Source organism: Modicisalibacter ilicicola DSM 19980 (assembly GCF_900128925.1).
GTDB classification, from domain to species: Bacteria; Pseudomonadota; Gammaproteobacteria; order Pseudomonadales; family Halomonadaceae; genus Modicisalibacter; species Modicisalibacter ilicicola.
This window is the reverse complement of sequence record NZ_FQUJ01000007.1, coordinates 142,869-197,895: the sequence shown is the minus strand read 5'-3', so window position 1 is coordinate 197,895 and position 55,027 is coordinate 142,869. Positions and strand designations below refer to the sequence as shown.

Below are 55,027 nucleotides of genomic sequence, written 5' to 3'. Positions count from 1 at the left end.
CGCCCTCCAGGCCATTGATGGGCTTGATGGCGCCCCAGCTCCGACAACGGGGGCATTGCCAGTGCAGTTGCATGCCCGAGAAACCGCACCGATGGCAGCGAAAGCGGGGGCGTGCCTCCAGCAGCTTGGTGATGTGCTGCTTCACCACGACAATGTGTTCGTGCTGCGCCACGTCGCTATCCAGCAGGTAAAGATCCATCAGGTAGTCGATACCCCGCAGGCTCGGATTGGCATTGAGCCGGGTGCCGGCGAATTCGGCCGCGGCAGCGATGCCCTCGCGACGTTCCAGTGCCTGCGCGAGCATGATCACCGCACAGGTGAACGGGGTGGCCTCGTCCAGTTCACGCAGGCATTGCTCCAGCGCCTCTTCGTCCTCGAGCTTGAGATAGGCGTTGCGTAGCGGCTCGAGGATGATGGGGGTAAAGCTTCTGTCCTGTTCGGGAATACGCCGCAAGGCACGTATTTCGGCCTTGTAGTTGCCGGCCTCGCGTTCGATGGTCGCGAGCAGCCAGTTGGCGCGGATGCACGAGGCATCGGTGGCGAGCGCCTGACGCAGACGTTTGCGCGCGAGGGACGGACTGGCGCCATTCATGTGCTGGTGTGCCAGTTCGCAGAGCCAATGGGCTGCTGCACGCCTTATGTCCGCTTCTTGCTGCACCAGTCTGGGCAAGGCGACATCGAGCGCCTGCTGCCACTCGCGCTCTCGTTCGAAGAGATCGACGAGCAGGCGCTTGGCGGAGCGACGCATGGCCTCGTCCCGGGTGTCGCGGATCAACTGTTGAAGCAGTCGCTCGGCACGGTCGAGCACGCCGAGGTTCAGGAAGTCGCGGGACAGTTCGAGCTGAACCTGGTCGCTCTGGGCCACGCTGAGGGCGGGGCGCGCAAGAAGGTTCTGGTGAATCCTGACGGCGCGATCGGCCTCTCCTCGGGAACGGAACAGGTTGCCCAGGGCGATGTGGGTTTCGATGGTATCGCTATCGACCTCGAGCACCTGGACGAAGGTTTCGATGGCACGATCGGGCTGCTCGTTGAGCAGATAATTGAGGCCCGTGAAATAGTCGCGTGAAAGCGATGTCTGCTGCCGGGGGCGAGGCTCTAGCGGGTCTCGCTGACGACGACCCAGCCACCAGCCGATGGCGATTGCCGCCACCAGCAGGGCCAGCAGCAAGAGATCAGGCATTTAGGGGCTTTCCTTGAACTCCTGAGTGCGCAGACGATCCAGCTCCTTGCGTTGTTGTTGGTTATGGCGCTGGGCGCGTGTCAGCAGTGTCCGCAGGCGCAGGTAGACGCCACTCATGGCGATCATGCCCAGCACGACCCCGAAGGCCAGGGCGATCAATAGCCACAGCGACAGCGACGCGGGGGGTAGCTCCAGCCAGATCAGATTCAGGGGCAACGCCTGCTGGTTGTTGACGGCAAAGAGAATGCCCAGCAACAGGACCACCAGCAGGATGACGGCCAGCAACAGCCCTTTGAGCCAACGCATAACTATGTCCTTTTCTGTTTCGGTCGCTTCGGTCGCGTTCGTGAGAAAACGGCTTGTCAGTAGCCCAAAGCCTTGCTGGCGTTGACCTGTTCGCGTAATTCCTTGCCCGGTTTGAAATGTGGCACGAACTTACCATCCAGATCGACAGCCTCTCCGGTCTTGGGGTTCCGCCCCAGGCGAGGCTCGCGATAGTGCAGGGAGAAGCTGCCGAAGCCCCGTATCTCGACGCGACCGCCGCTGGCCAGCGCCTCGGTGATGTCGTCGAGAATGATGCGTACCGCTGCCTCGACTTCCTTGAGTGACAGCTCGGGCTGTCGCATGGCGATTTGTTCGATCAACTCGGACTTGGTCATCGGATATCTCCGTGCAGCGCGCACTCTGCCGCCGACAGGCTGGCAGGTATTGTTGTTTTACTGAGCATACTGTGCAAACCGAGAAAAAACAACGCACTAGCCTCTCGATAAAAGGCGGTCCAGACCTCGGGCGATGGGCCCATGTTTTCGCTGCCGGCCTCGGTTATACTGCCACCTACTTGAACACTATATCTTGAGGTCAGATGGTGAGCGAAGATGTCGCACTGAAACGGCTCTACTGGCACTCGCGCCGTGGCATGTGGGAACTCGACCTGTTGCTGGTGCCGTTTCTCAAGCACCGCTACAGCGAACTCGATGCCGATGATCAGGCCGCCTATCGCGCCCTGATTGAACAGGAGGACCAGGACCTGTTCGTTTGGCTGATGCGCCGTGAATGGCCTCAGGAGGAGGCGCTTCGTCGAATCGTCAAGATGATCGTCGAGTATGCTGAAACAACCGGCAACGATCAGTATCGTACCCTCTAGGTTACGGTGGGCAACCCAGGCGTTGCTGGTCGCGGGGCTATGCCTGCTGGTCGGGGCTTACGGGCCGCCCTGGCTTCTGGTGGTTGTGCTCGCTGCGCTCTGCTTGGCGCTGGGGCGCGAGTGGCGCCGGGAACAGCCATGGGCATTGCGCTGGATTCCGGGCCCCGGAGGAGGCTGGCAGACCCGCCGGACAGACGCCGAGGGCTGGCGCGACGTCGCGTTGAGCTGTGATTATCTTGGCCCCTGGCTGATCGGCTTGCGGGTGGGCGGCGAGCGTCGGTGGTTGTGGCCGGACAGCGCGAGCCGGGAATCGCGTCGCGCCTTGCGACGCCTGCTGCTGTGGTCTCCCTCAGGCGCCTGACCTGATCCGCGAGGCAGTGGCCTTGCCCGTGCCGTGGGTCGGGCAATCAAGATTGTGATGGAGTCCTCGCGATTCACGTCGTGCGCTGGCGACATCGAGCAGCATGCCGGCCAGCAGCAGTGCATGGCGCAGGCGGGCAAGCGCCGGTGTGGGGGCATGATCTTTCCAGAGTGGTTCACTCGCTTCCCGCAGGTGCCGCAGGGCATCGCGACCCGAGGCAAGCCCCGCGTCGCTGCGCACGATGCCCGCATGCAGACTCATGATGTCGCGTAATTCCTCGAGCCGTCGAGCAAGGCTTTGCTGAGACGCGACCCCGGCCTGGGCAATCGAGGGCTCCACAGGCTCGCCGCGCCTCCCGGACGATCTCCGGCGCAGCGCCGAGGCCGCCGCGCGCGCGAAGACCAGACACTCCAGCAGCGAATTGCTGGCCATTCGATTGGCCCCGTGCAGACCGGTACAGGCCACTTCCCCGATGGCATGCAGGTGGCCGATGTCACTGGCGCCGTGAAGGTCGGTGGCGATGCCGCCGCAACTGTAATGGGCGGCCGGGACCACCGGGATGGGCTGGCGGTTGATATCGAGGCCTCGGTTCAGGCAGTGGGCGTGGATGGTCGGGAAATGTTCCCGCACGCGCCCTGGCTCGAGGTGCGTGACGTCGAGCAGCACATGCGTTCCCCCGTCGCGCAGTATCTCGGCGTGTATGGCACGGGCGACGATATCCCGCGGCGCCAGTTCGGCACGCTCGTCGTAGTCGGGCATGAAGCGTCGACCCCGTGCGTCCCGCAGCAGGCCGCCTTCGCCGCGTACCGCCTCGCTGATCAGGAAGGGAGTGCCGGAAGGATCGTAGAGGCAGGTGGGATGAAACTGCTGGAACTCGAGGTTCATCAGCGTGGCGCCCAGTTCCGCCGCCATGGCCATGCCTTCTCCGCAGGCCGGCGCGGGGCTGGTGGTATGGCGGTAAAGACCGCTTGCCCCCCCGGTCGCCAGCACGGTGTCGTGTGCCGCGACGAGATGGGGCCGATGGGTCGCATCGAGGCAGAGCGCGCCACGGCAGTCGCCCCGAGGGTCCTCGAGCAGTTCGATGGCCTGCAGGTCGCCGATCAGTTGGATGGCGGGATGTCGGCGTACGTGGTCCAGCAGGGTCTCGATGAGCGCGCGGCCCGTGGCGTCGGCGGCATGGATGATGCGCCGGGCGCCATGGCCCCCTTCCCGGGTGAGATGGTAGGGGTAGGGCGCATCCGTGGTGGTGTCCGGCGTGAAGGGCACGCCGAGCCCCAGAAGCCAGTCGATGGCGGCGCGTCCGTTCTCGACGGTGAAGCGCACGGCCGCCTCGTCGCACAGGCCGTCTCCGGCGACCAGCGTATCCTGGACGTGGGCCTCGACGTCGTCCTGAGGCGCCAGCACCGCAGCGATGCCGCCCTGGGCCCAGACGCTGGCCCCCAGATCATCCTGGGCCGGACGCAAGAGGGTCACCGGGCGGTGATCGGCCAGTTCGAGGGCCAGGCTCAGGCCGGCGACCCCGCCGCCGATGATCAGAACATCATGGTCGCTGCGAATCATCCCGTGGGACTCCCTTGTCGCTGTTTCGCGCGCCGGGCCCTACTGCCAGGCGGCGTGCATCGCTGACCAGCGTGTGGTGGCTGGCTCGGCGCCGCAGTCGCTTGCTTGGCAAACGACGCAGCCGGCCCAGGCGCAGGCTCAGTTCGCGGGTCAGTCTCGCCAACTCACGATTGAGCCACAAGTAGCCGCTCGGGCTGAATAGCATACGCCCATCCTCGCCCCGGGCCGAGGTCGCCTGAGTGGCATACTGTTCCAGGTCGAATCGCTCCACCTCGACCTCGATGGGCTGGCCCGTGCGCACCTGGAAGGCCAGGGTTCCCAGGACGCGGGCAAGACGATGCTGTGACTCGCGCAAGCCCTGCATGGCATCGATGCGATCGTGTCCGGCACGCGTCGTCCAGTGGGTTTCCAGCAGCAGCTCGATGGTGGAGAGCATGCGCCTTTGCAGCGACAGTAGACTGTCGAGTTCCTTGCGACCCAAGCGTCGTTCGCTGTGAATGGCATCGACGAGCTTCCTCTGTTCCACCAGTTGGGCGGTCGTGGTCTTGAGCAGGTCGCGGGTGTCGACATCGCTCTCGGCGGGAGCACTGGTATGGGCGTGGTAAAGGCGTGCCAGCTTGTCGAGATTGTCAGCCAGCAGGAAGCGCAGCACGTCGGTAGCCTTCTGGGGCAGCACCAGCACGGTGACGAGTATGCCGACCAGTGTTCCCAGTAGCACATTGAAGGCCCGCCAGAGCGCGATGGCAAGGTCGTGATCGCCGCTGCCCACCACCAGCAGTACCGAGATGCCGAATATCAGCGCACTGTAGCCGTAGCGCGTGGCAAAGGTCGCATAGGTGGCGATGGCGATGCTGATCAGGGTCCAGATCGGGACCACGCCTACCGGAGGGTCGGGGATCAGCATCAGCACAATTCCCCAGGTGGCACCGAGAATCGTCCCCAGCAGTCGCTGGCCACCCTTGTCCAGCACGCTGCCGATGTGGGGCAGGTTGCCGACCACCACCAGGGTGCTGACGAGGGCCCAGCTGCTGTGAGGGATCTGGACCAGGGAGACGATGAGGAAGGTCGCCGCCAGCGCCAGGCTGGTGCGCAGCACATGCAGGTAATGGCGGTAGCGGTAATTGAAGTAAGGATCGCGCAGACGCAATGGTGACATCGGCGACAGCCCTTCAAGCCATGTGTCGTGGTGCGGCGAGTTCGGACGCACCGGGTGACGAGTAAAGGAGAGGTCGTATCATCTCAGGACGGCCAAGTTAGCCAGGGTAGCCCGTGGACTGGTGCCCGGAGCCGGGCTCGAACCGGCACGGAGTATCACCTCCGAGGGATTTTAAGTCCCTTGCGTCTACCAATTTCGCCATCCGGGCGGGGATTGGGGTGGCCGTTCGGGCCAGGGGAGGAATGGAGGCTGGAGTCGGAATCGAACCGGCGTACACGGAGTTGCAGTCCGCTGCATAACCACTCTGCCATCCAGCCTCATTGTCTTGCCTTGACGTTGGCGCGAAGCACGGGAGACAACCGCTCGCGGTTCGCGTTGCTTCTTCGCTGCCAAAGTTTCGCTGCCAAAGTCGAGTTCTTGGAGCGGGAAACGAGATTCGAACTCGCGACCCCCACCTTGGCAAGGTGGTGCTCTACCACTGAGCTATTCCCGCTTGACTCGACGAGGCATTCTACAGATAAGTACGCCTCTGTCAAACGCTTATCGCGCTTTGCCTGCTGATCACATCGAGCGCGTCAGTTCCGGCCAGGCGGCACGCAGGTATTGCAGCATGGACCAGAGCGTCAGTACCGCCGCCGCATACAGCGTGACGACCCCCAGCATGGCAATCAAGGTCCCCGGGGCCCACCCCAGCAGCAGCAGCAGGGCGATCATCTGCAGGGTGGTCTTGACCTTGCCGACCCAGGACACCGCGACACTGCCGCGCTTGCCCATCTCCGCCATCCACTCGCGTAGCGCCGAGATGACGATTTCCCGGCCGATGATGACCAGCGCCGGCAAGGTCAGCCAGATCGAATCGAAGCGTTCGATCAGCAGCGCCAGGGCCACGGCGACCATGACCTTGTCGGCCACCGGATCGAGGAAGGCGCCGAAGGGGGTGCTTTGATTCCAGCGCCGGGCCAGGTAGCCATCCAGCCAGTCGGTGAGCGCCGCGAGACCGAACAGCGCCGCCGTGAGCTTCAGGCTCCAGTCATAGGGTGCATAGAAGAGGATCACCAGCAACGGAATGAACAGGATGCGTGCAAGCGTCAGGATGTTGGGTATGTTCATCGAGGTAACGGGAGTCCATGCCGGTGATCGAAAACCATCATTCTATTCGCCATCGTATCCATCATCCATGCAGTGTCTGGTGTATGGTGGCCGCCAGGCTGGCACTGATGCCCGGCACCCGGGCCAGCTCGTCCTGAGTGGCGTGCCGCACGCCTTGCAGGCCACCGAAGAAGCGCAGCAGTTCCCGGCGACGCCTGGGGCCGACGCCGGGGATGTCCTGCAGTGTCGAGGTCCGGCGTGCCTTGTCACGACGTTGCCGATGGCCGGTGATGGCAAAGCGGTGCGCTTCGTCGCGGATGTGCTGGACCAGATGCAGCGCCGGCGAACTGCCCTCCAGGCCCAGGCTGTTGTCGACGGTCTCGAGAAACAGGGTCTCCAGGCCCGGCTTGCGGGTGGTGCCCTTGGCGACGCCGACCAGCCGAACGTGGCTGACACCCAGCTCCGCGAACACCTCGCGGGCCATGTTGAGCTGGCCCTTGCCGCCATCCACCAGCAGGATGTCCGGACATTTGCCCTCGCCCTGCTGGAGTCGCTTGAAGCGCCGAATCAATGCCTGGCGCATGGCGGCGTAATCGTCTCCCGCCGCCACGCCTTCGATGTTGAAGCGGCGGTAATCGGACTTCACCGGCCCGTCCTGATCGAAGACCACGCAGGAGGCCACCGTGGCTTCGCCGTGGCTATGGCTGATATCGAAGCATTCCAGGCGTGTCGGGGTCGTATCCATGCCCAGGGCATCCCGCAACGCCTCGAAACGCTTCGAGAGCTGGGTGCGATTGGCCAGTTGCGTTGCCAATTGCTGCTCCGCATTGGTGCTTGCCAGTTGCAGCCACTGGGCGCGGTGGCCGCGCACCTGGTGCGCGAGGCGGATACGCCTGCCGGCCTGTTCGCTGAAGGCGGACTGCATCAGCTCGGCATCCGGCAGGCGACGACTGGTGATGACCTCCTGGGGCAGTTCGCGTCCCTGGCCGAGGTAGAACTGGCTGACGAATTCGCCCAGCAGCTCGTCGACGGGCAGGTCGAGGCCGTTGTCGGGCGTATGATGGCGAGCGCCGAGCATGCGCCCCTGGCGCACCGTCAACACGCTGATGCACAGGGCCCCGGGTCGTTCCGCGAGAGCGAAGATGTCCGCATCGCCCGACCCCGTATCGACGATCTGGCGCTCCTGAAGCCGGCGCAACTGCTGCACCTGATCGCGCAGGCGGGCGGCCTCCTCGAAATCGAGGGCATGGCTGGCGGCCTCCATGGCAGCCGTCAACTGACCGGTCACCTGCTCGCTCTTGCCTTCCAGGCACATCACCGCATGCTCCAGGTCGCGCCGGTAATCCTCCCTGGAGATGTAGTCGACGCAAGGGGCGCTGCAGCGATTGATCTGATACTGCAGGCAGGGCCGCGTGCGGTGGGCGAACACCGTGTCCTCGCAGTTGCGGATGCGAAAGATCTTCTGCATCAATGCCAGGCTCTCGCGCACCGCGCTCGAGCTGGGGTAGGGGCCCAGGTAGCGGCCGTCGTTGCGTTTCTGGCGCACGCGCTTGAATTCGAGGGCCGGATAGGGGTGCCGGTCGCTGACGAAGACGTAGGGATAGGACTTGTCGTCGCGCAGCAGGATGTTGTAGGGCGGGCGCAGCTCCTTGATCAGGGTCTGTTCGAGGAGCAGGGCTTCGGTCTCGCTGCGGGTGATGGTGACCTGGACATCGGCGATGCGCGACACCAGCGCCTGGGTCTTGGCGTTCAAGGCACCCCGAAAGTAACTGGCCAGGCGCGCCTTGAGTCGCTTGGCCTTGCCGACGTAGAGCACATTGCCCTCGCCGTCGAGCATGCGATAGACACCCGGCGACGCGCTGACGGTCTTGAGAAAATGCTTGGCGTCGAAGCTCATGCCATCATCGAGTCTCGGTAAGTTAAAACCAGCAGGATATCAGATCGCCTCCCGTTATGGTGCCTGTGGCCTTCGGGCTCAACGGTCTTCCTTGTAGCCGTCGACGAGGCCATGGCGCAGGCCAAGGTGGGTGAGTTCCACGTCGGTCTGCACCCCGAGTTTCTCGAAGATGCGATAGCGGTAGGTGTTGACCGTCTTGGGGCTCAGGAAGAGGCGATCCGAGATGTCGGTCACCCTGTGGCAGTTGATGATCATCATGGCGACCTGCAACTCCCGGCTCGAGAGCTGATCGAACGGGTTGTCCTGGGCGTCCATCTTGGCCAGCACGAGACGCTGGGCGATCTCGGGGCTGATGTAGCGCTGCCCGTGCTGGATGGCCCGAATCGCCTGCACCACCTCGCTCATTTCGGTGCCCTTGCTGATGAAGCCGCTCGCGCCGGCATCCAGCAGCCGTTGGGCGAAGGTCTCTTCCAGGTAGGCGGTCAGGATCACCACCTTGATGTCGGACATGCCCCGGGCGATCTTGCGCGTGGCCTCGAGCCCTCCCATGCCGGGCATGCGAATGTCCATCAGCACGATGTCCGGGCGCTGGCTGCGTGCCAGGCTGATGGCCTCTTCGCCGCTGGATGCTTCACCGACCACTCGTATCCCCTCTTCGTCGCTGAGCAGGCGTGCGATGCTGGTGCGCACCAGGTGGTGGTCGTCTGCGACTATAACCTTGATCAAGTTCGCTCCTGGGTGAAACGCTTCTGTCCGGAAGTGCCGGGGCAAAAAATGTCAAGTGATTGTAATGGCGAGTAAAACGTTGATGCCAGCGGCGCAAGCGTGGCCAAGACGCTTGACGTCGATAATCAGAAGAACATATTATGCGCGCCGTTCCGAGAGGATGTTGATCCAAGTCTATCGCAGACGCCGTAGACAGGATCAACGCAGGCGGGGCCTTAGCTCAGCTGGGAGAGCGCAACGCTGGCAGCGTTGAGGTCACCGGTTCGATCCCGGTAGGCTCCACCAGAAAGTTTGAAGAAATCAGTCGCTTAGAGAAAAATCTCGAGCGGCTTTTTTCGTGCCCGGGAGCAGCGCCGCGCTCAGGGAAGTTTCCATGGTCATTGCCAGTTACCGGGCCGCCTCGTAGAGTGCTGGGAACGATCCTTCCAACGGAATGTAGCATGCCTCTGGAGCCCCTCGCCCTGGAACGCTGCCTGCAGCGATTGCGCGAACAGTTGCCCGAATTGCAGGCCGTCTATCTATTCGGCAGCGAAGCCTCTGGTCATGCCGGCTCCGCCAGCGACGTGGATCTGGCCGTGCTATTGCCCACTCCCTTGTCAGCCACCGTACGCTGGACACTGATGGATCAGCTCGCCGAGATAGTGGGGCGCGATGTCGATCTGGTGGATCTTCGTGGTGCGAGCACCGTGATGCAGCGTCAGGTGCTCGAGGGGGGGCAGCGGTTATGGGCCAATCTCCATGACGCCGACGAGTTTGAACTCTCGTCGCTCAGTGAATATTGGGACCTGACGATAAAGCGTCGCCAGCTGATTGACGATATCAAGCAGCGAGGCCGTATTCATGGCTGATGACGTACTGCTCAACAAGGCCGCCACCATCGAGCGCTGCGTGTCTCGAGCACGGGAAGAGTATGACAAGGGCCCCGAGACCTTCGAGAGTGACCAGACACGCCAGGACGCTGCCATTCTGAATCTCCAGCGGGCCTGTGAAGCCGCCATCGATGCGGGCAATCGCCTTGTAAGGCTTCATCACCTGGGGCTACCCCAGAGTGCCAGGGATGTGTTCGATATTCTGGCCGCCAACCGGTTGCTCGAGCCCGGACTTGCGGGAGTCATGAAACGGATGACGGGGTTTGGTAATATTGCCGTGCACGATTACCAGGCGGTGCAGGTTCCTATCGTCATCGCCATCATACAGCATCATGGCGAGGACCTGCTCGATTTCGCCAGCCTGATCATTCGCCAGGCGTGATGGGCCCTCGAGGCCAGCTCGCTCACTCCTCCATTCGGCGCTCGAAGAGAATCAGGTGATCCGCCTGTATGCGCACCGGAATGCTTTCGCCGGGCGCGAATTCATGATGGCTGTTGAAGGAGGCTTCGACCACCTGCTGCGAGGGCAGGCGAAGGCGGTAGAGGGTGCTGGCGCCGGTGAAGGTGCGCTGCTCGACCCGGGCTTCGAGCGCGCTTTGCTGGTCGAGGACGATGTCGTCCGGACGCAGCAGGACGTCCACGGGGGCTCCGATCTCGAAGGGGTAGGCGCGGTTGCCGGCGATATCGCCGATTTCGGTGTTTACGGTCTCTCGGTCCTGCATGGTGCCCGGGATGAAGAACCCCTGTCCGATGAAGTTGGCGACGAAACGGGTCGCCGGTTCGTGATAGAGGTTGTAGGGCGTGTCCCATTGCTGCAGGTGACCACCGTGCAGCACTCCCACCTGATCGGCCAGGGCAAAGGCTTCCTGCTGGTCGTGGGTGACCATGATGGCGCTGATGCCGAGCTTCTTGAGAATGCGCCTGACCTCCTGGCTGAGCTGGCGACGCAGCTCGACGTCCAGGTTGGAGAAGGGTTCGTCGAGCAGCAGCAGCCGTGGTTGCGGGGCTAGGGCCCGGGCCAGGGCCACTCGTTGCTGCTGTCCGCCCGAGAGTTCGTGCGGGTAACGCTTGCCGAGATGGGTGAGCCCGACCAGTTCGAGCAGTTCATCGACACGCTGGCGGCGCTGATCGCCGGGGAGCCGGCGCAGCCCGAAGGCCACGTTGTCGACGATCGAGAGATGCGGGAACAGCGCGTAGTCCTGGAAGACCATGCCAATCTGGCGCTTTTCCGGGGCGACCAGGGTCGTCGGGTCGGAAAGTACCCGGCCGTCGAGGGCGATGCTGCCCGCCGCGACCGGCTCGAAGCCGGCGATGGCCCGCAGCAGCGTGGTCTTGCCGCAGCCGGAGGGACCCAGCAGGCAGCACAGATCGCCCCGGGTAAGGGAGAAGTTCACCTGGCGGGTGACGACGGTGGCACCGTAGCGGCACTCCAGGTCATCGACGTGCAGTAGTGGTTGGCCCATGATGACTAATCGATGCGTCCGAGAAGCAAAAATTCCAGTAGTGCCTTCTGGGCGTGCAGGCGGTTGCCGGCCTCCTGCCAGACCACGGCGCGCGGATCGTCGAGCAGGGTCGCGCTGATCTCCTCGCCGCGATGGGCGGGCAGGCAGTGCAGGAAGAGGACGTCGCTTGCCGCCCTGTCGAGCATGGCCTCGGTGACCTGGAAGCCCGCGAAGTCGCGCTCGCGCGCCTTCTGCTCCTGTTCCTGGCCCATCGAGGCCCACACGTCCGTGGTCACCAGGTCCGCCTCCTCGACGGCCTGCTGCGGGTCGTGCAGTACATCGACCCGGTCGCCGGCAGCGGCGAGGATGGCGGCGTCGGGTTCATAGCCCTCGGGACAGCAGATGCGTAGCCGGAAGTCGAACCGTCGCGCGGCATTGATCCAGGAGTGACACATGTTGTTGCCATCGCCGATCCACACCGCGGTCTTGCCCTGGACCGATCCGCGGCATTCGATCCAGGTCAACATGTCGGCCAGCAGCTGACAGGGATGGTAATCGTCGGTCAGGGCGTTGATGACCGGTACCGAACTGGCCGCGGCGAAGGTTTCGATGTCGGCATGCGAGAAGGTGCGAATCATCACCGCGTCGACCATCTCGGAGAGCACCCGAGCGGTGTCGCCGATGGGTTCGCCGCGGCCGAGCTGGGTGTCTCGGGGCGAGAGGAACAGCGCATGGCCGCCGAACTGCGCCATGGCGGTCTCGAAGGAGACGCGGGTGCGCGTCGACGACTTCTCGAAGATCATCGCCAGGGTGCGATTGGCAAAGGGGGTGTAGCGCGGCCCCTGGGCCTTCAGTTCGCTCTTGATGCGAATGGCCCGGGCTACCAGGTAGGCGAGTTCTTCCGAGGTGAGATCCAGTAGGGTCAGAAAATGGCGTGTCGCCATGGCATGCTCCTGTGGCCAGCGGCCGCGAACGCAAAAGGCGCCGAAGGAGCAACATGCTGCACCGACGGCGCCCTGACCGACGCCCATCATGGCACCCCGGTCGTGCTGAAAAGCCCCATCCTAGCCACAGGCGAGGGTCAGCGCAACGCATGATCGAGAACGATCTTCTTGTGGGGCTGTTTTCATTCGCCTGCACCAGTAGAATGGGAGCACGCCATCATTCACGCGTCACGCGGTGTCGGCTGGGCTTTCATGCAGTGATCCTGGTTGATACCCCGTTCAGGAAACCCCATGAGCACGACTCTCGAGAACATCAAGCAGCAAGTCAGCGAAAACCCGATCCTGATCTACATGAAGGGGACCCCGCAGCTGCCCCAGTGCGGCTTCTCGGCCCAGACGGTTCAGGCCCTGATGGCCTGCGGCGAGCGCTTCGCCTTCGTCAACGTGCTGGACAACCCGGACATTCGTGCCGAATTGCCCAAGTACGCCAACTGGCCGACCTTTCCACAATTGTGGGTCAACGGCGAACTCGTCGGCGGTTGCGATATCGTCGTCGAGATGTACCAGAACGGCGAGCTGGAAACCCTGATCAAGGATGCTGCGAGCAAGGCCAATGCCGAGCAGGCCGGCAACGCCTGAGACGCCGCCATCCCATGACGCCAACGCCAAGGCCCCGGAGTCGACTCCGGGGCCTTGGCATTCAAGGCCGGGAAGAGCCTGTGATTCAGCTTCCGTTCATCCCCTGCTCGCGCTGCGCCAACTGCCAGCCGCCCAGGTCCTTGAAGCGGTTGACCATCGAGCAGAACAGCTCGGCGGTGCGCTCCGTATCGTAGCGCGCCGAATGCGCCTCGGAGTTGTCGAACTCGATGCCGGCGGCGCGGCAGGCTCGAGCGAGTACCGTCTGTCCGTACACCAGGCCCGAGAGGGTCGCCGTGTCGAAGCTCGAAAAAGGGTGGAAGGGGTTGCGCTTGATGCCGCAGCGGCCGATGGCCGCGTTAAGGAAGGCGTGATCGAAGGCCGAGTTGTGGCCCACCAGGATGGCGCGGGTGCAGTTGTTGGACTTGATGGCCTTGCGCACCGGGCGGAAGATTTCGCTCAGCGCCGCCGATTCCGCAAGGCTCACCCGCTTGCGCAGCGGGTTGTCCAGATCGATACCGGTGAAATCCAGAGCGGCCTGATCGATGTTGGCACCCTCGAAGGGCTCGACATGGAAGGCCAGGGTGGCATCGGGCATCAGGTTGCCCTGACCGTCCATGCTCAAGGTCACCGCAGCGATCTCCAGGATGGCGTCACGTTCGGGGTCGAACCCGCCGGTTTCCATGTCCATCACCACCGGCAGGAAACTGCGAAAGCGCTGCGCCATCAGTCCCTGGGCATTCGCCTCGGTCATGCATCTCTCCCTTGCCTATCGATGTCTTTTTCTCGTCGTGTGCTGCCTATTATGGTGTGAAAAGCAGTCGAGAACGACCACTAATTTTATTAGGTATTCCTGATCATTCGAGTCTGTTCGCCGCGATGCCCCCGGGACGAGCGTCACCGATCATTCGATGGTGGCAGGTTGATCGGGGAGGGGAGCGGGGCGCCCCAGGTAGTACCCCTGAACGAAATCCACCGCATAATCGGTCAACAGCTGAAGGCTTTGCTGATCCTCGACGAATTCCGCCACGGACTGCTTGCCCAGCGCATGGATGATCTCGTTCAGGGCCCTGACCATGCTCTGGTCGGTCCGGTTCTCCGCCAGGCGACGCACGAAGTAGCCATCCAGCTTGACGATATCCACCGGCAGGTCCTTCAGATAGGCGAAGGACGACATGCCCGAGCCGAAATCGTCCAGCGCCGTGCGACAGCCGATCTCCCGCAGTCGGCCGAGAAACTGCTGGGCAATGTTCATGTCGGTGATGGCGGCGGTTTCGGTGACCTCGAAGATCAGCGCCTGGGGATCGAGTCCGGTGGCCTCGAGACGCTGCAGGATCAGGTCGCACACCGAACTGTCCGAGATCGTCTGGGCCGACAGGTTGATCGAGTAGCACAGCGCCGGTTGTGTCTTGCGCGCCTGGAGCAGCGAGTCGATGGCGTTGGCGATCACCCAGCGGTCGATGTCGACCGCCAGCCCGAAACGCTCGGCCGGGGGCAGAAAGCCGGATGGCATGATCAGCCTGTCGCGTTCGTCGAGCAGGCGTACCAGCACCTCGTAGCCATGAAGCTCACCCTCGGCGGTGGTCATGATCGGCTGATAGGCGAGTACCAGCCGGTCCTGCTCCAGCGCGTGCTTGATGCGTCGCGACCAGCCCATGTCCACCGACAGGGTATGGATGTCGCTCTGATCCTCGGCACTGAACTGGTGCACCCGGTTCCGGCCGGCGCGCTTGGCCAGGTGGCAGGCGAAGTCGGGCTGGGCCAGCACCTCTTCGCCATCGCAGCTCTCGTGACCGATGAGGGCGACGCCGATCGAACAGCCGATGTCGATCTGCTTGCCGGCGTGACGGAAGACGTAGTCGACGAATTGCTGGCGAAAGGCCTCGGCGACCATCTGTGCTTGCCCACTCGGTAGATCCCTGAGCAGCACGGTGAACTCGTCGCCGCCGAAGCGGCCGATCAGATCGGTGCTGCGTACCCGCCGGGCAAGCAGGCGGGCGACATCGATCAGCAACCGGTCGCCGGCCGCATGGCCGAGGGTGTCGTTGACGTACTTGAAGTTGTCCAGGTCGATATACAGCAGGGCGGCCTGGCAGCCGGTGCGGCGCGCGCGTTGCACGACGTGTTCCAGTCTCTGCTGGAAGTAGCTGCGATTATGCAGCCCGGTCAAGCCATCGTGTTCGGCGATCTGGCGCAATCGCTCCAGCATCGCCTTGCGCTCGCTGATGTCGGCCACCAGGCCGGTATAGACGCGCTGTCCTTCCAGCATCACGCTGCTGATCTTGAGTGCCATGGGAAAGGTGGAGCGATCACGATGACAGCCGATGACTTCGCCTTCATGACCGATGAGCCGATGCACCTCGGTGCGCAGGAAATGCGCTGCATAGTCGTCACGCTGGTCCATGCTGTCCGGCGGTACGATGATCCGGTCGATAGTCAGCCCGACCGCCTCGGCTTCAGGATAGCCGAAGAGCCTCTCGGCAGCCTTGTTGAAGGATTGAACGACCCCCTGCTCGTCGAAGGTCACGATGCCCTCGGCGGCATTGTCCAGGATGGTCTGCAGGCGCTGCTGGGTCGCCAGGATGCGGTCGTTCTCCTGCTCCAGCAGTACCATGCCTCTGACCTTGTGAATGGTGGCGGCGCTGAGCCTCGTCACGGTGAGCACGAAGGTGCCACCGCCGGCGAAGATCACGGTGACGATCACGAGCAGGGGCGTCACGGTCTGATTCATCAGAAGCAGCGTGAAGCTGACATAACCGAGCAGGAAGAGAGCGATCAGTGCCGCCAGCACGTGCCAGCTGCCACGCGCCTGGGGCATCTCGCGGATCACCTGCCGCGTATAGAAGAGGCCACCCAGCAGTTGTATCGCGCCGAGCAGTACCAGGCCGATCAGGATTGTCATGTCGTTCAGCATGCTGTCTGTGCTTGTCGTGGAGTCGTTGGTCGATGGAAGCCATTCATAACTTCTGTTATCGGCCCCTGGCCAGGACACTTGACCCTGAATTCCCCCCGAGCGAACACCGCGCACCGCGGTGTTCGCTCGGGGCCAACGGCGCTATACTGAATGGCCATCGAATCCCCACGAATCAGCGAAGGAGCCTAGAATGTCCGACGTCAAGAAGGTCGTGCTCGCCTATTCCGGCGGCCTGGATACGTCCGTGATCGTCCGGTGGTTGCAAGAGACCTACGACTGCGAGGTGGTGACCTTCACGGCGGACATCGGACAGGGCGAAGAGGTCGAGCCGGCCCGGGAAAAGGCCAAGGCCCTGGGGGTCAAGGAGATCTACATCGAGGACCTGCGCGAGGAGTTCGTCCGCGATTACGTCTATCCGATGTTCCGTGCCAACACCATCTACGAGGGCGAGTACCTGCTGGGCACCTCCATCGCGCGTCCGCTGATCGCCAAGCGCCTGATCGAGATCGCCAACGAGACCGGCGCCGATGCCATCTCCCATGGCGCCACCGGCAAGGGCAACGATCAGGTGCGCTTCGAGCTGGGGGCCTACGCGCTCAAGCCCGGGGTCAAGGTCATCGCTCCCTGGCGCGAGTGGGATCTGACCTCCCGGGAAAAGCTGATGAACTACTGCGAGCAGCACGATATCCCGGTGGATTTCTCCAAGAGCAAGAAGAAGTCGCCCTACTCCATGGACGCCAACCTGCTGCACATCTCCTACGAGGGGGGCATCCTCGAGGACCCCTGGGCCGAGGCCGAGGAAGACATGTGGCGCTGGAGCGTCTCCCCCGAGGCGGCACCGGATCAGCCCACCTACATCGACCTGACGTTCGATCGGGGCGATATCGTCGCCATCGACGGCGAGGCACTCAAGCCCCACGAGGTGCTGTCCCGGCTCAACCAGCTGGGCGGCGACAACGGCATCGGGCGCCTCGATATCGTCGAGAACCGCTACGTGGGCATGAAGTCCCGCGGTTGCTACGAGACGCCCGGGGGCACCATCATGCTGCGCGCCCACCGCGCCATCGAATCGCTGACCCTGGATCGCGAAGCGGCCCACTTGAAAGACGAGCTGATGCCCAAGTACGCCGAAGTCATCTACAACGGCTACTGGTGGAGCCCGGAACGGCGCATGCTGCAGGCGGCCATCGACGAGACCCAGGCCAACGTCTGCGGCGTGGTGCGCATGAAGCTCTACAAGGGCAACGCCATCGTCGCGGGCCGCAAGTCCGAGCAGTCGTTGTTCGACGAGTCGATCGCCACCTTCGAAGACGACGCGGGCGCCTACAATCAGAAGGATGCCGAGGGCTTCATCAAGCTCAATGCCCTGCGTCTACGCATTGCGGCGGGCAAGGGCCGTAGTGCAGGCTGAATAATCAAGGAGGCAGCGTGCTCAAGAAACTGATCGACGGGCTATTCCGTGGCGGCGACGCCAACGACGAGGAGATGCCGGCGACGGAACATCGCGGCTATCTGATCACCCCCGATCCCCAGGATGCCGGGGGGCAGTACCGAGTGAGCGGCTGGATTCGCAAGCCGGTCGAGCAGGGCGAGACCCTCGAGCACCGCTTCGAGCGTTCGGACATCGTCAGCAGCCGGGAGGCCTGTGTCGAGCTGACCCTGAACAAGGCGAAACGCTATATCGATGACGTGGGCGACGAGATGTTCAAGCGCTGAATACGAGCGTGTGACGGAAACGAAAAAGCGGCGCCCCGAGGAGTGCCGCTTTTTCGTGGGGTGGCGGCGGCGGGGCTGTAGTGCAAGGCTATAGTGTGGGGAGTACGACTCCGGGAGTGCATGCATGCGGGTACTCTATCGCGCCTCGCCATGGCGCGGCCTGTTCGCCGAGGACACGTTTCCCGATCCGGCCACGTTGCCCGACCTGCTGGCGCCCCTGCGCGAGGCCTTCCTGCGCCTGGGGGCCACGCCGTCCCTGGCCGAGACCAAGGCCTGGCAGCCGCAATTGGTGGAGGCCCTGCTGCGTCTGGACCTGCCGGGCTGGCGTATCAGCCAGCTGCTCAGCGATCACAACGACTGGCTCTACCGACGCTCGGTGCATCTGGCCCTCGAGGAGATGCTTGGCAGCGGCTGGGGAGAGCCACCGGTGAGTTACTGTGTGCTCACCCTGGGATCCGCCGCCCGCCACGAAAGCCTGCTGCATCCCGACCAGGACAACGCCATGATCGTCGCCGATTATCCGGATGGCCGGCATGATGAGATCGATGGCTTCTTCCAGGCCCTCGGCGAGCGCTTCACCGGGACGCTGGGCGAGGCGGGCATTCCGCTGTGCCAGGGCCATGTGATGGCACGCTGGCCGATGTGGCGCAAGCGCCTGAGTGAATGGCGCGAGCAGTTGCGCCTCTGGACGGGCGAGCGCCGGATCAAGCGGGTCCAGCAGGCCAATATCCTGCTCGATTTTCATCCGGTGTTCGGCGACGCCAGCCTCGCCGAGGCGCTACGGGAGTGCGTGCAGGCACTGATGCCCCGGGCCGGCCTGTTTCTGGACGAGATGGCGTCACTGCTCGATGAAACCCCGCTGGCGCTCGATCGTTTCGGCCGCCTGGCTGCCGAGGACCGTGAGGCCCCTCATGAACAGGCGCTCAATCTCAAGCGCCAGGGCGTGCTGCCCTTGCAGAACGCGGTGCGGGTGCTGGCATTGGTGCATGGCGTGGGCAGTGTCGATAGCCGCGGGCGGCTGAACGAGCTGGTCATGCAGGGGCGGCTCGAAGCGCAGGTCGGCATGGCGACGATCGCGGCGCTGGACCGCTTCCAGGGGCTACTGCTTGGCGCGCAAATGACGGCGCTTGCCGCTGGGCGCCAGCCGGACAACTGGCTCGACCTGCGGCGGCTGGAGGAGGGCGAGCGTCTGCTGTTGCGCCACGACCTGCAGCAGCTGCGTTCCTTGATCGGTATCGCCAAGGCCGCGGTCACTCATCACCGCTAGCGGCAGCGCCGAGCGCTGCAGCCTCGGCCGGTGCCTGGGGCAGTTCCATGATCAGGCAGGCGCCGCCCAGGGTCGGCGCCTCCTCGACCCACAGGCGCCCGCCCAGATGGGCGACGATGCCCCGGCTGATCGGCAGGCCCAGTCCGCTGCCGCGAGGCCGTCCGCGGGCCGGCGCATCGCTTTCGCCCTGACGCTCCAGTTGGTGAAACTTCTCGAAGACGCGCTCGCGGTCATCCTCGCCGATGCCCGGACCGTTGTCCTCGACGCTCAGGCGGTAGTGCCGCTTGTGCCGCTCGAGTGCCAGGCGCACACGCCCATCCTCGTCGGCGGCGAACTTGCTGGCGTTGTCGAGCAGGTTGATGATCACCTGTTCCAGGCGGTCGGGGTCGCCGATCACCATCGCCGGTGAATCGGGGATCTTCACTTCCAGCTGCACGCCGCGCTCCTCCTGCACGCGCTGCACGGCATCCACCCCGCGACGGGCCAGGGTGGCGAGGTCGAGTCGCTCGGGGTGCAGCGTCAAGCGTCCCGACTCCAGGCGCGCCAGATCGAGAATCTCCTCGATCAGCCGCGAGAGGCGCTGGCTCTCGTGTACCACCACATCGAGGAAGTGGCGGCGCTTCTCCTCGGGCAGGCCATGGCTGTCGCGCAGGATCTCGGCGAAGGCGCGAATCGAGGTCAGTGGCGTGCGCAGTTCGTGACTGACCATGGCGACGAATTCGTCCTTGAGGCGGTCGAGTTCCCGCAGTCGTTCGTTGGCCGCCCGCAACTCCTCGCTGATCGTCGTAAGCTCCTGGGACTTCTGTTTTAGTCGCCGGTTGTATTCCAACGTCTGCGAGGTGGTATCGAGAATGCTCAACACGGCGTCCAGATCCAGTGCCTCGCCCCGTACCACCGAATTGATCAGCACCCGGGCGGAGGCGTTGCCCAGGGCGCCGGCCAAGGCCCGTTCGGCTCGCGCGACCAGGGTCGGTGACGCCGGCCGGGCCGCGTCGGCATCACCGGTCTGGTGCTCCTCCTCGGCAAGAACGCGCAGCGTCGCGGGGGTTCCCAGATAGCGGCTCAGCAGTTCGCGCAACTCCCCCTGGGTGGTCTGGCCCTGCCACAGCGGGGTGCGGTGTATCAGCTCCGAATGCAGGGCCTCGGTGAACAGTGCCGCCTGGGTCTGCTCCAGGCGACTCTGGCGGGTGAACAGCGATACGCCGATGAGCGCGCCAATGTTGGCGAGCAGGCTCCAGAACAGCGAATGGGTGTAGATGTCCCAGCCCTCGAGACCGAACAGGGCGTAGGGGCGTAGCCAGCGAATGCCGGCGGGGCCGTCGCTGAGCAATGCCATGTCCAACCAGCCGGATTGAGCGAAACCGGGCAGCAGCAGGGTATAGGCCCACACCATGATCCCCGCTATCAGTGCGCAGGCCGCACCGCTGCGAGTGGCACCGCGCCAGTAGAGTCCGACCAGCATGGCCGGGGCGAATTGGGCGGCGGCGGCGAAGGAGACCAGGCCGATGGTCACCAGGCTGTAGGCATCGCCGATCAGCGCATGGTAGAGATAGCCCAGCAGCAGGATCAGCACGATCGCCACCCGACGGATGCCGAGCAGCCAGCCGGTGAGTTCGCCTCGCCCGCGGGCGAGGCGCGATCCCGGACGCATCCGCGACGAGCGCAGCAGCAGCGGCATCACCAGGTGATTGCTGACCATGGTCGAGAGTGCAATGGTCTCGACGATCATCATGCCGGTGGCCGCCGACAAGCCGCCGATGAAGACCAGCAGCGGCAAGCCGTCGAGCCCCGCCGCCAGGGGCAGGGTCAGCACGAAGCTGTCGGGGCTCAAGGCGGTGTCGCCGAGCAGCACTCCGGCCAGGGCCACGGGGATCACGAACAGGTTGATCACCAGCAGGTAGAGCGGAAAGAGCCAGCTGGCGCGCCGGATGTGACCCTCGTCGACGTTCTCCACCACCAGCACCTGGAACTGGCGCGGCAGGGTCAAAAAGGCCAGGGTGGCCAGTACCAGCATGCCGACCCACCCCAGGGCGCCGCCGGGGACACGCTCCAGGCTCAGCGCCTGGGCCAGTTCCGGGTGGGCGGCGGCGCGGGCAAACAGATCGCCGGGGCCGTCGTAGAGCATGAACAGGGTGAACATGCCGACGGCCAGGAAGGCTACCAGCTTGACCAGCGACTCGAAGGCGATGGCCGCCACCATCCCTTCGTGGCGTTCACTGGCATCGAGATGGCGGGTGCCGAAGAGGATGATGAAGACGGCGAGCACCAGCGCCACCCAGAACGACTTGTCGGTCCAGAAGCCGGCATCGACCAGCGTCTCGGCCGCTGGGGCGGGATACTGGGTCAGTATCGCATGGCTCAGGGTGATCGCCTTGAGCTGCAGGGCAATGTAGGGGGTGATGCCGAGCAGCGCGATCAGCGCCACCAGGGCGCCCAGGCCATCGCTCTTGCCGTAGCGCGCGCTGATGAAGTCGGCGATGGAGGTGATGCGCTGCGCCCGGGCGATACGCACCATCTTGCGGATCAGCATCGGCCCGACCAGCATGACCAGGGTCGGCCCCAGGTAGATCAGCAAGAAGCTCGGGCCATATTCCGCGGCCCGGCCGACGCTGCCGTAGAAGGTCCAGGCGGTGCAGTAGACGGCGATCGACAGGGCGTAGACCGTCGGCGAGCCGATCAGCGAGCGTCCCTGTTCGGCGCGGCGGTCTGCCCAGGCGGCGATCACGAACAGCAGGGCCAGATAGCCGAAGGCTACGGCCAGCACCACCGCGTCACTTCTCATGCCGACGAGGCTCCTCCCGCCGTTCGCTGTCGGGGCGTTCGAGCAGCCAGGCCGCTACACCGATCACCCCGGCCCAGGCGAGGAACAGGTAGAGGGGCAGCCAGGACAGCCCGTACACCGCGGGTCGATCGAAGAGCAAGAGCAGCGGTGGGCTGAACAGCAGCAGCGCCAGGCCTGCCAGGGCAAGCAGGCGTGCGTGGCGTCGGGGAGTCATGAGGGTGCCCCCACCTTGCCCTGCAGGGCCAGCGCCTGGGCGAGGGTGGTGATCCCCTGGGCTTCGAGCCGGGGAAGCAAGGCGAGCCACAAGGCGCCGGTGATACGCGCGTCGCCCAGGGCACTGTGGCGGGCGCCAGGCGGCACCGTGAGGTCGAAACGCTCGGCCAGGCTGTCCAGATCGTGATCGTCGAAGCTTTCGTCCAGTGCCCGGGAGAGCAGCAGGGTATCCAGCACGGTATTGTCGAAGCGCACGCCGCTGCCCAGGGGGTGAATGGCGCGGAGGTCGAAGGCGGCGTTATGGGCGATCAGCACCGCCTCCTCGACGTAGTCGCGAAAGCGGGGCAGTACCTGGCGCAGGGGTGGCGCACCGGCCACATCCGCGTCGGTGAGCCCGTGAAAGACCGTGCTTTGCGGAGGGATCGAGCGCTGCGGATCGACCAGCTGGTCGAAGGTGTCGTCGGCCAGCAGGCGCCCGTTGACGATGCGACAGGCGCCGATGCTGATCACCGTATCGCCATTGGCCAGCTCGAGGCCGGTGGTTTCGGTGTCGAAGACGACGATTTCCAGCTGCCGCAGGGCGCGGTTCGCCAGCTCGCTTTCTGGTGCCGGCAATTCGGCGATATCGAAGTCGTGAAACTCCGGGCGTGGCGGAGGCGGGGGCTCCGGTGTGCCGACCCGGGCCTCCGCCGGGAGCGGCAGGCGCAACCTCGCGTGCTGGCCGTCGTCGTCGGCCAGGCTCCAGAGATCGCTGTCGTGCTGGCGCAGGATGTCGGCGATCCTGGGAGACAGGGGCAGTTCATCGAGGGGCAATTCGCTCCAGGTGCCGAGGCGATGCTGGGCCAGGGGGCTGCCCGACCAGATCAGGTCAAGATAGGCCCGGCGATTGCCCAGACAGACTTCCCCCTCGAACTCGCGGCAACCGGTCGTCTCGCCCAGACGCTCGAGCAGGGCTTGCAGCAGGGGCAGCAGGGCAGGCCCATCGGCCTTGAACCAGGCGGGCATGCCGATGGGCGTGAGGCTCAGCCGGTTGGGCTCGAGGCGCAGGGCCAGGGCATGCCAAAGGTCGTTGGACCAGGTAGGTGCCAGGCGCTCGCCCTGGGTGGCGAGGGTTTCCACCAAGTTGCCCAGACGCTCGATGGTGGTACCGAGCCCGTGACTTTCCTCCTGGATGGCCGCTTCCAGCTTCTCGCGCAGTGCTTTCTCCTGGTAGGCCTGTTCGAGTGCCTCGACGGCGGTGGCCAGACTGGCGGCGTGGCGGCGCAGTGCCGGCATGAGCTCCGCCAGTTGAACGCGCTCGGTGAGTTCCCGGCGCCAGCTGGCGGTGGCATCCTCCAGGGTAAGCAGCGTCTCGCCATGCCCCGACACCACTCGTCGCAGCGAGCCCCGCAGCCAGCGATCGCCAAACGGAATCAGCACCTCCCGAGGGCTGCCATCGTCGGGCAGGGTGGCGAGGGTCTCGCGCAGGCTGGTGGACGGCAGCAACGTTGCCAGATTGCGCCCCAATCCCAGGGGGGAGTGACCGGCAAACAGGGTCTCGGCGGCATGATTGAACAGCAGCAGGCGGCGATGGCGATCGCACAGCAGCAGCGGCACCTGCAACGACTGCAGCAGCGTTTCCAGCTCCTGGCGAATGCGCGCGGCGGTGCGCGCGCCTTCGGCATGCGCGGTATGGAGTGCCTGGCGATCGCCACGCCAGCCGTCCCGCAGGCGCTGAAGATCCTCGCCGAGCTCGCTCAGCCAGCCTTCCGGCGGGTAGTCCTCCCGAGCGTCCGGGTTGGCGACCAGGCGTGTCACCTGGACCCGCAGATGGCGCAATGGAGCGAACAGGCGGCGCTCCATCCAGGCGCCTGCACTCACTATGAGCACTCCGGGCACGAGGCAGGCCAGCCACAGCAACGCGCGGGCGCTACCTTGCGGGTCGAGTTCCGCCTCAAGCCACAAGGCCAGAAAGGCACCGCCGAACAGCAAAAGCCCGCTGGCCAGCAGCCAGAGTCCGAGCAGGCGTTGACGGCCCGGCATGCTCAACGCCCCTCGTCGAGCAGACCCTTGACCTTGTCGACCAGGGCCTGAGTGGAAAAGGGCTTTGTGATGTAGTCGTCGGCGCCCAGGGCCAGGCCCTTCTCGCGTTCCACCTCGCGACCATGGGCAGTGAGCATGATGATCGGCAGTCGCTTGTGGGCCGCATCCGCCCGCAAGCGTTCGAGCACATCGAAGCCGCTGATGCCTGGCAGGCTGATATCCAGCAGCACCAGGTCCGGTGCCCGGTCGGCGACGATGGCGAGCGCCTGCTCGCCGTCTTCGGCGGTCACCACATCGAAGCCGGCGCGCTGCATCAGGAACTCAAGGGACAGCACGATGTTGGGTTCGTCGTCGACAACGAGTACCGTAGGCATTTGGCGGCCCTCTCTGCTGTATCTCTTTCGTGCAGTTTAGCGGGGGCCGATCGACCCAGAAAGGCGGCTTTGGTCGTCGTTCGAGGGAAAACACGGAAGTCGGGTTGACGCCCTTGGAGAACGAGATGATCGACGTCCACCACCTGGAGAATTCCCGGTCGCAGCGGGTGCTATGGTTGCTCGAGGAACTGGGTCTCGAGTACCGGATTGTCGAATACGCCCGGGATCCCGAGACCATGCTGGCACCGCCGGCATTGAAGAAGGTGCACCCCCTGGGCAAGTCGCCGGTGATCACCGACGGTGACGTCGTCGTCGCCGAGTCCGGCGCGATCATCGATTACCTGATCGAGGGGTACGACACGCGGTGCCAGTTGCTGCCTGAGCCGGGCAGTGCCGAGCATCGCCATTATCGGTACTGGCTGCATTACGCCGAAGGCTCCGCCATGCCACTGCTGGTGATGAAGCTGGTGTTCTCGCGCCTGGGCAAGCCACCGGTACCGGCGCTCATGCGCCCTTTGGGGAACCTGTTTGCCACTGGCGTGAAGCGCAAGTTTCTGGAGCCCCAGATTCGCCAGCACCTGGATTTCTGGGAGGCCATTCTAGGCAAGTCGACCTGGTTCGCCGGCGAACGGTTCACCGCCGCCGACATCCAGATGAGCTTTCCGCTGCTGGCGGTCGAGCAGCGCGAGGGGCTGGAAGGCAGACCCCATCTGAAGGCATGCCTCGAACGCATGCGCGAGCGCCCGGCCTATCAACGTGCCGTCGACAAGGGCGGAGAATTCAATCTCTCGGAGTGATGGCCATGAGCGATTCAAGAGCGGGCAGAAGAGAGGCGAAAACGATGATCGGCAAGAACGCACGCCTGACAATGGCGCTGGTGATGCTGGCGCTGGCATCGCCGTCATGGGCTCAGTCTTCGTCGTCCGATGACGAGTCGCCAGACAGGGTCCGTTCGACCTACAAGGCGGCGACACCAGGCATGTCGGCACCCGAGGATGCCTCTCGGCAGCAGATGAGAGTCGCGCCGATGGAGAACGCGAAGCGCGTGGCGTCAAGCGATCGGCGCCAGGAGCGGGAGGAGATCGAGGAGATGCCTCAGGCATGCAAGATGCTGCAGGCGGAGATCGACCGCAAGATAAGTGCCAACGATGTGGTCGACTATACGGTCAAGGTGGTGCCCACCAAAAGGGCGAAGGAGATCGTTGCGCGGAATCGCGACCAGCCGGGCAAGGTCGAGATCGTCGGCAACTGCGGCCAGGGCGACTACCGGGTCGTTTACCGGCGCGGTTGAATCACTCCGGCTTGCGCTCGCCGAGTGCATGGGCACCGCGCCCCAGCCATTCGTGCAGTGCCTGGGTGCTCTGGCGCAGGTGATAGGCTCGGGGTATCCAGGCGATCGGCCCGTTCGGCGGGCGGCTGGCATATTCCGTCGGGGCGGGGATCACCCGAAGCCCGGTCTGCTCGAATTCGGGTATCGCGCGAGGCAGATGCCAGGCCTGGGAAACCAGCAGCACCGTGTCGAGGCCTTCCCGTTCGAGGATCGTGGCGCTGAACTCGGCGTTTTCCGCCGTGCTGCGACTGCGTGTCTCGACCCAGCGCACATCCAGACCGAAGGCCTGCTCGAGCGCCCGTGCCATGAGCGTGGCTTCGGCAAGGGCCTCGTCATGACCGCGGCCGCCACTCACCAGTAGCGGCAGGTTTGTCTCGCGAGCAAGCCAGGCACCATAGCCCAGACGCCGCCAGGTGGCGTTGTTGGGCGCATCCCCCCAGCCGAATTCCGGCGTTCCAAAATCCCGGCCACCACCGAGTATCACGATCGCCTGCGCGTCCTGCAGCGCTGACGGTGCAGGCGGCTCGTAGGGCTCAAGGCCCTTGCGCAGCCAATAGCTGACCCAGGGCAAGGACAGGGCCAGCAGCGATGCCATGCCCAGTGCCACCAGCGTGATTCCGACCCCCCGACTGGTTTTCCACAGCACCAGCCCCGACACGATCAGCAGCATATTGATCAGCGGCGGCAACAGCAGGTATTTCAAGGCGTGCAGCATGTGGCGATACCCGGTCATGATCGCTGTTGCGATCGGGCTTGTTTGACTACCCTGAGTCTAATAGGTGCAAAACGTTTAGGAGAACAACGACATACCTAGGGAGTTCACGCCATGAGTGCTATCGTCATCCTGTTTCTGGGCCTGGGCGGCATGGCCCTGGCCTATTTTCTCTACTCGAAGTTCATCGCCGAAAAGGTCTTTCGCCTGGATTCGAAGTTCCGGACTCCCGCTCACGAATTCGAGGATGGTATCGATTTCGTGCCCACCAACCGCTACGTGCTCTGGGGGCATCATTTCACCTCGGTAGCGGGGGCTGCACCCATCGTCGGCCCCGCCATCGCGGTGATCTGGGGCTGGCTGCCGGCCTTCCTCTGGGTGGTGTTCGGTACCATCTTCTTCGCCGGGGTGCACGATACCGGAGCGCTCTGGGCCAGTGTGCGCAATCGGGCCAAATCCGTAGGAGCCCTGACCGGCGACGTGGTCGGCAAGCGCGCCCGCAGCCTTTTCATGGTCGTCATCTTCCTGGTGCTGTTGATGGTCAATGCCGTCTTCGGTGTGGTCATCGCCGGATTGCTGATGAGGTTTCCCAGCGCCGTGGTACCGGTCTGGGGGGCGATCGCGGTGGCGCTGGTCATCGGCCAGCTCATCTATCGCCGCATCATCGGCCTGGCGCTGGTCTCGCTGATCGGCGTGGTGGCGCTCTATGGCCTGATCATCATCGGGCCATCCATGCCGCTGCAGATGCCCGATCAGGTCGCCGGTCTGCCCGGCAATGCGATATGGATCCTGATCCTGTTCGGCTACGCGGCGATTGCCTCCTTGTTGCCGGTGTGGGTGTTGCTGCAGCCCCGGGACTACATCAATGGACTGCAGCTCTTCATCGGCCTGATCATCCTCTATGGCGCCCTGGTGATTCTCAATCCTGCCATGGTCGCGCCGATGATCAACGACAACGTGCCGGCGGGGACGCCCTCGATCATTCCCTTGCTGTTCGTGACCATCGCCTGCGGCGCCATCTCGGGATTTCATGGGCTGGTGGCCGGCGGCACTTCCTCCAAGCAGCTCGACAAGGAGACCGATGCGCGCCTGGTCGGCTACTTCGGCGCCGTGGGCGAGGGCATGCTGGCCCTGGGCGCGATTCTTGCCGCTACCGCCGGGTTCGCCAGCCTGACGGACTGGAGCGCCATGTACGATGCCTTCGGCAAGGGCGGGGTGAACGCCTTCGTCGAAGGCGGCGCCTACATCATCAGCAACGGCCTCGGGCTGCCCGAGACGACGGCCGCCACCCTGCTGACGGTCATGGCGGCGCTGTTCGCCGGCACCACCATGGATACCGGCCTGCGCCTGCAGCGCTACATCTTCCAGGAGTGGGGCGAGATCTACCAGCAGCAGTGGATGAAGAAGCCTGCCATGGCAACGCTGCTGGCGGTGGGGTCCTGTTTGATACTCGCCTTCGGCGCCGGTGCCGACGGTTCCGGAGGGCTGCTTATCTGGCCGCTGTTCGGGACCACCAACCAGCTGCTGGCCGGCCTGACCCTGCTGGTCGTCACCGTGATGCTGGTGCGCCTGGGCCGCCCCATGTGGTTCACCCTGGGGCCGCTGCTCTTCCTGCTGGTCATGACGGTACTGGCACTGTTGACACAGCTGCGCAGCTTCTACGAGGCAGGCAACTACTTCCTGCTGGTGCTGGATATCGTGGTGCTGATCGCTTCGATCCTCGTCGCCATGGAGTGCGCCGCGGCGCTCAAGCGCGTGCGTCGCGAGTCGGCCACCAAGGCGGAAGGCTAGGAGGGGGTATGAGCGAGCATTCAAACGACGAGCACCCCGTCGATCGCCGCGCAAGGATCAAGGCCTGGCTCGGCCAGGCCCGCTTCTATGCCGAGGAGTTCTATTCGGCGCGCTACCGCGGTGCGATCGCCCGGGCGCAGCGGGACGAGGACGACCTGTTCATGCTGATGGTGTTCTCGGAGCTGATGGGCGTGCCCAATCCGGTGGCCTATTACACCTTGGAGCTGCAACCGCTGATGCTGGAGCGGTTCCATGATTGGCATCGGCGCATGGGGATGGAGAAGTCGCCCCTGGACGATTTTCGCTGCTGCTGAAAACCTTGCTCAGAAGCTACTGCACTCGGCAATACTGCGTTGAAACCCATTTCAGAGTACTCATTTACAACAGTAAACTCCGTCTCTTCAATGGCTTCCGCCTTGTCTTGCCTTCGTTCGCGACGCTCCTGAAACAAGGTTTATGACGTGATAGGGCGATCCATGAAAGAACTTCTTGAAAAACGTCTGCTCTGGGTAGGCGGTAAGGGCGGGGTCGGCAAGACCACCGTGGCGGCATCGCTGGCGGTGCTGGCCGCCCGGCGGGGGCGTCGCGTGCTGGTGGTCTCCACCGATCCGGCCCATAGCCTGGGCGATGCCTTCGACCGCAAGCTGAGCGATGCGCCGCGCCGGCTGTTGCCCAATCTGGATGCCCTGGAGATCGACCCGGACGCCGAGGTCGAGGCCCATCTCCAAGGCGTCATCAGCCAGCTGCGGCGCTTCACCGTGCCGCGCATGATGGACGAGATGGAGCGCCAGATGCGCCTGTCGCGGCAGTCGCCGGGTACCCAGGAAGCGGCGCTGCTCGAGCGCCTCTCACGCTTGATGCTGGACGACGACGCCTATGAGCTGATCGTCTTCGACACCGCGCCCACCGGCCATACGCTGCGCCTGCTGAGCCTGCCCGAGGCGATGGCGGCCTGGACGGATGGCCTGTTGGCGCACAGCCGCAAGTCCGAGGAATTGGGCAAGGTACTCAAGCACCTGACCCCCAAGAGCGGCCAGGATGTCGGCTCGCCGTTTGCCGAACCGGAAGAGGAGGGCATGGGCGAGTTGGACGAGCGGGCGCGTTCCATCGCCGAAACCCTCAAGCGCCGTCGCCGGTTGTTTCATCAAGCGCGGCGGCGCATCAAGAACGCCGATGAAAGCCAGTTCCTGTTCGTGCTGACCCCGGAGCGGCTGCCGATCCTCGAGACCGTGCGGTCGGTGAAGGCGTTGCAGGACGCCGGCATTCCGGTCGCCGGTGCCCTGGTCAACCGGGTCATTCCCGAGGAAGCGGACGGCGATTTCCTGCGCCGGCGCCGCGAGCAGGAAGGCGTCTATCTTGCGCGCATCGACCAGGAACTGGCGGCGCTGCCACGACCGCGACTGCCACTGCTGGCCTCTGACGTACAGGGTATCGAGGCCCTGGAGGCACTGGCGGATCGCCTGGAAGAGCTAAGTTTCTAATTGAATGAAAATTAATATTCTAGGCCCTCATCCTGGGCGATGACGCCGGGCGTTCGTCGTGCGGCGCCACTGCGACAATACGTCAACCCCCCACTCGCGCAGTACCCTGCCTTCCCAACAGCAAATACCCTCGCGCAATTGCTCTTTGGTCGGAAAGAAAGTCTTCGAAAGGCGATTCACGGTGCTCCCTTCCTGGCTGGGCCTAGCAGGCTTGGCTTCCTGTTGTCCATCGGCTTGCCGCATGGAAAAAAACAGCTGTATCAATGTAAGTAACTAAGCGCGAAAATTTACAAAAATTATCTTATCGTTACCCAGCGCTTGCCTCACCGCGAGCTTCACGACCCGCTCAGGCGACCGGGCTTGCCTGACGCCGAGGCCGAGAACGGCGTTGCCGTTCCTGGCGCACAGGGTCTAGTCGGACGAATGGATGAAGCCTGCTTCATGGCTTCATGCCGCAGACTTCTGCAGGGCTCGAAATGGCTAAGCAGGGGAAAAAGCCTCCTGCCGAGAGGCTTCCATCAAAAGCAGTTACACCATCAAGTGGAGAATCATCATGCGCAAGATCGCATTCGCAGCAGCCATCGCAGCGGCTACCACCGCCGGTATCGCCCAGGCAGACACCAGCGTCGAGGTTCCCCTCAACGGAACCCTGGCCAAGGAGTGTGCCATTTCCGCCTATCTCAACGGTCCCTTCGATGCGCTCGACATGAAGTCTACCGAGAAGCAGGGCGCCGAGTCCGTGACCGTCAACTGCAACTACGGCGGCAGTGCCTCCGTGACCTTCGCCTCCGCCAACGCCGGCAAGATGGTCAGCGACAACAGCGAAGTTCCCTATCAGCTGATCGTATCCGGTTCCGGCTCTCCGTTCGCCAACGGTGTGTCCCTGGCCACCGCCCAGACCTGGAACGGCTGGCCCACCGTCGCCAACAACGACCAGTCTCGCAGCCTGAGCGTCAAGCTCGACAGTGCGGCAACCGTGGCAGGCGACTACAGCGACAACATCACCGTCTCGGTCGCCGCCAACTGAAAGGAACCGGTGACGGTATTCATCATGCCGAACTGAGTCACGAGGTCCCGGTCGCCTGATGGTGGCCGGGCCTGTGGCGAAACAGCAGGAGCCATCCATGCCACGCTGGTCAACGTCCTTCACCCTACGCTGCGCCATGGTCGTCTCGCTGGCGATCCTGTTGCTCGTCGCCGTCCTGACCCCGGCCCGCGCGTTCGACGTGACGCCCACGGTCTCGGTACTCGAGTTGCCGAGGGACACCGCGGGAACGACACTGCTGGTGCGAAATCCTCGTAGTGTCGATCTGCCGATCGAGTTCGAGGTGTTCGAGCGAACCATCCTGGAAGACGGCTCGGAGGAGTACACGCCTGCCGACAACCTTTTCCTGGTCTTCCCTCCTCAGGCGGTCATCGGGCCTGACAGTTCTCAATCACTGCGGGTCCAGTGGGTGGGAACGCCACCCTCCCGGTCCCGGTCGTTCACGCTTTTTGCCTCGCAGATGCCGGTAGAGATGAAGGCAGCCTCGGGCCCGTCGGTACAGACCTTGTTTCGGGTAGGCGCCTCTGTCCACGTGACGCCGGCCGACATCGCGCCTGAGCCGGTGCTGCTGGCTGCCCGGGCCCAGGGGAACGGCATGCAAGTCACCATCGCCAATCGGGGACAGCGCTTCTTCTACATGAACTCCCTGGACCTGGACTTCGATGGCAAGCACGTCGGCGGCGTGGAGCTGGCGAACATCGCCGGGCGTACGCTGGTGACACCCGGCGCCAAGAGAACCTTCGTCGTGCCTGGAGTGAAAGGCACGCCCGGGGTGCGACTCGTCGAATGAGCGCGAGTGTCCGCGGCGCGTTCGCAGGTCTCGTGCTATCGGCAGGCTTGCTGGGATGGGGGCCTGCCGTTGCCCTGGGCGTGTCGCCGACGCTGATCGAACTTCCCGCCGCGGACCCCGCCCAGATCGATATCAGGATACAGGGTAGCGAAACGGCCAGGCTGGCGGTGGAACTTTCCGTCCTGGAGCGGGTGGTGGCCAGTGACGATACAGCCATCACACGGGGCCTGAAGGAAGATGAACTTCGCCTGGTGCCCCCCCAGCTGCTCATGGACCCGGGAGGCAGCCAACAGGTCACGATGACCTGGGCCGGTGATCGGGCAACGGATGGGTCGCGTTCCTTTTTCCTCGTGATCGAAACGCTTCCCGTCGAATTGGATGCAATTTCCCACCATGACGACATGGATAACGACGTGAAGCTGCTGACACGCTTCCATCTTCCGGTCCATGTCTATGGCAGCAGCGGAAGTTCGGAGGTTGCAGCCTACCTCACCGAAAAAGGCGACATGCAGGTGGTGAGAATCGAGAATTCGGGGGATCAATACGCCCTGATGAAGCATCTCGATTTTCTGTTCGAATTGAATGGCGAGAAGCAGGTGACGATCCCCGGATCGGACATGGCCAGAGTCCTAAAGAAGGATGCCATCCTACCGGGAGAGTCGATAAACCTGAAAAAAGACAAGCTCTTCGTTTCAGAAGACATCGTGCAGGTAGACGTTGCGCAGAGGAATGTGAGGCCAAGTGCTGACAGGGGTCATTAAAAAAGCAGCAATAGGGGTAATGTGTCTTTTCGCTCTCTTGCCAGGCTTGTCCCTGGCCCAGGCAGGGGCTGACTACGTTATCGATATGCCTGCATCCATCGATGAGCAGGTGATAGGCGACCTGACGGTCGGTATTGCCGACAATGCGCTGGTTTTCGTGCAGCGGACGTCCTGGAACGACATTGCCGTCGAGCATTTTCAGGGCGAGTTCCTGCGCCGGCTGGAGTCGGCATCGTCCGGTGATCGGATTTCAATGGCCGAATTTGCACGGGCAGGTCTGGACATGGAGTTCGACCCTCGACGGTTGCTGGTTATCCTGCGTCCGACGCAGGAACAACGCGTCGTGAAGAGGCTCAACCTCGCCCCGGGCATGCCCGATCTGACCAATGTCGACAGGGGTCGGCATCCGCTGACCGCCTACGTGAACCTGAGGGCGGTCGAGGACTACGTCGACAGCGATCTGGAGCCCTCGGGCCGCCAGCCGCTCACCCTCTCCCTCGACGGCGGGGTTCGCGCCTTCGGTGCCGATGGCACGGCCCTCGAATGGTCCGCGTTCTACGACGAAGAGGACGAAAGGCGATGGAAAAGGGGCGAGACGCGACTCGTTCACGACGATGTCGAAAGAGCCATTCGCTACTCGGCAGGGGATATCTTCTATCAGTCCGCCGAGTTCCAGGGGGCTCCTTCGCTGCTGGGCTTTTCCGTCGAGCGTCAGTTTTCTGCACTGCAACCGTTTCGCGTCGTTACTTCCACCGGGCAGCAGACCTTTACCATAACGCGTCCCTCCCGGGTCGAAGTCTATGTCAACGACGTCCTCCAGAGCATCCAGCGCCTCTCGCCGGGGCGATACAACGTCAGCGACTTTGCCTTCACCGACGGTCTCAACGACGTGCGCGTCGTGGTCGAGGATGATGCGGGAAGACGCCAGACCTTCAATTACTCCCTGTTCCTGGACGCCATTCTTCTGGACGAGGGGATCAGCGAGTTTTCCGTGAATGCGGGGTATCAGAGAGCCGATGATTTCAGCGAGACAATCGAATACGACCACGATGCGCCCGCCTGGTCAGGCTACTACCGGCAGGGCATTACGCCCGACCTGACCCTCGGGGCGAATTACCAAGGCGACCAGACGCTCGATGTCGGGGGGGTAGAAGCCGTTCTGGGCACGAGGACCGGTATCTTCAGCGGCTCCTTCAACGCCAGCCAGGCCGAGGAGCATGGCAGTGGCCGGGCAGGCACGTTGCGCTGGAATTACGAGTTCGATCTTTTCGGGACCCGGCGCCCTCAGGAGCTGAGTCTCGCCAGCATCTACTCGTCGGAAAACTTCCAGAGCCTGGGCCAGGACGAGCCGAGTGCCACCTTTCGTTGGCAGAACCTCATTCGTCTCAGCAGTCAGCTGGGAGACACGGCCTACGGCAGCATCACCGCCCGGCAGGGCGTTGCCCATTCGTCGCGCGGCGCGGATGAAACCGGGGTCGGGCTTTCGATTTCCAAGCGTTTCGGGCGCCTGACCACCAGTATCAGAGCGGAATACATCGATGGGGAAGCCGAGGAGACCGATCTTTTCCTCTCGGTGTCACTGCCGTTGGGCAGCAGCCAGACGTGGCGAAGCTCTTACACCGATACCGACAATCGGCTGCGCACCGAATGGTCGACCATGCCGAGAAACGTCGTCGGAGATCTCTCCGGAAGCATCGGGGTCGAGACCGCCGACCAGGGCAGCCGCCTGCTGGGCGATGTGACCTACCGGGGTAATCGTTTCATCGCACGGGCCCGCCACGACTATCTCCAGGAAGGGCTCTTCGAGGACAACACCGGGCAGTTCACGAGGGTGCAGTTCGAAACGGGGATAGCCACCGCAGAGGGAAAACTGGCCATGGGACGCCCCGTGTCCAACGCCTTTGCCATCGTCGATCGTCATGAATCATTGAGCCGGACACGCATATTGGTCAATGAAACCTCCGATGGGCCGGTGGCGATTGCCGACGGTTTCGGTCCCGCGCTGGTTCCCGGGCTCGAAAGCTACAGGATTCAGAACCTCCTGTGGCGGGCCGAGGCCCCGCCGGTAGGGTATGACATGGGGGACGTCCACGAACGCATCTTTCCTGCCTACCGGGGCGGCTTCTCCTATCAGGCGGGCTCCGCCGCCTCGATCATCGCCATGGGGAGGCTGCTGGGTGCCGACGATGCCCCCGTCTCCCTGATCGCGGGAACCCTGCACGCCGCGGACGGAAGAACGTTCGAACCCCTGTCGACGTTCACCAACAGGAAGGGGCGTTTCGTCCTGCAAGGGCTCGAACCGGGCGACTATGAAGCCCGGTTCAACACCGAGCCCCTGAGCACGATTCATTTCAGCGTGTCGAGCGATGCCAGCGGCTACATCGAGCTCGGTAATTTTCTGGTGATGGAAAAGGACGACGCATGACATGAAAAGACTTCACCGATTCGTCCTGATGGCGATGCTGATCGTGCTGCAGGGCGTGGCCCAGGGCGACCCCGTTTCTTCGGCCGCCTGCGAGGCACGCATCGAGTCGATCACCCTCAAGGGGGCCATGGACTATTCCCCCTTCGATCGCTGGGACCGGGTCGAAACCCTCGATATTCACGTGCGCCGTGGCGGGGTCTGCACCCTGGCCTTTACCTTCGAAAGCCATAACCGCAACCGACTGTCGGGCTCGCGCGAGAGTCTGACCTATCGCATCCAGACACATTCGGGCAACGATCTTCGTCTGAATGGAGTCAATGTCTATTCCGGCAGGGCGATCGCCAGTGGCGACGATTCCCGTTTCCCCGTGTCGGTGGTCATTCCCGCGGGGCAGCCGGCCCGGGCGGGGGCATATTCGGACCGAGTGTCGGTTCAGCTCATGAACGGATCCCGGGTCATCGATACCCATGAGCTCACGCTGAAAAGCGACGTGCGACCCCAGGCCCGAATCCGCATTTCGGGCTCCTCGACCACCGGGTTCTCTTCCGCCGACGGCGCCGGACTCGATTTTGGCAGCCTGACCTCGGGGGAAGAAAAGTCGGCCTACCTGTTCGTGCAATCCAATAGTGCATACGCCCTGCAACTGACTTCGGAAAACCGCGGCCGTCTGCGACATGTTCACGGCAGTGCAAGCAACGCCTACATTGCCTATCGGGCGTGGCTCGACGACAAGCTGCTGGATCTTCGCCGGGCAGAGACCTATCGGCCGTCGCCTGGACGTGCCCTGGACGCGACCACGCCTTACCGGCTGAGAGTGAGGATCGGTGATGTCTCCCGGGCAATCGCGGGTCGCTATCGAGATACGATTTCCGTGGATGTGCTGCTGCTGGAATGAGTCACCTGCTGCGGCCAAGGAACTTGCCCGCTTCTCAGGCGGGCTCCGTCTTCTCCGGGTATTCGCACAGATCCTCGATCACGCAGCTGCCGCAGCGCGGCTTGCGCGCCACGCAGGTGTAGCGCCCGTGCAGGATCAACCAGTGGTGGGCATCCTGGCGAAACTCCCGGGGCACGTGGCGCAGGAGCTTCTGCTCGACCTCGACGACGTTCTTGCCGGGGGCCAGGCGGGTGCGATTGCAGACCCGGAAGATGTGCGTGTCCACGGCGATGGTCGGCTGGCCGAAGGCGGTGTTGAGGATCACGTTGGCGGTCTTGCGACCCACGCCGGGAAGCGCTTCCAGCTCGGCGCGGGTCTGGGGCACCTCGCCGCCATGACGCTCGACCAGCAGGCGGCAGGTCTTCATCAGGTTCTCGGCCTTGGTGTTGTAGAGGCCGATGGTCTTGATGTGCTCCTTGAGGCGCTCGACCCCCAGTTCGAGGATCGCCTCGGGGGTATTGGCCACCGGGAACAGCCGGGCGCAGGCCTTGTTGACCCCCACGTCGGTGGCCTGGGCCGAGAGCAGCACCGCGGTGAGCAGCTCGAACGGGCTGGACCACTGCAGTTCCGTGGTCGGGGCGGGCATGTGATCCCGCAGGCGGGCGAAGATGGCTTGGCGTTTGTGTGCGTTCATGCCTGTCCGGTAATGGTTCCTATCGTATCGTGCCGGTAACTCGCACCCGCCGGCTCTCCTTCGGCCGATCCGCCTGCCGGGCCTGACGGCGGCGTTCCAGCCGGTCGTCGATGACGTTCTTGGCGGCGATCAGCAAGCCGGTGGCGAAGAAGGCGCCGGGGGGCAGCACCAGGAACAGGAAACTGTAATCGGAAAACAGGGTGATCTGCCAGTCGGCGGCCATCGGCCCCAGCAGCAGTTCCATTCCGGCGAACAGGGTGCCCTGGCCGAACAGCTCGCGCACCGCGCCGAGCACCACCAGGACGGCGGCGAAACCGAGCCCCATCATCAGCCCGTCGGTGGCCGCGGGCAGCAGCGGGTTCTTCGCCGCGAAGCCGTCGGCGCGACCGAGGATCGCGCAGTTGGTGACGATCAGGGGAATGAAGATGCCGAGGATCTGGTAGAGCCGGAAGGTATAGGCCTGCATCAGCAGTTCGGCACAGGTGACGAAGGCGGCAATGATCATCACGAAGGCCGGCAGCCGCACGTTCGCCGGCACGTGATGGCGAATCAGCGAGACCGAGACGTTGGCGCCGATCATGACCAGCAGGGTGGCAAGCCCCAGGCCCAGGGCGTTGACCACGGTGCTGGTGACCGCCAGCAGCGGACACAGCCCGAGCAGTTGTACCAGCGCCGGATTGTTGGACCACAGGCCGCTGCGCGTCAGCTCATTGAATTGACTCATCGGTCGTCTCCTCGGGCGCTTGCAGCAACCGTTCACGGTGGGCGGCGAAGTATTCCAGGCTGCGCTGCACGGCACCGACCACCGCCCGGGGCGTGACGGTGGCGCCGGTGAAGGCGTCGAAGGCGCCGCCATCCTCTTTCACTGCCCATCGCTCGGGCGGTGGGTTGCCCAGCGACAAGCCGGCGAATTGCTCGATCCAGTCGCTCTTGCGCACGTCGATCTTGTCGCCCAGCCCCGGGGTCTCGCGATGGGACAGCACCCGCACCCCGGTCAAGGTGCCATCGGCGGCGATGCCCGCCAGCAGCGAGATGTCGCCGCTGTACCCCTGACGGGTCGTCACCGGCAGGATGATGGCACTGATTTGGCCATCTTGTCGCGCCTGCCAGGCGGTGAAGGCCTCCGGATGACCCAGCATCTCGGCAGCAGGCAGTGTGATGGCGCCGTCGACCAGATCATTGTCATGCAGGGCGGCGGGCACCACCTGTTCCAGGGCCTGGTATTCGCTGGCCAGGCGATTCTCCACGATGCGCTCGAAGGTGAGCGAGTGGGTCAGGCCCACCACGCCGGCGGTGACGATGGCGAACAGCCCCAGTCCCACGGCGCCGCGCGCGATGCTGTGCGTCAGTGGACTCATGACGCTTCCTCGTCGTCATCGATCTGGCGCACCTTGATGCCGCGATTGGGGCGGGCATGGCCATAGGTGCGTGGCCGGGTGTAGTAGTCGATGAAGGGCACGGCGAAGTTCAACAGCAACACGGCGAAGGCCACGGCATCCGGGTAGGCGCCCCATTGGCGAATGAGCATGATCAGCACGCCGATGGCGGCGCCATAGTAGAGCTTGCCCTTGCGGCTGGTGGCGGCACTCACCGGGTCGGTGGCGATGAAGAAGGCACCGAAGATCGCCGCGCCGCCGAGCAGGTGAAACAGCGGGCTGCCATGGTGACTGGGATCGCTGGCGTACATGAGGGTCGCGAGTACCAGCAGCGCACCCAGCAGGCTGGCCGGAATGTGCCAGCTGATGATGCGCTTGAACAATAGCAGTGCGCCGCCGACCAGCCAGGCCAGGGCGGTGGTATGCCAGGCGTTCAGGGTGCCGGGGGGCAGGGGCTCGTCCGCCCAGAATTCGCTGGCGAGTACCGTCTCGCCCTTGTGCTTGAAGGCATCCAGGGGCGTGGCGCCGGTCATGGCATCGGAGGGGGCGACCGTCCCCAGGAAGTGCCCCCATGCCTCGCCCGGCCCGATGGCCTCGGCCCCGAACAGCCCGAGCGGGGCGGCCCATCGGGTCATCTCGACCGGAAAGGCGATCAGCAGCAGCGCATAACCGACCATGGCCGGATTGAACGGATTCTGGCCGAGCCCGCCGAAGAGCTGCTTGGCGACGACGATGGCCGCCACCATGCCCATCAGGATCAGCCACCAGGGGGCGAAAGGTGGCAGCGAGACACCCAGCAGCACGCCGCTTACCAGGGCGCTGTTGTCGCGCAGCGTCACTCCCGGTGGGCGGGCGCGCAGGCGCAGGACCAGCGCCTCGAGTCCCACACCGAGGCCGGCGGCGAAGAGCACGTTGATCAGCACGCCCCAGCCGAAGAACCCGGTCAGTGTCGCGATACCCGGCAGGGTGGCGAGCAGCACCCAGCCCATGACGCGACCGGTGGAGGTCGTCGCCCGGGCATGCGGCGAACTGGTGTGGATCAGGCTCATGACGACGGCGTCTCCTCGCTCTTGCCGCTATTCCTGGCCTGATCCTGGTCATGCCCCTGCAGCGCTGCCAGCCGCGCCTCGGTGGCCTGCAGGTTTTCCCGGGCGGTGGCCAGCTGGGTCTCCAGGTCATCGAGCTCGGCGGCATCGGACTGTCCGGCCTCGCTGGTTCGTGCCAGGTTCTTCTCGGCCTTCTTGACCGCCGCCCTGGCGGCGGCCTGGGCGATCTTCAGCTTCCTGACCTGGGCCGAACGATCCACATCGCTTGCGGGTGCCGGCCTGGCATGGGCAGCCGGTACGCTGTCGTCGGTGGACGGTGGCGCCTGGGGGCGCTGTCTGCGTGCCTGGCGTCGGGCCTGCTTCTCCGCCTCCTCGCGGGCCAGTCGTGCCTGGCGAAACTCGAAGCGATGCCGGGCGCGTTCGGCCTTGCGTGCCTCCTGCTCTCGAGCGCGAATCTCGCCCTTGCTGGCGCGATAGTACTGCACCAGAGGGATGTGGCTGGGGCAGACATAGGCACAGGCGCCGCACTCGATGCAGTCGAACAGATTGAAGAGTTCCGCCTTGGCATGCTCACCGCCCTTGGCGAACCAGTAGAGCTGCTGAGGGAGCAGCGAGGCGGGGCACGCGGCTTCGCAGGCGCCACAGCGGATGCAGGGCTGCTCGCGGGGAACCGGCGGCAGCTCCTCGGCAGTGGCCGCGATCAGGCAATTGCTGGTCTTGATCAGCGGCACGGCGTCGCTTTCCAGGGTGAAGCCCATCATCGGGCCGCCCTGGATCAGGCGCGAGAGCCGTTCGGCCTGCAGGCCCGCCAGGCGCAGCAGTTCATGCAGGGGAGTGCCGAGCCGGGCCTCGACGTTGCCGGGCCGTTCCAGTGCCTCGCCGGTCAGGGTGACGATGCGCGAGATCAGAGGCTCGCCGTCGCGTACCGAGCGCAGGGCGGCGAGCAGGGTGCCGGGATTGTGGCAGAGCACGCCGACCTCCGCCGGCAGGCCGCGGGAGGGCACTTCGCGACCGGTGAGCAGTTGCACGAGCTGTTTTTCGCCCCCGCTGGGGTAGCGGGTCGGCAGGATCTTCAGTTCGAAGGGCACGTCCTCGGCGGACGACTCATGCCGCAGCGCCTGGTTCAGCGCCTCGATGGCCTCGGGCTTGTTATCCTCGATGCCGATCACCACCCGCTTGGCACCCGTCAGCCGGGCGAACAGTCGCGCCCCTTCCAGGATGTCGGCGCTGTAGTGACGCAAGGCCAGATCGTCGGCGGTGATATAGGGCTCGCACTCGGCGGCATTGAGGATCAGGGTGTCGATCTCGTGACGCTGGCGCACCCGGGCCTTGACCGCGGTGGGAAAGCCGGCGCCGCCGAGCCCCACCACGCCGGACTCGTGCAGGCGTTCGATCAGGGTGTCGTCGTCGCTTGCTCGCCAGTCGAGAGGCGGCATCCGAAGCCAGTCGTCTTTTTGTTCTAACTCGCCGAAGCCCTCGTCTTTTCGCTCTAACTCGCCGAAGCCTTCGTCCTTTTGTTCCAACTCGCCGAAGCCCTCGTCGGCGTAATCAGCGTCGATGACGATGCACAGGGCTCGCGTCTCGCCGACCGCGGCGGAGGGGTGAGGCACCGGGCGTTCCTCGATGGCGCTGACAATGCCGGTGATGCTGGCGTGAACCGGGGCGGAGATCATGCCCTGGGCACGGGCGATCACCTCGCCGGTGCGCACGCGCTGACCGGGAATGACCAGGGGCTCGGCGGCCAGGCCGAGATGCTGGGTCATCGGCAGGATGACCTGCCGGGGCAGGGGGGCTTGTGCCAGCGGGGCGCCTGCGGAGAGTGCCTTGCGCCCCGGAGGGTGGATGCCGCCGGGAAAATCGAAGTCAGCCATGCAGGAAGGCCCTGTCATCTTCCCGAACCGACTGGCGATCGCTGGCGATCAGCCCCGCGTCGATGTGCTGAAGCGGTCGCCGGCCCGGGCCCGGTGGGCGCGGCCAGTGGCGATCCTCGGGCTCGTCCGATCGGGGCAGCATGTCGATGCAATCCACCGGGCAGGGCTCGACGCACAGGTCGCAGCCGGTGCATTCATCGATAATGACGGTGTGCATGTGCTTGGCGGCGCCCAAAATGGCATCCACCGGGCAGGCCTGGATGCACTTGGTGCAGCCGATGCACTCCTCCTCGCGGATGTAGGCGACCCTGGGCACGTCCTGGGCTTCGCCATCCAGGGGCTTGGCTTCCCGGCCAAGCAGGTCGGCCAGGGCGGCGATGGTCGTCTCGCCACCCGGCGGGCACTTGTTGAGTTCGTCGCCCTGGCTGATCGCCTCGGCGTAGGGTTTGCAGCCGGGATAGCCACACTGGCCGCACTGGGTTTGGGGTAATAGAGCGTCGATCTGTTCGACCACCGGGTCGCCCTCGACCTTGAAGTACTGCCCGGCAAAGCCCAGCACGGCACCGAATGCCACCGCCATGCCCAGCAGGGCGGCGATGGCGGCCAGGATATCGTTGTCGGCGAGCAGTTCGAGCACGTTTGAAACCCTATTGCGTTTAGATTTGTACTAATCCACTGAACCCCATGAAGGCCAGCGACATCAGGCTCGCGGTGATCATGGCGATCGCCGCGCCGCGAAACGGACGCGGCACGTCGGCCAGCACCAGGCGCTCGCGCATCGCAGCGAACAGCACCAGCACCAGGGAAAAGCCCAGCGCCGCACCGAAGCCATAGAGCGCTGCCTCCATGAAGCTCGACTGGCGATTGAGCGACAGCAGCGCTACCCCCAGTACCGCGCAGTTGGTGGTAATCAGCGGCAAAAAGATGCCCAGCACCTGATAGAGCAGGGGACTGGTCTTTCTGACCATCATCTCGGTGAACTGCACCACCACGGCGATGACCATGATGAAGGCGATGGTGCGCAGGTATTCGAGCCCCAGGGGCGCCAGCAGGTAGTGGAACGTCAGGTAGCTGACGATCGACGACAGGGTCAGCACGAAGGTGGTGGCCAGGGACATGCCCATGGCGGATTCCAGCTTGTTGGACACGCCCATGAACGGGCACAGCCCGAGAAACTGCACCAGCACGAAGTTGTTGACCAGAACGGTGCTCACCAGGATCAGGAAGTATTCGGTCATTGCCAGTCGATCGACATGCCATGGCCCCTTCTTGCACGTCCGTCCCGCATCAACGGGATGCTGCCATGGGTAGAGAGTGATCTCATTATACGCCCCAGGTGGCCACGGGAATACCGTCGGCCGGCCCCCCGGCTCGGTTCACCCTGCCTCCCGCCTGACCCGGTTGCGTCCCCCCTGCTTGGCGGCATACAGGGCATCGTCGACGGCACGGGTCAATCCTTCGATATCGCGTGCCTGGCCGGGAAAATACCGGGCGACCCCGATGCTGATCGTGATCACCGAGCTCGCCGTGGAGGCCGCGTGGGGCAGGGCCAGGGCCTCGATGGCCCGGCGCAGGGTTTCCGCCTGCCGGCTGCCGGCCTCGAGGGATGTGTCGGGAAGGATGATCATGAATTCTTCGCCGCCGGTGCGGGCGACCAGCTGCTGGGGAAGGGAAAAGTGTTGGCCCATGGCGGCGGCGACGGTTTTCAGGCACTTGTCGCCTGCCGGGTGCCCGTAGCGGTCGTTGTAGGCCTTGAAGTGGTCGATATCGACCATGAGCCGGACCACGGATCGGCCGCTGAGATTGGCAATATCAATGGCTTCCTCGAGTCGATGGTCGAACAGGCGCCGGTTGCCGAGGCCGGTCAATGCATCGTGCTGGGACAGCTCGATCAGCGACGAGGTCTGGCAGCGCTGGCGTTCGAGAAGCTGCTGGAACTTGCGTGCCAGCACGCCGATCTCGTCGCGGCGCTGGAGCAGCGATCGTGGCGGATCGATGTCGCCTCTCTGCTGCACGTGTTGCGTGAAGGTCGCAAGCTGGCGCAGGGGGGAAAGAATCATTCTTTCCAGCAGGACCAGCACCACGACGAGGACCACAAGTCCCACGACCCAGTAGAGGGTCAGGCGCAGATCGTCGAGCCTCGCTCTGAAAGCGTGCCGGGGCAGCTCGACGCGAAGTTCCAACGCGTGACCCGGGGGCGCTGCGGGGACACGACGCAGGGCAATCAGGGTCTGCGACCCCTCGCGTGCGATCTCCTGTCGAGGCGCGGGCGCATCGCTCGCGATGGCCTCGACGGCCAGGGCCAGACCGAACCCCTCCCTCACTCTCCCCAGCCAGGCGGTATCCATGGGGCGCATCATCAGCAGCCAGCCCACGGCCGGCCCCGCACCGTTGCTCCTGACGATTGGCCAGACACTGACCAATCCCGGTTGCGGGTGGGCGTGCAGCCAGAGCCGGGTCTCGTCGCTCAGGCCATTCGCGATACGGCCTTGCAGTGATTCGAGGACAGGCGCCGTCCAGGTACAGGCCTCGGTGGGGCCTGGACAAGAGGTATAGCGTTGGTTCGCGGGGTCGATGCCGGCGATCCAGTGGGGGGAGCCGTCGGTTTCGAGAAAGACCAGCAGGCTCAGGTCGGCATCCTCGAAGACCAGCCCGTCCGCGACGTTGGATTCCAGGTAGTCTCCTGCCTCACCCGTGAGGAAGGCGTAGCTGTCATCCCAGATGGCCCAGTCCTTGTTGAGCAGGCTCAGGTGCCCCAGCTCGTTGCCGATGGCCCGCATTGCGCGATCGAGTTCTGCCGTGGCGTAGACTTCCTCCTCGGCGAGCAGGGCAGGAATCGCCAGGTGATGGGCGATCAGGACCAACGATGTCACGGCCACTAGCAGCAGGACGCTCATGGCAAGGAAGAAGCGATACCGCAGGGAATCGAAAATCAACGCCATGATTCGACGACCAGCATACCTTGCCGCTCCCTGTGCCTTGTGTTGTTGCGATACGCCTGATCCGCCGTCGAAGCCGATTCGATGGCCTCGACGGCGGGTCGTCGTTCGGCGACACCGTTCCTTGTTTGTTCAGGATAACGCCCAGGCCGTGCATCACCGTATCGAGAAAAATGAAAACTCGGTGGAAATGCGGCCTGGCAAGGCCGGGCATGATCCACCTCGTCACGAGATTCGCGGGCTCAGGCCGTTGCAGTCACCTGTCGAGCCATCAGCCGGGTGCAGTTGCGCCCGGCCTGCTTCGCTTCGTAGAGCGCGTCGTCGGCTGCCTGGATCAGTTGAGCGGCACTGCAGCGCTCCTGGGGCGAAGCCGTCGCGACACCGATGCTGACCGTCAGTAACGATGCGTGTGGCGAGCCGGCATGGGGGAGGGCCAGGGACTCGATGGCCATGCGCAGTTCGTCTGCCCGGGCGGTGCTCTCGGCCGGTGTCGTCCCGGGCAGGATGATCGTGAACTCCTCGCCACCGGTGCGGGCGACCAGCTGCCCGGACTGGTTGAAATGCTTGCGCATGGTTTCGGCGACGACCTTCAGGCAGGCGTCCCCGGCCGGGTGCCCGTAATGATCGTTGTAGGCCTTGAAGTGGTCGATATCGATCATCAAAAGCGCGACATGGCGCCGGTCTGACCGAGCGGCCTCCAGCGCATGGTCTATCCGCTCGTCGAACAGGCGCCGATTGGCCAGCCCGGTAAGAGGATCGTGCTGGGAGAGTTCCACCAGGGAGGAGGTACGTTGCCGTTGATGTTCGAGAAGGTGCTGAAACTTGCGGGCGAGCTTGCCGATCTCGTCGTGCCGCGCCCTCAAGCCGGGTGGCATGTCGTTTCTGGCCAGCGTGTCGATATCCTGGGCAAAGGCCGCGAAGTGACGCAGCGGGGCGAGGATCATGCGCTCCAGCAGTATCAGCACCACGATGACGACGACGACCAATAGGCCGATGGTCCAGTAGAGCGCGAAGAGCAGGGTGTCCAGGCTGCTCTTGAAGCCTTGGCGAGGAAGCGTGATCTGCAGCCTGATGCGAGAGCCGGCCGGCGAGGCCTGGATTTCCCGAACGGCGGTCATCGTCCGGGAGTCGTCACGGCGGATGCTGGCGCCCAGCGGAACCGGTCCATCCCGGGGCGCGGTGAGAGACAGGTTCAGCCCCGTGTTCCGCTTGAGCTTCGACAGCCAGGCGGCATCCATCTCGCGGATCATCGACAGCCAGCCCAGGGAAGGCCCGCTGCCATCACTCTCGAGGATGGGCGAGACGCTCATCAACCCGAGTTCGGGAGAGGCCTGTAGCCAGGCCGCTCTGCCTGGTTCCACACCGTCGTGAATGCGTTTCTGCAGCGAGGCCACCATGGGGACCGTCCAGGCACACTCCCCGGTGGGCGCGGGGCAGGCGGTGTAGGCGCCATTGGCAGGGTCGATGCCGGCGATCAGGTGTGGCGCCGCATCGGCATCGAGAAAGATCATCAGGCGCAGATTGGCCTCGTCGAAAACAGCGCCTTGCGCCAGGTTGGAGGCTTGATACTGGGGCGCTTCTTCTTGCATGAAGGCATGGGTGTCGTCCCAGACACCCCAGTCCCTGTTGAGCAGATACAGATGGTCGAGTTCGTTGTCGATGGCAAGAAGCGCTCGGTCGATTTCCGCGGCGGCGTATTCATCCTCCTCGGCCAGCAGGGCGGGGAGGATCAGCTGCTGGGCGATGAACCCCAGCGCGGCCAACGCCAGTAGCAGCACGACACTCAAGGCCAGGAGGAAGCGATAACGTAGCGATGCCAGGACTCGGGACATGAACAGTGCCGTCGCGGTGAAGGTGGTTTGGCGGACCCAGTCTCCGCTCGATGCTTGTTGTTATCGGCGAGGCAGCGCTTAAGTTTAATGAGTCCTCACGAGTTCAGCGCAGGGCAAGGTGGCACCCGGGCATCGACCACGGTGCCCGAGTGGTGCACGCCGGCTCGACCGACGTGCGAGGCAGTGATGCCGAAAGTCTCAGGTCACGCGGTTGCCCGGCTCGGCGCCCGCGTGCGGTTCCAGCAGGTAGATGCCGTCACCGTCGCCGGCAGCCAGCACCATGCCTTCCGAGATGCCGAAGCGCATCTTGCGCGGCGCGAGGTTGGCGACCATCACCGTCAGGTGGCCTTCCAGCGCTTCCGGGGCATAGGCCGAGCGAATGCCCGAGAAGACCGTGCGTGTCTCGCCGCCCAGGTCCAGGGTCAGCTTGAGCAGCTTGTCGGCGCCCTCGACGTACTCGGCCTTGGCGATGCGCACGATGCGCAGGTCGACCTTGGCGAAGTCCTCGAAGCCGATCTCCGGAGCGATGGGGTTGTCGGTCAAGGGGCCCTTGGGTGTCTCTTTCAATTTCTTCTCCTCCGCCAAGTCTTCCTTGGAGGCCTCGATCATCGCATCGATCTTGTCGCGCTCGATGCGGGTCATCAGCGGCTTGAACTTGTTGATGGCGTGATCCCTCAGCACGCTTTCCCGGCTCTGCCAGTCGAGGGATTCGAGGTTGAGGAATGCCCGGGTGTCCTTGGCCATCTTGGGCACCACCGGGGCGAGATAGACCATCAACTGGCGGAACAGGTTGATGCCCACCGAGCAGATGTCCAGCACCTCCTGCTCGCCGCCTGACTGCTTGGCCAGCACCCAGGGCTCCTTGTCGGCGATGTAGGCGTTGGCCTCGTCGGCCAGTTCCATGATCTTGCGCATCGCGCGACCGAACTCGCGGGCTTCGTAATCCGCGGCGATGGTGTCGCCGGCGGCGATGAAGCGCTCCACCAGGTCCGGCTCGGCGCACTGCGCGGAGAGCCTGCCATCGCCGAGCTTCTTGACGAAGCCGGCACAGCGGCTGGCGATGTTGACCACCTTGCCGACCAGGTCCGAGTTCACCCGGTAGGCGAAGTCCTCGAGGTTGAGGTCCAGGTCGTCGACCCGCGAGGTCAGCTTGGCGGCGAAGTAGTAGCGCAGGTACTCCGGATTCAGGTACTCCGCGTAGGTCTCGGCCTTGATGAAGGTGCCCCGCGACTTGGACATCTTCGCGCCGTTGACGGTGACGAAGCCGTGGCAATTGACGGCGGTGGGCGTGCGCAGTCCGGCGCCTTCGAGCATCGCCGGCCAGAACAGCGCATGGAAGTAGACGATGTCCTTGCCGATGAAGTGGTAGACCTCGGCCTCGGAGTCCCGCTGCCAGTAGCTGTCGAAGTCGATGCCCTCGCGATCGCACAGGTTCTGGAAGCTGGCGAGATAGCCGATCGGCGCGTCCAGCCACACATAGAAGTACTTGCCCGGCGCGTCGGGGATCTCGAAGCCGAAGTAGGGGGCATCCCGGGAGATATCCCACTCGTTCAGGCCGGACTCGAACCACTCCTGCAGCTTGTTGGCGATCTGCGGCTGCACATGGCCGGGGTGAACCCAGCCTTTCAGGAACTCCTCGAAATCCGGGAGCTTGAAGAAGTAGTGGGTGGAGCTGCGCACTTCCGGCGTGGCGCCGGAGATCGCCGAGACCGGATCGATCAGCTCCGCCGGGGTGTAGGTGGTACCGCACGCCTCGCAGTTGTCGCCGTACTGATCCGGCGTCCTGCACTTGGGGCAGGTGCCCTTGATGAAGCGATCGGCCAGGAACAGCCCCTTCACCGGGTCGTACATCTGCTCGATGTCCCGGGTCGCGATGTGCCCGGCGTCGCGCAGCGCGGTATAGATGCGCTCGCTGTGAAGACGGTTCTCTTCCGAATGGGTGGAATGATAGTTGTCGAAGGCCACCCCGAAGCGCGCGAAATCCGCCTGATGCTCCTTCGAGACCCGCGCGATCAGCTGCTCCGAGGTGATGCCTTCCTGCTCGGCGCGCAGCATGATGGCGGTGCCGTGGGCGTCGTCGGCGCAGACATAATAGCACTCGTGGCCGCGACTCTTCTGGAAGCGCACCCAGATGTCGGTCTGGATGTACTCCAGCAGGTGGCCCAGGTGGATCGAGCCGTTGGCGTAGGGCAGGGCGCTGGTGACCAGGATCTTGCGCTGGGCGTTGGCGGTAGTCGGCATGATGGCTCTAGTGACTGAAAACGGGAACGAAGAATGGACGTCGGCAAGGACGAAAGGACGATTGTAGCCCGCCTGGCGGCGGGCTGCATCCGGGGGCGGGTTTATGGCTCGCCTTCCTGTCGACTCAACTCAACCGCTGCATGTAGTCCACGTAACCGAAGCTCTTGACCGTGCGCACTTCGCGGCTCGTCTCGTCGACCCGGCAGATCGACGGCAGGCGAATGCCGTTGAAGGTGGTGTTCTTGACCATGGTGTAGTGGGCCATGTCGGTAAACACCAGCCGGTCGCCGATGGCGAGCGGGACGTCGAACGAGTAGTCGCCGACCACGTCGCCGGCCAGGCAGGTGGTGCCGCCCAGGCGGTAAGTATGGGCCTTCTCGCCCGGCTTGCCGCCACCGATGATCTCGGGTCGGTAGGGCATTTCCAGCACGTCGGGCATGTGGGCGGTAGCGGAAGTGTCGAGAATGACGTTGGGCACCTCGTCGTCGACGATGTCCAGCACGCTGCACACCAAAAAGCCGGTGTTCAGGGCGATCGCCTCGCCCGGCTCCAGGTAGACCTCGAGGTGCGGATGACGCGCCTTGAAGTCGCGGACCAGTCGCACCAGTCGTGCCGCGTCGTAATCGGCCCGGGTGATGTGATGGCCGCCGCCGAAGTTCACCCAGCGCATGGCGGAGAGGTGGTGGCCGAACTTGGCCTCGAAGGCGGCCAGCGTGGCCTCGAGGGCATCGCTGTTCTGCTCGCACAGGGTGTGGAAATGCAGCCCCTCCAGCCCGTCGAGATCCCCCGGCCTCAGGTTCGCGGCCCGGGTGCCGAGCCGTGAGCCCGGTGCGCAAGGGTCGTAGAGCGGGACTTCGCCGGTGGAGTGCTCGGGATTGACCCGCAGTCCACAGGAGACCCGGCGCGGCGCCGCCGCGACCGTGTCGCGAAAGCGTCGCCACTGGCCCGGCGAGTTGAAGCTGATGTGGTCCGCATAGCGCAGCACCATGTCCATCTCCGGCGCGGTGAAGGCCGGCGAGTAGACGTGCACCTCGCCGCCGAAGGTCTCGGCGCCGAGGCGGGCTTCGTCCTGGCCGCTGGAGGTGGTGCCCATCAGGTACTCCCTCACCATCGGGAAGGTGTCCCACATGGCGAAGCCTTTCAGCGCCAGGAGGATCCTGGCGCCGCTTTCCGCCTGGACCTGGCCCAGCCGCTCCAGGTTGCGGCGCAGCAGGGCGTCGTCGACCACGTAGGCCGGCGACGGGCAGGCCTGAATGTCAAACGGATAGCTGTCGAACGGGTAGCTCTTGTCCGTCATCGTAGATCAGGCCAGCGGGTCGGAGTCGGGGTCGAGCTCGACCATCTGCCACGGCAGGCCCATGTCGCCGATGCGTGCCATGAACGGGTCGGGGTCGAGCTGCTCGACGTTGAATACGCCTTCCCCCTTCCAGATGCCCTCGAGCATCAGCATGGCGCCGGTCACGGCGGGCACGCCGGTGGTGTAGGAGATCGCCTGGGACTTGACCTCCCGGTAGCTCGCCTCGTGGTCGCAGATGTTATAGATGTGCACCTTGCGCCGCTTGCCGTCCTTGATGCCGTCGAGGATCACGCCGATATTGGTCTTTCCCTTGGTGCGCGGGCCGAGCGACGCCGGATCGGGCAGTACCGACTTGAGAAACTGCAGCGGAGAGATCTTGCAGCCCTCGACCTCGATCGGCTCGATGCGGGTCATGCCGACGTTTTCCAGCACCTTCAAGTGGGTGATGTACTTCTCGGAGAAGGTCATCCAGAAGCGGATGCGCTCCAGTCCCTTGATGTTCTGGCTGAGAGATTCGAGCTCCTCGTGGTAGAGCAGGTAGAGGTCCTTCTCGCCGATGCCGTCGAAGTCGAACTTGCGCTTCTCGGCCAGGGGGGCGGTCTCCTTCCACTCGCCCTTCTCCCAGTAGCGGCCATTCGCGGTGATCTCGCGAATGTTGATCTCCGGGTTGAAGTTGGTGGCAAACGGGTAGCCGTGGTCGCCGCCGTTGGCGTCCAGGATGTCGATGCGGTGGATCTCGTCGAACAGGTTCTTCTGGCCGTAGGCGCAGTAGATGTTGGTCATGCCGGGATCGAAGCCGCAGCCCAGGGTCGCCATGTTGCCTGCGTGGGCATAGCGCTCCTGAAAGGCCCACTGCTCCTTGTACTCGAACTTGGCCTCGTCCGGGTGCTCGTAGTTGGCGGTGTCCAGGTAGGGCACACCGGTGCGCAGGCAGGCTTCCATGATGGCCAGGTCCTGATAGGGCAGGGCCACGTGGATCAGCACATCCGGCTTGAACGATTCGATCAGTGCCACCAGCGCCTCGATGTCGTCGGCATCGACCTGTGCCGTCTGGATGGGACGGTCCAGTTGGCCTGCAATCGCCTTGCACTTCGCTTCGTTGCGACTGGCCAGGCAGATCTCGCTGAACACCTCGGGGTGCTGCGCGCACTTGTGAGTCACGACACCACCGACGCCGCCGGCGCCAATAATCAGAACTTTGCTCATGGGTTCGCTTCCAGATCGGGAAAGTTCACAGTGGTAGGGTCTTATCGGTCGTGGCGCGCTCCGCACCCCGGCCCGATGCCACCCCGGTCCTGGTCTCGCGTCCGCCCTGCGAGGCGAACGCGAGGGCGCAGATAATGGCCTCGACCGAGGCCGGTCTCAAGTATTTTTCATCGCGAGAGTGTCACGTCACTGATGCCAACCCTAGCACAGGGGATTCCCCTTGGCCCGACACGATCCATGCTTGCGCTCTCGCGCGTGAGACAACATGCGCCACACCCGGTACCATGCCTCCAAATCCTCTCATCGATCTTCCACCGTGGAGCAACAAGGCTTCGTTCTCACCCGCCATTGGCAGGACACGCCTGCGGGCACCGAGGTGTCGTTCTGGCTGGCCACCGATGCCGGCCCTCGCTACGTGCGTTTGCCGGCTCAGCCGTCGGTAGCGTTCATTCCCGTGGAGCAACGCCCCCGGGCCGAGCGAGTGCTGAGCGGCGAGGCAGGCGTCGAACTGCGCACCCTCGAGCTTCGCGATTTTCATCAGCGCCCGGTGCTGGGGCTCTACTGCCATCATCATCGCCAGTTGATGAGCCTCGAGCGACGCCTGAAGGAGGCGGGCGTCGATGTTTACGAGGCCGATATCCGCCCGCCGGAGCGCTATCTGATGGAGCGCTTCATTACTGCCCCGGTGCGGTTTGCCGGCAAGGCGACGGCGGACGACTCGCTGGACGAGGCGCATCTCAAGCCCGCGCCGGAGTATCGCCCGCGTCTCAGGCTGGCCTCACTGGATATCGAGACCAGTGAGCGGGGTGAGCTTTATTCCATCGCGCTGGAGGGCTGCGGCGAGCGGCAAGTCTATATGCTCGGACCGGCCAAAGGGCAGGATGAAGCCGCTGCTTCCATCGACTTCTCTCTCCATTATTGTGAAAGCCGCGAGGCGCTGCTCGAGTGTCTCAACGCCTGGGTGGCACGACACGATCCGGATGCGATCATCGGCTGGAACGTCGTGCAGTTCGATCTGCGCATTCTACAGCGGCACGCCGAGCGCCTCGGTGTGCCGCTGCTGCTGGGGCGTGGCGGCACGCCGATGGAGTGGCGTGCCCATGGCAACCAGCCCAATCACTTTTTCGCTGGTGCCCCCGGACGGTTGATCGTCGATGGTATCGAGGCGCTGCGCTCGGCGACCTGGAGCTTTGCGTCGTTCAGCCTGGAAAACGTCGCCCAGGCACTGCTGGGGGAGGGCAAGGCGATCGACAATCCCTACCAGCGCATGGAGGACATCAACCGCATGTTCGCCGAGGACAAACCGGCGCTGGCCCGTTACAACCTCAAGGACTGTGAACTGGTCACGCGCATCTTCGCGCATACCAAACTGATCGACTTCCTGCTCGAGCGCGCCACCGTGACCGGCCTGCCTGCGGATCGCAGCGGTGGCTCGGTGGCAGCCTTCTCGCATCTCTATCTGCCGCGCATGCATCGGCTGGGCTTCGTTGCCCCCAACCTGGGCGACGGGCACGGTGAGGCCAGCCCCGGCGGCTACGTGATGGATTCGCGCCCCGGCCTTTACGACTCGGTGCTGGTGCTGGACTTCAAGAGTCTGTACCCCTCGATCATCCGCACCTTCCTGATCGACCCGGTGGGGCTGATCGAGGGCCTGCGCGAGCCCGATGACATCCATTCGGTGCCGGGGTTCATCGGGGCGCGTTTCTCGCGCACGCGCCACGCACTGCCCGACATGGTGGCGCGGGTGTGGCAGGGCCGTGAGGCCGCCAGGCGCGAGGGCAATGCGCCGCTCGTCCAGGCGCTGAAGATCATCATGAACTCCTTCTACGGCGTGCTGGGCGCCAGGGGGTGTCGCTTCTTCGACCCGCGCCTGGCATCGTCGATCACCCTGCGCGGTCACGCGATCATGAACCGTACCCGGGCGCTGATCGAGGCCGAGGGCCATACCGTCATCTATGGGGACACCGACTCCACCTTCGTCTGGTTGGGCAGTGCCCAGGCGGAGGACGAGGCGGCGCGAATCGGCCGGCATCTTGTCGAGCGAGTGAATACCTGGTGGCGCGAGCACCTGCGCAAGGAATACGACCTGGAGAGTGCCCTGGAACTGCAGTTCGAGACCCACTTCCGACGCTTCTTGATGCCGACCATCCGTGGCGCGGAGGCGGGCAGCAAGAAACGCTATGCCGGACTGGTACGCGAGGCGGATGGCAGCGACCGAGTGGCCTTCAAGGGGCTGGAGACGGTGCGTGCCGACTGGTCGCCGCTGGCCAAGGTCTTTCAGCAGGAGCTCTATCGGCGCATCTTCGTGGGTGAGCCTTACCGTGACTACCTGCGTGACTACGTCAGCCGAACGCTGGCCGGCGAATTCGACGAGCGGCTGGTCTATCGCAAGCGCCTGCGCCGCAAGCTTGACGATTACCAACGCAACGTACCGCCTCACGTGCGGGCGGCGCGTCTCGCCGACGAGCATAACACCCAGCGCGGCCGGCCGCGCCAGTACCAGAATGGCGGCTGGATCAGCTACGTGATCACCGTCGCCGGGCCAGAGCCGTTGGAAGCGCGCCGCTCGGCCATCGACTACCAGCACTACCTCACGCGTCAGCTGCAACCGGTGGCCGATGCCATCCTGCCGTTCGTCGGCGATGACTTCGAGACGCTGATCGATCGCCAGCTGGGGCTATTTTGATGCGCGCATTGCTAGTCGGTCGCCAGGCGCGCGATCCTCGCCACGTTGTCGCTCATGGCAAGCTTTCCATCCCCGACATCCTCCAGCGGGATCCACGCCGCTTCCATGGCATCGTCCGCGGCCCTCGGCGTGCCTGAGACATAGTCGCAGATCACCGCGTTGAGGATGAAGTGATGTACCACCTGGTCATCATCGTCTGCCTTGATGATATCGAGCGTGGTCAGATGCTCCCGCGCCGTGGCCATGACGCCGGTTTCCTCGCGAAGCTCGCGCACCGCGCATTCGAAGACGCTTTCCCCCCACTCGATGCGCCCGCCCGGGTAGCCCCAGCGCCCTGCATCCGGCTCGTTTCTGCGCCTCACCAGCAGGACGCGCTGTTCCTGGATCACGACGGCGAGGGCGGCGGGGATCGGTGTCCTGTTCATGCTAGAGGCCCACTTGCTGAAGGAATAGCGGCAATGCTCTAGGGTCCAGCAATACGGTCACGAGCACGCCGCCGATGGCACCGCCCAGGTGCGCCTCGTGGGCCAGGCCGCCGACCTGATTCGGGTCTCGACCTTGCATCGCATAGAGCGAAATCGCCACGAAGCCGATGGCGAACACGATGGCGGGAATCGGGATGGCGAAGAAGAGATAGAGCATTCTGAATGGTTCGTAGAGGCAGAAGGCAAACAGCACGCCGGTGATGGCGCCGGAAGCCCCTACCGCGGAATAGCGTCTGCTGCGACGATGGATGACCAGCGACAGGCCATGGGCCGCCAGTTCCGAGCCGAAATAGAGGATCAGATAGCCGATCGGGCCTAGGGTGAGCTCGAGCCAAGGACCGAAGAAGTACAGCGTGAGCATGTTGACCAGCAGGTGTGCACCGTTGACATGCACGAAACCGGCGGTCACCAGTCGGTAGATCTCGCCGTGGCGCAGGATGCGCTCGGGCCGGAAGGCCAGCGTATTGATGAGCTGGGGGCGGCTTCGCAGGACAAGGACACTGACGACGACATTGACGACCAGCAGCGCCAGGGTGATCGGCGTCTGGGTGAGGTCCAGCATGGGCGGGGCTCCGCGAACATGGATCGATGGCATCATGGTGTCAGATTGTGGGGGCGGGGTCTTGTCCGTATGTTGAAGGCTTGTCTTTCGAGTGCTTGATCATGCGGGGGTCGCTTATGCATTTGCGCCACACAAGAGGGGTTATCGGCATACTGGTGATCGCACTGGTTGCCTGTGCGGACGACAAGCCTGCCGACGTGTCGCTATCGGTATTGGCAACTCGGCAAGCGGCATACTCGGGCAAGCAAGTCGACACCCGAGGAGTGGTGCGCACTTTCGAGACGCCGCGTCATTACTGGATCGAGGATGATGACCTGAATCGGGTCGAGGTACTCCCGGCCGAACGCATCGCGCCCTATCTCGGCGAGCGGGTGCGGGTCGGCGGTCGGTTTCATTATGCGCCGAGTGAAGGGCGCAGGCTGGAAGTGGAGCGTATCGAGGTGATCGACGGGACTCGCTGATCTCGTCGCGCGACGGCTTCCGCAAACACTTGCCAGCACACCGTCACGCCGTCAGGATGCGTGGTCGGCACTCTTTCACTCCACTAGCAAGAGGTAATTGACGATGTCCCAAGCAAGCGCGCGCCATATCCTGGTCGATAGCGAAGCGAAGTGCGAGGAACTCAAGGCCGAAATCGAAAACGGTCGCGATTTTGCCGAGGTGGCGAAGCAGCATTCCACCTGCCCCTCGGGTCGCAGCGGCGGCGACCTGGGCACCTTCGGCCCGGGTCAGATGGTGCCGGAATTCGACAAGGTGGTGTTCAACGGCGACCTGAATACCGTGCATGGCCCGGTCAAGACCCAGTTCGGCTATCATCTGCTGGAAGTGACCAGCCGCTCGTGACCCGTGTGTCGGCATGAGTCAAGACGCCTGGCCGAGTGGCCAGGCGTCTTGCGATCACGCACCTGCTGTTGCACTTATCCTAGAAGTCTTCCCACTCCTCGACCTCCTCGACCACGGCGCGCTTGACCGGCGCCCTGGTGGTCGGGCGTGCCTGGGGCTTCGGGTCCGGCGTCGATGCCTTTTGATGCGCGATCCCATCGTCGCCCAGCACGAAGGAGTTGATCAGGTCGTTGAGACGCTGGGCGTGCTGGCGCATGTTGGCGGCGGCGGTCGATGACTGCTGGACCATGGCCGCGTTCTGCTGGGTCATGCTGTCCATCTCCATCACCGCCGTGTTGACCTGGCCGATGCCGCTGCTCTGTTCCTTGGCGCCGGCGCTGATCTCGCCGATCACGTCGGTGACCCGGGCCACGCTCTTGACGATCTCCTGCATGGTCTGGCCGGCGTT

General features: G+C 64.2%; 54 protein-coding genes and 4 tRNA genes (3 of these 58 cut by a window edge). 23 read left to right on the top strand and 35 right to left on the bottom strand.

What is annotated here, in order from left to right:
• A protein-coding gene (gene pyrF / locus BUA41_RS09850; RefSeq protein ID WP_072822267.1) for an orotidine-5'-phosphate decarboxylase crosses the window boundary here: on the top strand, positions 1-18 show its end. Its footprint begins 699 nt before the window's first position; 18 of the gene's 717 nt are visible here — the last part of the coding sequence; its start codon lies off the left edge, out of view; its stop codon occupies positions 16-18.
• Here pyrF and lapB read toward each other — a convergent pair.
• The 3 genes in view from lapB to BUA41_RS09835 are tightly spaced (at most 56 nt apart) and all read right to left on the bottom strand, a layout consistent with a single transcriptional unit that may run on beyond the window.
• Positions 1-1,180 carry the 5' portion of a lipopolysaccharide assembly protein LapB gene (gene lapB, locus BUA41_RS09845; protein WP_072822264.1) on the bottom strand. The gene continues 5 nt to the left of window position 1, outside the view, so only the first 1,180 of its 1,185 coding nucleotides appear in the window; it begins with the start codon at positions 1,178-1,180; its stop codon lies beyond the left edge, outside the window. The genes pyrF and lapB overlap by 23 nt on opposite strands.
• Complete coding sequence (locus tag BUA41_RS09840) at positions 1,181-1,486, bottom strand: lipopolysaccharide assembly protein LapA domain-containing protein (RefSeq protein ID WP_072822262.1); 306 nt, start codon at positions 1,484-1,486, stop codon at positions 1,181-1,183. It lies immediately after the preceding gene.
• A 56-nt stretch (positions 1,487-1,542) separates the two neighbouring features.
• Positions 1,543-1,863 carry an integration host factor subunit beta gene (locus BUA41_RS09835; RefSeq protein WP_281247839.1) on the bottom strand — a complete coding sequence of 107 codons (321 nt, stop codon included), beginning with the start codon at positions 1,861-1,863 and terminating at the stop codon, positions 1,543-1,545.
• A 179-nt stretch (positions 1,864-2,042) separates the two neighbouring features.
• Here BUA41_RS09835 and BUA41_RS09830 point away from each other — a divergent pair, with 179 nt between their 5' ends.
• Positions 2,043-2,324, top strand: coding sequence for an FAD assembly factor SdhE (locus tag BUA41_RS09830; protein ID WP_139249099.1), 282 nt, complete (start codon positions 2,043-2,045; stop codon positions 2,322-2,324).
• A complete protein-coding gene (locus BUA41_RS09825; RefSeq protein WP_245791893.1) occupies positions 2,284-2,685 on the top strand; it encodes a hypothetical protein in 402 nt (133 codons plus the stop codon). Before BUA41_RS09830 ends, BUA41_RS09825 begins: the two co-directional genes overlap by 41 nt.
• On the opposite strand, the gene nadB is transcribed toward BUA41_RS09825, so the two are convergent.
• The 8 genes from nadB to uvrY all read right to left on the bottom strand — a co-directional run bounded on the left by nadB (position 2,674) and on the right by uvrY (position 9,113).
• Positions 2,674-4,245 carry an L-aspartate oxidase gene (gene nadB, locus BUA41_RS09820; protein ID WP_072822258.1) on the bottom strand — a complete coding sequence of 524 codons (1,572 nt, stop codon included), beginning with the start codon at positions 4,243-4,245 and terminating at the stop codon, positions 2,674-2,676. The two genes, BUA41_RS09825 and nadB, sit on opposite strands and share 12 nt — an antisense overlap.
• Complete coding sequence (locus BUA41_RS09815; protein WP_072822256.1) at positions 4,226-5,401, bottom strand: FUSC family protein; 1,176 nt, start codon at positions 5,399-5,401, stop codon at positions 4,226-4,228. Before BUA41_RS09815 ends, nadB begins: the two co-directional genes overlap by 20 nt.
• 119 nt (positions 5,402-5,520) lie before the next feature.
• A tRNA-Leu gene (locus BUA41_RS09810) sits at positions 5,521-5,609 on the bottom strand.
• Positions 5,610-5,644: 35 nt separating this feature from the next.
• A tRNA-Cys gene (locus BUA41_RS09805) sits at positions 5,645-5,718 on the bottom strand.
• Between the two features lie 101 nt (positions 5,719-5,819).
• A tRNA-Gly gene (locus BUA41_RS09800) sits at positions 5,820-5,894 on the bottom strand.
• 68 nt (positions 5,895-5,962) lie between these two features.
• Positions 5,963-6,511 carry a CDP-diacylglycerol--glycerol-3-phosphate 3-phosphatidyltransferase gene (gene pgsA / locus BUA41_RS09795; RefSeq protein ID WP_072822254.1) on the bottom strand — a complete coding sequence of 183 codons (549 nt, stop codon included), beginning with the start codon at positions 6,509-6,511 and terminating at the stop codon, positions 5,963-5,965.
• 61 nt (positions 6,512-6,572) lie between these two features.
• On the bottom strand, positions 6,573-8,387 hold the full coding sequence (gene uvrC / locus BUA41_RS09790; RefSeq protein ID WP_072822251.1) for an excinuclease ABC subunit UvrC: 1,815 nt from the start codon (positions 8,385-8,387) through the stop codon (positions 6,573-6,575).
• A 78-nt stretch (positions 8,388-8,465) separates the two neighbouring features.
• Positions 8,466-9,113 (bottom strand): UvrY/SirA/GacA family response regulator transcription factor, encoded by a 648-nt coding sequence (uvrY, locus tag BUA41_RS09785; RefSeq protein ID WP_072822249.1) that lies wholly within the window; start codon positions 9,111-9,113, stop codon positions 8,466-8,468.
• Between the two features lie 209 nt (positions 9,114-9,322).
• Here uvrY and BUA41_RS09780 point away from each other — a divergent pair.
• From BUA41_RS09780 to hepT, 3 genes are all read left to right on the top strand, one after another.
• Positions 9,323-9,398: transfer RNA gene (locus tag BUA41_RS09780), tRNA-Ala, on the top strand.
• A gap of 155 nt (positions 9,399-9,553) precedes the next feature.
• The gene (gene mntA / locus BUA41_RS09775) at positions 9,554-9,961 is read left to right on the top strand and encodes a type VII toxin-antitoxin system MntA family adenylyltransferase antitoxin (RefSeq protein WP_072822247.1); all 408 of its coding nucleotides are present in this window, start codon (positions 9,554-9,556) and stop codon (positions 9,959-9,961) included.
• On the top strand, positions 9,954-10,364 hold the full coding sequence (gene hepT / locus BUA41_RS09770; RefSeq protein WP_072822245.1) for a type VII toxin-antitoxin system HepT family RNase toxin: 411 nt from the start codon (positions 9,954-9,956) through the stop codon (positions 10,362-10,364). Before mntA ends, hepT begins: the two co-directional genes overlap by 8 nt.
• A 22-nt stretch (positions 10,365-10,386) precedes the next feature.
• Here hepT and BUA41_RS09765 read toward each other — a convergent pair whose 3' ends face one another.
• Both BUA41_RS09765 and argF read right to left on the bottom strand, forming a co-directional pair.
• Positions 10,387-11,445 carry an ABC transporter ATP-binding protein gene (locus BUA41_RS09765; protein ID WP_072822243.1) on the bottom strand — a complete coding sequence of 353 codons (1,059 nt, stop codon included), beginning with the start codon at positions 11,443-11,445 and terminating at the stop codon, positions 10,387-10,389.
• Positions 11,446-11,450: 5 nt separating this feature from the next.
• Positions 11,451-12,368: an ornithine carbamoyltransferase gene (argF, locus tag BUA41_RS09760; protein WP_072822241.1), complete on the bottom strand. Its 918-nt coding sequence runs from the start codon at positions 12,366-12,368 to the stop codon at positions 11,451-11,453.
• A gap of 291 nt (positions 12,369-12,659) precedes the next feature.
• Between argF and BUA41_RS09755 the strand changes: the two genes are divergently transcribed.
• Positions 12,660-13,007, top strand: coding sequence for a Grx4 family monothiol glutaredoxin (locus tag BUA41_RS09755; RefSeq protein WP_072822239.1), 348 nt, complete (start codon positions 12,660-12,662; stop codon positions 13,005-13,007).
• Positions 13,008-13,092: 85 nt separating this feature from the next.
• Here BUA41_RS09755 and rnt read toward each other — a convergent pair whose 3' ends face one another.
• Positions 13,093-13,758 carry a ribonuclease T gene (rnt, locus tag BUA41_RS09750; protein ID WP_072822238.1) on the bottom strand — a complete coding sequence of 222 codons (666 nt, stop codon included), beginning with the start codon at positions 13,756-13,758 and terminating at the stop codon, positions 13,093-13,095.
• A gap of 150 nt (positions 13,759-13,908) precedes the next feature.
• The gene (locus tag BUA41_RS09745) at positions 13,909-15,918 is read right to left on the bottom strand and encodes a putative bifunctional diguanylate cyclase/phosphodiesterase (RefSeq protein ID WP_072822236.1); all 2,010 of its coding nucleotides are present in this window, start codon (positions 15,916-15,918) and stop codon (positions 13,909-13,911) included.
• 190 nt (positions 15,919-16,108) lie between these two features.
• On the opposite strand from BUA41_RS09745, the gene BUA41_RS09740 reads away from it, so the two are divergent.
• The 3 genes from BUA41_RS09740 (at position 16,109) to BUA41_RS09730 (ending at position 18,901) form a co-directional block, all read left to right on the top strand.
• Positions 16,109-17,329 (top strand): argininosuccinate synthase, encoded by a 1,221-nt coding sequence (locus BUA41_RS09740; RefSeq protein WP_072822234.1) that lies wholly within the window; start codon positions 16,109-16,111, stop codon positions 17,327-17,329.
• A gap of 17 nt (positions 17,330-17,346) precedes the next feature.
• Positions 17,347-17,634 carry an HlyU family transcriptional regulator gene (locus tag BUA41_RS09735; RefSeq protein WP_072822232.1) on the top strand — a complete coding sequence of 96 codons (288 nt, stop codon included), beginning with the start codon at positions 17,347-17,349 and terminating at the stop codon, positions 17,632-17,634.
• Positions 17,635-17,758: 124 nt separating this feature from the next.
• Entirely contained in the window at positions 17,759-18,901 is a 1,143-nt protein-coding gene (locus tag BUA41_RS09730; RefSeq protein ID WP_072822228.1) for a DUF294 nucleotidyltransferase-like domain-containing protein, read from the top strand.
• Here BUA41_RS09730 and BUA41_RS09725 read toward each other — a convergent pair.
• The 4 genes from BUA41_RS09725 to BUA41_RS09710 are packed head-to-tail and all read right to left on the bottom strand — an operon-like array spanning position 18,885 to position 24,292.
• Positions 18,885-21,683 (bottom strand): sensor histidine kinase, encoded by a 2,799-nt coding sequence (locus BUA41_RS09725; protein WP_072822224.1) that lies wholly within the window; start codon positions 21,681-21,683, stop codon positions 18,885-18,887. The two genes, BUA41_RS09730 and BUA41_RS09725, sit on opposite strands and share 17 nt — an antisense overlap.
• Positions 21,673-21,897: a hypothetical protein gene (locus tag BUA41_RS09720; protein ID WP_072822220.1), complete on the bottom strand. Its 225-nt coding sequence runs from the start codon at positions 21,895-21,897 to the stop codon at positions 21,673-21,675. Before BUA41_RS09720 ends, BUA41_RS09725 begins: the two co-directional genes overlap by 11 nt.
• Positions 21,894-23,918: an exonuclease domain-containing protein gene (locus tag BUA41_RS09715; protein ID WP_072822216.1), complete on the bottom strand. Its 2,025-nt coding sequence runs from the start codon at positions 23,916-23,918 to the stop codon at positions 21,894-21,896. Before BUA41_RS09715 ends, BUA41_RS09720 begins: the two co-directional genes overlap by 4 nt.
• 2 nt (positions 23,919-23,920) lie before the next feature.
• Positions 23,921-24,292, bottom strand: a complete 372-nt coding sequence (locus BUA41_RS09710; protein WP_072822212.1) for a response regulator transcription factor — start codon at positions 24,290-24,292, stop codon at positions 23,921-23,923.
• Positions 24,293-24,417: 125 nt separating this feature from the next.
• Between BUA41_RS09710 and BUA41_RS09705 the strand changes: the two genes are divergently transcribed.
• Together BUA41_RS09705 and BUA41_RS09700 are read left to right on the top strand one after the other, a co-directional pair.
• Complete coding sequence (locus BUA41_RS09705) at positions 24,418-25,089, top strand: glutathione S-transferase (protein ID WP_072822317.1); 672 nt, start codon at positions 24,418-24,420, stop codon at positions 25,087-25,089.
• Positions 25,090-25,133: 44 nt separating this feature from the next.
• Positions 25,134-25,583, top strand: a complete 450-nt coding sequence (locus tag BUA41_RS09700) for a DUF1161 domain-containing protein (RefSeq protein WP_072822210.1) — start codon at positions 25,134-25,136, stop codon at positions 25,581-25,583.
• 1 nt (position 25,584) lies between these two features.
• Here BUA41_RS09700 and BUA41_RS09695 read toward each other — a convergent pair whose 3' ends face one another.
• Positions 25,585-26,355: a YdcF family protein gene (locus BUA41_RS09695; protein WP_245791892.1), complete on the bottom strand. Its 771-nt coding sequence runs from the start codon at positions 26,353-26,355 to the stop codon at positions 25,585-25,587.
• A gap of 93 nt (positions 26,356-26,448) precedes the next feature.
• Here BUA41_RS09695 and BUA41_RS09690 point away from each other — a divergent pair, with 93 nt between their 5' ends.
• The 8 genes from BUA41_RS09690 (at position 26,449) to BUA41_RS09655 (ending at position 35,522) form a co-directional block, all read left to right on the top strand.
• A complete protein-coding gene (locus BUA41_RS09690) occupies positions 26,449-28,125 on the top strand; it encodes a carbon starvation CstA family protein (protein ID WP_072822206.1) in 1,677 nt (558 codons plus the stop codon).
• A gap of 8 nt (positions 28,126-28,133) precedes the next feature.
• A complete protein-coding gene (locus BUA41_RS09685) occupies positions 28,134-28,439 on the top strand; it encodes a cory-CC-star protein (protein ID WP_072822204.1) in 306 nt (101 codons plus the stop codon).
• A gap of 162 nt (positions 28,440-28,601) precedes the next feature.
• Positions 28,602-29,606 carry an ArsA family ATPase gene (locus tag BUA41_RS09680; RefSeq protein ID WP_072822202.1) on the top strand — a complete coding sequence of 335 codons (1,005 nt, stop codon included), beginning with the start codon at positions 28,602-28,604 and terminating at the stop codon, positions 29,604-29,606.
• 553 nt (positions 29,607-30,159) lie between these two features.
• On the top strand, positions 30,160-30,633 hold the full coding sequence (locus tag BUA41_RS09675) for a spore coat protein U domain-containing protein (RefSeq protein WP_072822200.1): 474 nt from the start codon (positions 30,160-30,162) through the stop codon (positions 30,631-30,633).
• Between the two features lie 97 nt (positions 30,634-30,730).
• A complete protein-coding gene (locus BUA41_RS09670; RefSeq protein ID WP_072822198.1) occupies positions 30,731-31,441 on the top strand; it encodes a fimbria/pilus periplasmic chaperone in 711 nt (236 codons plus the stop codon).
• Positions 31,438-32,202 (top strand): fimbrial biogenesis chaperone, encoded by a 765-nt coding sequence (locus BUA41_RS09665; protein WP_072822196.1) that lies wholly within the window; start codon positions 31,438-31,440, stop codon positions 32,200-32,202. The genes BUA41_RS09670 and BUA41_RS09665 overlap by 4 nt, the downstream gene beginning before the upstream one ends.
• A gap of 85 nt (positions 32,203-32,287) precedes the next feature.
• Entirely contained in the window at positions 32,288-34,627 is a 2,340-nt protein-coding gene (locus tag BUA41_RS09660) for a fimbria/pilus outer membrane usher protein (RefSeq protein WP_072822194.1), read from the top strand.
• Between the two features lies 1 nt (position 34,628).
• On the top strand, positions 34,629-35,522 hold the full coding sequence (locus tag BUA41_RS09655) for a Csu type fimbrial protein (protein ID WP_072822192.1): 894 nt from the start codon (positions 34,629-34,631) through the stop codon (positions 35,520-35,522).
• A gap of 34 nt (positions 35,523-35,556) precedes the next feature.
• Here the strand turns inward: BUA41_RS09655 and nth are convergent, their stop codons facing one another.
• The 12 genes from nth to BUA41_RS09595 all read right to left on the bottom strand — a co-directional run bounded on the left by nth (position 35,557) and on the right by BUA41_RS09595 (position 50,003).
• A complete protein-coding gene (gene nth, locus BUA41_RS09650) occupies positions 35,557-36,195 on the bottom strand; it encodes an endonuclease III (RefSeq protein WP_072822190.1) in 639 nt (212 codons plus the stop codon).
• Between the two features lie 19 nt (positions 36,196-36,214).
• Complete coding sequence (locus BUA41_RS09645; protein ID WP_072822188.1) at positions 36,215-36,919, bottom strand: electron transport complex subunit E; 705 nt, start codon at positions 36,917-36,919, stop codon at positions 36,215-36,217.
• Positions 36,903-37,553, bottom strand: coding sequence for an electron transport complex subunit RsxG (rsxG, locus tag BUA41_RS09640; RefSeq protein ID WP_072822186.1), 651 nt, complete (start codon positions 37,551-37,553; stop codon positions 36,903-36,905). Before rsxG ends, BUA41_RS09645 begins: the two co-directional genes overlap by 17 nt.
• Complete coding sequence (locus tag BUA41_RS09635) at positions 37,550-38,620, bottom strand: RnfABCDGE type electron transport complex subunit D (RefSeq protein ID WP_072822184.1); 1,071 nt, start codon at positions 38,618-38,620, stop codon at positions 37,550-37,552. The genes rsxG and BUA41_RS09635 overlap by 4 nt, the downstream gene beginning before the upstream one ends.
• Complete coding sequence (gene rsxC / locus BUA41_RS09630) at positions 38,617-40,488, bottom strand: electron transport complex subunit RsxC (RefSeq protein WP_072822182.1); 1,872 nt, start codon at positions 40,486-40,488, stop codon at positions 38,617-38,619. Before rsxC ends, BUA41_RS09635 begins: the two co-directional genes overlap by 4 nt.
• Positions 40,481-41,068 carry an electron transport complex subunit RsxB gene (rsxB, locus tag BUA41_RS09625; RefSeq protein WP_245791894.1) on the bottom strand — a complete coding sequence of 196 codons (588 nt, stop codon included), beginning with the start codon at positions 41,066-41,068 and terminating at the stop codon, positions 40,481-40,483. The genes rsxC and rsxB overlap by 8 nt, the downstream gene beginning before the upstream one ends.
• 76 nt (positions 41,069-41,144) lie before the next feature.
• Positions 41,145-41,726, bottom strand: a complete 582-nt coding sequence (gene rsxA, locus BUA41_RS09620; protein WP_072822178.1) for an electron transport complex subunit RsxA — start codon at positions 41,724-41,726, stop codon at positions 41,145-41,147.
• 138 nt (positions 41,727-41,864) lie between these two features.
• A complete protein-coding gene (locus BUA41_RS09615; RefSeq protein ID WP_072822176.1) occupies positions 41,865-43,430 on the bottom strand; it encodes a diguanylate cyclase domain-containing protein in 1,566 nt (521 codons plus the stop codon).
• Positions 43,431-43,669: 239 nt separating this feature from the next.
• On the bottom strand, positions 43,670-45,259 hold the full coding sequence (locus BUA41_RS09610; RefSeq protein ID WP_072822174.1) for a GGDEF domain-containing protein: 1,590 nt from the start codon (positions 45,257-45,259) through the stop codon (positions 43,670-43,672).
• Positions 45,260-45,457: 198 nt separating this feature from the next.
• The gene (gene metG, locus BUA41_RS09605; protein WP_072822172.1) at positions 45,458-47,500 is read right to left on the bottom strand and encodes a methionine--tRNA ligase; all 2,043 of its coding nucleotides are present in this window, start codon (positions 47,498-47,500) and stop codon (positions 45,458-45,460) included.
• 124 nt (positions 47,501-47,624) lie between these two features.
• Positions 47,625-48,797 carry a carboxynorspermidine decarboxylase gene (nspC, locus tag BUA41_RS09600; RefSeq protein ID WP_072822170.1) on the bottom strand — a complete coding sequence of 391 codons (1,173 nt, stop codon included), beginning with the start codon at positions 48,795-48,797 and terminating at the stop codon, positions 47,625-47,627.
• A gap of 6 nt (positions 48,798-48,803) precedes the next feature.
• A complete protein-coding gene (locus tag BUA41_RS09595) occupies positions 48,804-50,003 on the bottom strand; it encodes a saccharopine dehydrogenase family protein (protein ID WP_072822168.1) in 1,200 nt (399 codons plus the stop codon).
• Between the two features lie 265 nt (positions 50,004-50,268).
• Between BUA41_RS09595 and BUA41_RS09590 the strand changes: the two genes are divergently transcribed.
• Entirely contained in the window at positions 50,269-52,689 is a 2,421-nt protein-coding gene (locus BUA41_RS09590) for a DNA polymerase II (protein ID WP_072822166.1), read from the top strand.
• An 11-nt stretch (positions 52,690-52,700) separates the two neighbouring features.
• Here BUA41_RS09590 and BUA41_RS09585 read toward each other — a convergent pair whose 3' ends face one another.
• Both BUA41_RS09585 and BUA41_RS09580 read right to left on the bottom strand, forming a co-directional pair.
• Positions 52,701-53,114, bottom strand: coding sequence for an NUDIX hydrolase (locus BUA41_RS09585; protein ID WP_072822164.1), 414 nt, complete (start codon positions 53,112-53,114; stop codon positions 52,701-52,703).
• A gap of 1 nt (position 53,115) precedes the next feature.
• Positions 53,116-53,736, bottom strand: coding sequence for a rhomboid family intramembrane serine protease (locus BUA41_RS09580; protein WP_084671374.1), 621 nt, complete (start codon positions 53,734-53,736; stop codon positions 53,116-53,118).
• 155 nt (positions 53,737-53,891) lie between these two features.
• On the opposite strand from BUA41_RS09580, the gene BUA41_RS09575 reads away from it, so the two are divergent.
• On the top strand, positions 53,892-54,197 hold the full coding sequence (locus BUA41_RS09575) for a hypothetical protein (RefSeq protein ID WP_245791891.1): 306 nt from the start codon (positions 53,892-53,894) through the stop codon (positions 54,195-54,197).
• Between the two features lie 103 nt (positions 54,198-54,300).
• A complete protein-coding gene (locus BUA41_RS09570) occupies positions 54,301-54,579 on the top strand; it encodes a peptidylprolyl isomerase (RefSeq protein ID WP_072822159.1) in 279 nt (92 codons plus the stop codon).
• Positions 54,580-54,658: 79 nt separating this feature from the next.
• Here the strand turns inward: BUA41_RS09570 and BUA41_RS09565 are convergent, their stop codons facing one another.
• Positions 54,659-55,027, bottom strand: the end of a protein-coding gene (locus BUA41_RS09565; RefSeq protein WP_072822157.1) for a methyl-accepting chemotaxis protein. 1,380 nt of this gene lie beyond the right edge of the window; only the last 369 of its 1,749 coding nucleotides appear in the window; the start codon falls outside the window, past its right edge — the gene reads right to left on this strand; it ends in the stop codon at positions 54,659-54,661.

Excerpts from the sequence above, each read along its gene's own strand:
- BUA41_RS09840 (WP_072822262.1), bottom strand. The coding sequence starts at position 1,486 with ATGCGTTGGCTCAAAGGGCTGTTGCTGGCCGTCATCCTGCTGGTGGTC.
- BUA41_RS09830 (WP_139249099.1), top strand. The coding sequence starts at position 2,043 with ATGGTGAGCGAAGATGTCGCACTGAAACGGCTCTACTGGCACTCGCGC.
- BUA41_RS09825 (WP_245791893.1), top strand. The coding sequence starts at position 2,284 with ATGCTGAAACAACCGGCAACGATCAGTATCGTACCCTCTAGGTTACGG.
- nadB (WP_072822258.1), bottom strand. The coding sequence starts at position 4,245 with ATGATTCGCAGCGACCATGATGTTCTGATCATCGGCGGCGGGGTCGCC.
- BUA41_RS09815 (WP_072822256.1), bottom strand. The coding sequence starts at position 5,401 with ATGTCACCATTGCGTCTGCGCGATCCTTACTTCAATTACCGCTACCGC.
- pgsA (WP_072822254.1), bottom strand. The coding sequence starts at position 6,511 with ATGAACATACCCAACATCCTGACGCTTGCACGCATCCTGTTCATTCCG.
- uvrC (WP_072822251.1), bottom strand. The coding sequence starts at position 8,387 with ATGAGCTTCGACGCCAAGCATTTTCTCAAGACCGTCAGCGCGTCGCCG.
- mntA (WP_072822247.1), top strand. The coding sequence starts at position 9,554 with ATGCCTCTGGAGCCCCTCGCCCTGGAACGCTGCCTGCAGCGATTGCGC.
- hepT (WP_072822245.1), top strand. The coding sequence starts at position 9,954 with ATGGCTGATGACGTACTGCTCAACAAGGCCGCCACCATCGAGCGCTGC.
- BUA41_RS09765 (WP_072822243.1), bottom strand. The coding sequence starts at position 11,445 with ATGGGCCAACCACTACTGCACGTCGATGACCTGGAGTGCCGCTACGGT.
- argF (WP_072822241.1), bottom strand. The coding sequence starts at position 12,368 with ATGGCGACACGCCATTTTCTGACCCTACTGGATCTCACCTCGGAAGAA.
- BUA41_RS09755 (WP_072822239.1), top strand. The coding sequence starts at position 12,660 with ATGAGCACGACTCTCGAGAACATCAAGCAGCAAGTCAGCGAAAACCCG.
- rnt (WP_072822238.1), bottom strand. The coding sequence starts at position 13,758 with ATGACCGAGGCGAATGCCCAGGGACTGATGGCGCAGCGCTTTCGCAGT.
- BUA41_RS09745 (WP_072822236.1), bottom strand. The coding sequence starts at position 15,918 with ATGCTGAACGACATGACAATCCTGATCGGCCTGGTACTGCTCGGCGCG.
- BUA41_RS09740 (WP_072822234.1), top strand. The coding sequence starts at position 16,109 with ATGTCCGACGTCAAGAAGGTCGTGCTCGCCTATTCCGGCGGCCTGGAT.
- BUA41_RS09730 (WP_072822228.1), top strand. The coding sequence starts at position 17,759 with ATGCGGGTACTCTATCGCGCCTCGCCATGGCGCGGCCTGTTCGCCGAG.
- BUA41_RS09725 (WP_072822224.1), bottom strand. The coding sequence starts at position 21,683 with ATGAGAAGTGACGCGGTGGTGCTGGCCGTAGCCTTCGGCTATCTGGCC.
- BUA41_RS09720 (WP_072822220.1), bottom strand. The coding sequence starts at position 21,897 with ATGACTCCCCGACGCCACGCACGCCTGCTTGCCCTGGCAGGCCTGGCG.
- BUA41_RS09715 (WP_072822216.1), bottom strand. The coding sequence starts at position 23,918 with ATGCCGGGCCGTCAACGCCTGCTCGGACTCTGGCTGCTGGCCAGCGGG.
- BUA41_RS09710 (WP_072822212.1), bottom strand. The coding sequence starts at position 24,292 with ATGCCTACGGTACTCGTTGTCGACGACGAACCCAACATCGTGCTGTCC.
- BUA41_RS09705 (WP_072822317.1), top strand. The coding sequence starts at position 24,418 with ATGATCGACGTCCACCACCTGGAGAATTCCCGGTCGCAGCGGGTGCTA.
- BUA41_RS09700 (WP_072822210.1), top strand. The coding sequence starts at position 25,134 with ATGATCGGCAAGAACGCACGCCTGACAATGGCGCTGGTGATGCTGGCG.
- BUA41_RS09695 (WP_245791892.1), bottom strand. The coding sequence starts at position 26,355 with ATGACCGGGTATCGCCACATGCTGCACGCCTTGAAATACCTGCTGTTG.
- BUA41_RS09690 (WP_072822206.1), top strand. The coding sequence starts at position 26,449 with ATGAGTGCTATCGTCATCCTGTTTCTGGGCCTGGGCGGCATGGCCCTG.
- BUA41_RS09685 (WP_072822204.1), top strand. The coding sequence starts at position 28,134 with ATGAGCGAGCATTCAAACGACGAGCACCCCGTCGATCGCCGCGCAAGG.
- BUA41_RS09680 (WP_072822202.1), top strand. The coding sequence starts at position 28,602 with ATGAAAGAACTTCTTGAAAAACGTCTGCTCTGGGTAGGCGGTAAGGGC.
- BUA41_RS09675 (WP_072822200.1), top strand. The coding sequence starts at position 30,160 with ATGCGCAAGATCGCATTCGCAGCAGCCATCGCAGCGGCTACCACCGCC.
- BUA41_RS09670 (WP_072822198.1), top strand. The coding sequence starts at position 30,731 with ATGCCACGCTGGTCAACGTCCTTCACCCTACGCTGCGCCATGGTCGTC.
- BUA41_RS09665 (WP_072822196.1), top strand. The coding sequence starts at position 31,438 with ATGAGCGCGAGTGTCCGCGGCGCGTTCGCAGGTCTCGTGCTATCGGCA.
- BUA41_RS09660 (WP_072822194.1), top strand. The coding sequence starts at position 32,288 with ATGCCTGCATCCATCGATGAGCAGGTGATAGGCGACCTGACGGTCGGT.
- BUA41_RS09655 (WP_072822192.1), top strand. The coding sequence starts at position 34,629 with ATGAAAAGACTTCACCGATTCGTCCTGATGGCGATGCTGATCGTGCTG.
- nth (WP_072822190.1), bottom strand. The coding sequence starts at position 36,195 with ATGAACGCACACAAACGCCAAGCCATCTTCGCCCGCCTGCGGGATCAC.
- BUA41_RS09645 (WP_072822188.1), bottom strand. The coding sequence starts at position 36,919 with ATGAGTCAATTCAATGAGCTGACGCGCAGCGGCCTGTGGTCCAACAAT.
- rsxG (WP_072822186.1), bottom strand. The coding sequence starts at position 37,553 with ATGAGTCCACTGACGCACAGCATCGCGCGCGGCGCCGTGGGACTGGGG.
- BUA41_RS09635 (WP_072822184.1), bottom strand. The coding sequence starts at position 38,620 with ATGAGCCTGATCCACACCAGTTCGCCGCATGCCCGGGCGACGACCTCC.
- rsxC (WP_072822182.1), bottom strand. The coding sequence starts at position 40,488 with ATGGCTGACTTCGATTTTCCCGGCGGCATCCACCCTCCGGGGCGCAAG.
- rsxB (WP_245791894.1), bottom strand. The coding sequence starts at position 41,068 with ATGGCGGTGGCATTCGGTGCCGTGCTGGGCTTTGCCGGGCAGTACTTC.
- rsxA (WP_072822178.1), bottom strand. The coding sequence starts at position 41,726 with ATGACCGAATACTTCCTGATCCTGGTGAGCACCGTTCTGGTCAACAAC.
- BUA41_RS09615 (WP_072822176.1), bottom strand. The coding sequence starts at position 43,430 with ATGGCGTTGATTTTCGATTCCCTGCGGTATCGCTTCTTCCTTGCCATG.
- BUA41_RS09610 (WP_072822174.1), bottom strand. The coding sequence starts at position 45,259 with ATGTCCCGAGTCCTGGCATCGCTACGTTATCGCTTCCTCCTGGCCTTG.
- metG (WP_072822172.1), bottom strand. The coding sequence starts at position 47,500 with ATGCCGACTACCGCCAACGCCCAGCGCAAGATCCTGGTCACCAGCGCC.
- nspC (WP_072822170.1), bottom strand. The coding sequence starts at position 48,797 with ATGACGGACAAGAGCTACCCGTTCGACAGCTATCCGTTTGACATTCAG.
- BUA41_RS09595 (WP_072822168.1), bottom strand. The coding sequence starts at position 50,003 with ATGAGCAAAGTTCTGATTATTGGCGCCGGCGGCGTCGGTGGTGTCGTG.
- BUA41_RS09590 (WP_072822166.1), top strand. The coding sequence starts at position 50,269 with ATGCGCCACACCCGGTACCATGCCTCCAAATCCTCTCATCGATCTTCC.
- BUA41_RS09585 (WP_072822164.1), bottom strand. The coding sequence starts at position 53,114 with ATGAACAGGACACCGATCCCCGCCGCCCTCGCCGTCGTGATCCAGGAA.
- BUA41_RS09580 (WP_084671374.1), bottom strand. The coding sequence starts at position 53,736 with ATGCTGGACCTCACCCAGACGCCGATCACCCTGGCGCTGCTGGTCGTC.
- BUA41_RS09570 (WP_072822159.1), top strand. The coding sequence starts at position 54,301 with ATGTCCCAAGCAAGCGCGCGCCATATCCTGGTCGATAGCGAAGCGAAG.